General features: G+C 41.0%; 44 protein-coding genes (1 of these 44 running past the window's edge). 24 read left to right on the top strand and 20 right to left on the bottom strand.

The window, feature by feature from the left end; genetic code table 11:
- The 5 genes from CH365_RS18715 to CH365_RS18695 form a co-directional block, all read left to right on the top strand.
- The coding region (locus CH365_RS18715; protein ID WP_100770058.1) for a transglutaminase family protein at positions 1-2,577 on the top strand (2,577 nt) is incomplete at its 5' end.
- Between the two features lie 109 nt (positions 2,578-2,686).
- On the top strand, positions 2,687-3,964 hold the full coding sequence (locus CH365_RS18710; protein WP_100770057.1) for an imelysin family protein: 1,278 nt from the start codon (positions 2,687-2,689) through the stop codon (positions 3,962-3,964).
- Complete coding sequence (locus CH365_RS18705) at positions 3,964-6,384, top strand: TonB-dependent receptor family protein (RefSeq protein WP_100770055.1); 2,421 nt, start codon at positions 3,964-3,966, stop codon at positions 6,382-6,384. The genes CH365_RS18710 and CH365_RS18705 overlap by 1 nt, the downstream gene beginning before the upstream one ends.
- Before the next feature lie 33 nt (positions 6,385-6,417).
- The gene (locus CH365_RS18700; protein ID WP_100770054.1) at positions 6,418-8,934 is read left to right on the top strand and encodes a circularly permuted type 2 ATP-grasp protein; all 2,517 of its coding nucleotides are present in this window, start codon (positions 6,418-6,420) and stop codon (positions 8,932-8,934) included.
- Complete coding sequence (locus tag CH365_RS18695; RefSeq protein WP_100770053.1) at positions 8,927-9,832, top strand: transglutaminase family protein; 906 nt, start codon at positions 8,927-8,929, stop codon at positions 9,830-9,832. The genes CH365_RS18700 and CH365_RS18695 overlap by 8 nt, the downstream gene beginning before the upstream one ends.
- A gap of 153 nt (positions 9,833-9,985) precedes the next feature.
- Here the strand turns inward: CH365_RS18695 and CH365_RS18690 are convergent, their stop codons facing one another.
- The gene (locus CH365_RS18690; RefSeq protein WP_100770070.1) at positions 9,986-11,074 is read right to left on the bottom strand and encodes an acyl-CoA desaturase; all 1,089 of its coding nucleotides are present in this window, start codon (positions 11,072-11,074) and stop codon (positions 9,986-9,988) included.
- Positions 11,075-11,250: 176 nt separating this feature from the next.
- Between CH365_RS18690 and pyrE the strand changes: the two genes are divergently transcribed.
- Entirely contained in the window at positions 11,251-11,808 is a 558-nt protein-coding gene (gene pyrE / locus CH365_RS18685) for an orotate phosphoribosyltransferase (protein ID WP_100770052.1), read from the top strand.
- Positions 11,808-12,518 carry a hypothetical protein gene (locus CH365_RS18680; RefSeq protein WP_100770051.1) on the top strand — a complete coding sequence of 237 codons (711 nt, stop codon included), beginning with the start codon at positions 11,808-11,810 and terminating at the stop codon, positions 12,516-12,518. Before pyrE ends, CH365_RS18680 begins: the two co-directional genes overlap by 1 nt.
- Here CH365_RS18680 and CH365_RS18675 read toward each other — a convergent pair.
- The 6 genes from CH365_RS18675 to CH365_RS18650 all read right to left on the bottom strand — a co-directional run bounded on the left by CH365_RS18675 (position 12,515) and on the right by CH365_RS18650 (position 20,022).
- On the bottom strand, positions 12,515-13,465 hold the full coding sequence (locus CH365_RS18675; protein WP_100770050.1) for a hypothetical protein: 951 nt from the start codon (positions 13,463-13,465) through the stop codon (positions 12,515-12,517). The two genes, CH365_RS18680 and CH365_RS18675, sit on opposite strands and share 4 nt — an antisense overlap.
- A 49-nt stretch (positions 13,466-13,514) precedes the next feature.
- On the bottom strand, positions 13,515-16,022 hold the full coding sequence (locus CH365_RS18670; RefSeq protein ID WP_100770049.1) for an FtsX-like permease family protein: 2,508 nt from the start codon (positions 16,020-16,022) through the stop codon (positions 13,515-13,517).
- Entirely contained in the window at positions 16,019-16,726 is a 708-nt protein-coding gene (locus CH365_RS18665; protein WP_100770048.1) for an ABC transporter ATP-binding protein, read from the bottom strand. Before CH365_RS18665 ends, CH365_RS18670 begins: the two co-directional genes overlap by 4 nt.
- 323 nt (positions 16,727-17,049) lie before the next feature.
- Complete coding sequence (locus tag CH365_RS18660) at positions 17,050-18,171, bottom strand: SpoIID/LytB domain-containing protein (RefSeq protein WP_100770047.1); 1,122 nt, start codon at positions 18,169-18,171, stop codon at positions 17,050-17,052.
- A 60-nt stretch (positions 18,172-18,231) separates the two neighbouring features.
- Complete coding sequence (locus tag CH365_RS18655) at positions 18,232-19,575, bottom strand: class I SAM-dependent RNA methyltransferase (protein WP_100770046.1); 1,344 nt, start codon at positions 19,573-19,575, stop codon at positions 18,232-18,234.
- A gap of 3 nt (positions 19,576-19,578) precedes the next feature.
- Positions 19,579-20,022, bottom strand: coding sequence for a hypothetical protein (locus tag CH365_RS18650; protein WP_008589780.1), 444 nt, complete (start codon positions 20,020-20,022; stop codon positions 19,579-19,581).
- On the opposite strand from CH365_RS18650, the gene CH365_RS18645 reads away from it, so the two are divergent.
- Positions 20,021-20,560, top strand: coding sequence for a hypothetical protein (locus CH365_RS18645; RefSeq protein ID WP_100770045.1), 540 nt, complete (start codon positions 20,021-20,023; stop codon positions 20,558-20,560). The two genes, CH365_RS18650 and CH365_RS18645, sit on opposite strands and share 2 nt — an antisense overlap.
- Here CH365_RS18645 and CH365_RS18640 read toward each other — a convergent pair.
- The 4 genes from CH365_RS18640 to CH365_RS18625 form a co-directional block, all read right to left on the bottom strand.
- Entirely contained in the window at positions 20,557-21,432 is an 876-nt protein-coding gene (locus CH365_RS18640; RefSeq protein ID WP_100770044.1) for an alpha/beta hydrolase, read from the bottom strand. The genes CH365_RS18645 and CH365_RS18640 overlap by 4 nt on opposite strands.
- Positions 21,398-23,434 carry an Lnb N-terminal periplasmic domain-containing protein gene (locus CH365_RS18635; RefSeq protein WP_100770043.1) on the bottom strand — a complete coding sequence of 679 codons (2,037 nt, stop codon included), beginning with the start codon at positions 23,432-23,434 and terminating at the stop codon, positions 21,398-21,400. Before CH365_RS18635 ends, CH365_RS18640 begins: the two co-directional genes overlap by 35 nt.
- Positions 23,435-23,511: 77 nt before the next feature.
- Positions 23,512-23,991 (bottom strand): DUF3015 family protein, encoded by a 480-nt coding sequence (locus CH365_RS18630; protein ID WP_100770042.1) that lies wholly within the window; start codon positions 23,989-23,991, stop codon positions 23,512-23,514.
- Between the two features lie 11 nt (positions 23,992-24,002).
- A complete protein-coding gene (locus tag CH365_RS18625; RefSeq protein ID WP_100770041.1) occupies positions 24,003-24,500 on the bottom strand; it encodes a DUF3015 family protein in 498 nt (165 codons plus the stop codon).
- Between the two features lie 546 nt (positions 24,501-25,046).
- On the opposite strand from CH365_RS18625, the gene CH365_RS18620 reads away from it, so the two are divergent.
- A complete protein-coding gene (locus CH365_RS18620) occupies positions 25,047-25,475 on the top strand; it encodes a YbjQ family protein (protein ID WP_100770040.1) in 429 nt (142 codons plus the stop codon).
- Between the two features lie 340 nt (positions 25,476-25,815).
- Complete coding sequence (locus CH365_RS18615) at positions 25,816-26,643, top strand: hypothetical protein (RefSeq protein ID WP_125226336.1); 828 nt, start codon at positions 25,816-25,818, stop codon at positions 26,641-26,643.
- Positions 26,644-26,669: 26 nt separating this feature from the next.
- Here CH365_RS18615 and CH365_RS18610 read toward each other — a convergent pair whose 3' ends face one another.
- Positions 26,670-27,851: a hypothetical protein gene (locus CH365_RS18610; RefSeq protein ID WP_100770069.1), complete on the bottom strand. Its 1,182-nt coding sequence runs from the start codon at positions 27,849-27,851 to the stop codon at positions 26,670-26,672.
- A 75-nt stretch (positions 27,852-27,926) separates the two neighbouring features.
- Here CH365_RS18610 and CH365_RS18605 point away from each other — a divergent pair, with 75 nt between their 5' ends.
- Positions 27,927-30,041: a sodium-translocating pyrophosphatase gene (locus CH365_RS18605; RefSeq protein ID WP_100770038.1), complete on the top strand. Its 2,115-nt coding sequence runs from the start codon at positions 27,927-27,929 to the stop codon at positions 30,039-30,041.
- A gap of 263 nt (positions 30,042-30,304) precedes the next feature.
- Here the strand turns inward: CH365_RS18605 and CH365_RS18600 are convergent, their stop codons facing one another.
- The gene (locus CH365_RS18600) at positions 30,305-30,790 is read right to left on the bottom strand and encodes a GNAT family N-acetyltransferase (protein ID WP_165782634.1); all 486 of its coding nucleotides are present in this window, start codon (positions 30,788-30,790) and stop codon (positions 30,305-30,307) included.
- 127 nt (positions 30,791-30,917) lie between these two features.
- Between CH365_RS18600 and CH365_RS18595 the strand changes: the two genes are divergently transcribed.
- Positions 30,918-31,736 carry a hypothetical protein gene (locus CH365_RS18595; protein WP_100770036.1) on the top strand — a complete coding sequence of 273 codons (819 nt, stop codon included), beginning with the start codon at positions 30,918-30,920 and terminating at the stop codon, positions 31,734-31,736.
- On the opposite strand, the gene CH365_RS18590 is transcribed toward CH365_RS18595, so the two are convergent.
- Positions 31,737-33,134 carry a glycine--tRNA ligase gene (locus CH365_RS18590; protein ID WP_100770068.1) on the bottom strand — a complete coding sequence of 466 codons (1,398 nt, stop codon included), beginning with the start codon at positions 33,132-33,134 and terminating at the stop codon, positions 31,737-31,739.
- Positions 33,135-33,248: 114 nt separating this feature from the next.
- Here CH365_RS18590 and CH365_RS18585 point away from each other — a divergent pair, with 114 nt between their 5' ends.
- Genes CH365_RS18585 through CH365_RS18570 form a run of 4 tightly spaced genes read left to right on the top strand, consistent with a single transcriptional unit; the run spans position 33,249 to position 37,643 of the window.
- Positions 33,249-34,928 carry a TonB C-terminal domain-containing protein gene (locus CH365_RS18585; protein WP_100770035.1) on the top strand — a complete coding sequence of 560 codons (1,680 nt, stop codon included), beginning with the start codon at positions 33,249-33,251 and terminating at the stop codon, positions 34,926-34,928.
- On the top strand, positions 34,925-35,698 hold the full coding sequence (locus CH365_RS18580) for a PrsW family glutamic-type intramembrane protease (protein ID WP_100770034.1): 774 nt from the start codon (positions 34,925-34,927) through the stop codon (positions 35,696-35,698). Before CH365_RS18585 ends, CH365_RS18580 begins: the two co-directional genes overlap by 4 nt.
- Entirely contained in the window at positions 35,695-36,603 is a 909-nt protein-coding gene (locus CH365_RS18575; RefSeq protein ID WP_100770033.1) for a 50S ribosomal protein L11 methyltransferase, read from the top strand. Before CH365_RS18580 ends, CH365_RS18575 begins: the two co-directional genes overlap by 4 nt.
- A gap of 38 nt (positions 36,604-36,641) precedes the next feature.
- The gene (locus CH365_RS18570) at positions 36,642-37,643 is read left to right on the top strand and encodes an adenosine kinase (protein ID WP_100770067.1); all 1,002 of its coding nucleotides are present in this window, start codon (positions 36,642-36,644) and stop codon (positions 37,641-37,643) included.
- A gap of 148 nt (positions 37,644-37,791) precedes the next feature.
- On the opposite strand, the gene CH365_RS18565 is transcribed toward CH365_RS18570, so the two are convergent.
- Genes CH365_RS18565 through CH365_RS18550 form a run of 4 tightly spaced genes read right to left on the bottom strand, consistent with a single transcriptional unit; the run spans position 37,792 to position 41,633 of the window.
- On the bottom strand, positions 37,792-39,057 hold the full coding sequence (locus tag CH365_RS18565; protein ID WP_100770032.1) for an LIC11270 family surface protein: 1,266 nt from the start codon (positions 39,055-39,057) through the stop codon (positions 37,792-37,794).
- Positions 39,054-39,872 (bottom strand): hypothetical protein, encoded by an 819-nt coding sequence (locus CH365_RS18560; RefSeq protein WP_100770031.1) that lies wholly within the window; start codon positions 39,870-39,872, stop codon positions 39,054-39,056. The genes CH365_RS18565 and CH365_RS18560 overlap by 4 nt, the downstream gene beginning before the upstream one ends.
- Positions 39,869-40,696 (bottom strand): tRNA pseudouridine(38-40) synthase TruA, encoded by an 828-nt coding sequence (truA, locus tag CH365_RS18555; protein WP_100770030.1) that lies wholly within the window; start codon positions 40,694-40,696, stop codon positions 39,869-39,871. The genes CH365_RS18560 and truA overlap by 4 nt, the downstream gene beginning before the upstream one ends.
- Before the next feature lie 55 nt (positions 40,697-40,751).
- Complete coding sequence (locus CH365_RS18550) at positions 40,752-41,633, bottom strand: DUF2225 domain-containing protein (RefSeq protein WP_100770066.1); 882 nt, start codon at positions 41,631-41,633, stop codon at positions 40,752-40,754.
- Between the two features lie 134 nt (positions 41,634-41,767).
- Here CH365_RS18550 and CH365_RS18545 point away from each other — a divergent pair, with 134 nt between their 5' ends.
- The 8 genes from CH365_RS18545 to lsa25 (CH365_RS18510) all read left to right on the top strand — a co-directional run bounded on the left by CH365_RS18545 (position 41,768) and on the right by lsa25 (CH365_RS18510) (position 50,913).
- Positions 41,768-42,877: an LIC11274 family protein gene (locus CH365_RS18545; RefSeq protein ID WP_100770029.1), complete on the top strand. Its 1,110-nt coding sequence runs from the start codon at positions 41,768-41,770 to the stop codon at positions 42,875-42,877.
- A gap of 202 nt (positions 42,878-43,079) precedes the next feature.
- The gene (locus CH365_RS18540; RefSeq protein ID WP_100770028.1) at positions 43,080-43,877 is read left to right on the top strand and encodes a lysophospholipid acyltransferase family protein; all 798 of its coding nucleotides are present in this window, start codon (positions 43,080-43,082) and stop codon (positions 43,875-43,877) included.
- Positions 43,874-45,349: an acetyl-CoA carboxylase biotin carboxylase subunit gene (locus CH365_RS18535; protein WP_100770027.1), complete on the top strand. Its 1,476-nt coding sequence runs from the start codon at positions 43,874-43,876 to the stop codon at positions 45,347-45,349. Before CH365_RS18540 ends, CH365_RS18535 begins: the two co-directional genes overlap by 4 nt.
- Positions 45,346-45,828: an acyl-CoA carboxylase biotin carboxyl carrier protein subunit gene (locus tag CH365_RS18530; protein ID WP_100770065.1), complete on the top strand. Its 483-nt coding sequence runs from the start codon at positions 45,346-45,348 to the stop codon at positions 45,826-45,828. The genes CH365_RS18535 and CH365_RS18530 overlap by 4 nt, the downstream gene beginning before the upstream one ends.
- A gap of 221 nt (positions 45,829-46,049) precedes the next feature.
- Positions 46,050-47,573: an Omp85 family outer membrane protein gene (omp85, locus tag CH365_RS18525; protein ID WP_100770026.1), complete on the top strand. Its 1,524-nt coding sequence runs from the start codon at positions 46,050-46,052 to the stop codon at positions 47,571-47,573.
- Between the two features lie 10 nt (positions 47,574-47,583).
- Positions 47,584-48,270, top strand: coding sequence for a surface adhesin Lsa25 (gene lsa25 / locus CH365_RS18520; RefSeq protein WP_100770025.1), 687 nt, complete (start codon positions 47,584-47,586; stop codon positions 48,268-48,270).
- Positions 48,271-48,701: 431 nt separating this feature from the next.
- Positions 48,702-50,216, top strand: a complete 1,515-nt coding sequence (gene omp85 / locus CH365_RS18515; RefSeq protein ID WP_100770024.1) for an Omp85 family outer membrane protein — start codon at positions 48,702-48,704, stop codon at positions 50,214-50,216.
- Positions 50,217-50,226: 10 nt separating this feature from the next.
- Complete coding sequence (gene lsa25 / locus CH365_RS18510; RefSeq protein ID WP_100770023.1) at positions 50,227-50,913, top strand: surface adhesin Lsa25; 687 nt, start codon at positions 50,227-50,229, stop codon at positions 50,911-50,913.
- On the opposite strand, the gene nadB is transcribed toward lsa25 (CH365_RS18510), so the two are convergent.
- On the bottom strand, positions 50,914-52,530 hold the full coding sequence (nadB, locus tag CH365_RS18505) for an L-aspartate oxidase (RefSeq protein ID WP_100770022.1): 1,617 nt from the start codon (positions 52,528-52,530) through the stop codon (positions 50,914-50,916).
- A gap of 39 nt (positions 52,531-52,569) precedes the next feature.
- Positions 52,570-53,734 carry the 3' portion of a S41 family peptidase gene (locus tag CH365_RS18500; RefSeq protein ID WP_100770021.1) on the bottom strand. The gene runs 656 nt beyond the window's last position, so only the last 1,165 of its 1,821 coding nucleotides appear in the window; its start codon lies beyond the right edge, outside the window; its stop codon occupies positions 52,570-52,572.

The raw sequence follows: 53,734 nt of genomic DNA, 5'->3' as shown, positions 1-53,734 counted from the left end.
GTGTTCCTACCGGGGGCCGGTTGGGTGGGTTTAGATCCAACATCCGGTTTATTTGCAGGAGAAGGTCATATTCCATTGGCAGCGGTTCCTGAGCCTGGAAGTGCCTCTCCTGTATTCGGATATTCTGATCCTGCAGAGTCCAAATTCGGATTTAGGATGGAGGTCAAACGTTTCCAGGAATCTCCTCGAGTTACGAAACCTTATACGGATCCGACTTGGGAGAGGGTATTAAAGATTGGCAAAGATCTAGATACTAGATGCAAAAAAAATGATATTCGTGTTTCTATCGGTGGAGAGCCCACTTTTATCTCGGATACTTCCAGGCAAGATCCTCAATGGAATACTCTTGCGATCGGAAAAGAAAAGTTAGAGTTAGGAGAAACACTTCTTACCAGACTTCGTAATAAATTTTCGCCGGGTTCTTTGGTCCAAGTGACTCAGGGGAAATGGTATCCGGGAGAACCTTTACCTCGTTGGTCCTTGAATGTCTTTTGGAGAAAGGACGAGGAGCCTTTGTGGAAAAACGAGGGGTTGTTTTCTTCTTCCTCTGAAAAAGACGAAAAGGATCTGGACAAAGACTTAAAATCGTCCGAAAGTTTCGGAGAATTAGTTTGTAAAACCTTGGGAATTTCTCCCAAACATATGGTTCCTCTTTACGAGGACGGCTTTTATTATTTATGGAAAGAAGGTCAACTTCCCGAATGGAAAGACCCTAAGAGTGAGGATTTTAATTCGGAGGATTTTTCTTTCGAAACTTTAGAAAGGAAGAAGGTTCTTTCCTTGGTGGACAGGGACTTCAAACTCAAAAAAGCGATCGCTATTCCATTACAATTTAATTATACAAAATCTGAATGGGAAAGTTCCGAATGGAAATACAAAAGAGAAAGATTATACCTAATCCCTGGAGATAGTCCTGCCGGTTTTAGGTTACCTTTTTCTTCTATCTCAGAAAATTTCAGGCCGAATGCCGTGCTTACGGACCTTTCCAAGAGTAAAAAATTACGCACCCGAAAAGATATAGATTCGATTTTAACAAAAAGATCTTCCAAGGAACCTAAATTTTTTTCAGAGAGTAAGGATCTTCCCATCCGTACTACTTTGGTCATCGAGCCAAGGCTTGGATCCATTCATGTATTCTTACCACCAATCGAAGGATTGGAGCCTTGGTTGGATTTGATCTCTTCGTTGGAATTTGCTTCCGAAAAGGCCGGAATACAAATCGTTTTAGAAGGTTATGAACCTCCTTCTGATTCGAGGCTGGGTCTATTTCGGATAACGCCTGATCCAGGTGTATTAGAAGTGAATTTACATCCTTCTTCTAATTTCAAAGAGCTGGAAGAAAAAACACGTATCTTATACGAAGAAGCAAAGGATCTAGGCCTTAGCGCAGAAAAATTCCTGATCGATGGAAGGCATACCGGAACCGGGGGCGGGAATCATATCACAGTAGGTGCAATGTCCCCGGAAGACAGTCCATTCTTACGAAGACCGGACCTTCTTCGGAGTTTGGTAAGTTACTGGCAGCATCATCCTTCTCTTTCTTATCTATTTTCCGGTTTGTTTATCGGTCCTACTTCTCAGGCTCCTAGATTGGACGAGGGTAGGGATGAAATATTATATGAGTATGAATTAGCTTCTTCTCAATTAGATAAAATTAAAGAACCAAATCCTTGGCTTGTGGATCGTCTTTTTAGGAACCTGCTCGTGGATTTAACAGGGAATACACATAGAGCGGAAATTTCGATCGATAAATTGTATCCGCCTTCGGGTTCTCGTTTGGGTCTTGTGGAACTAAGAGGATTTGAAATGCCTCCTCATTATAAAATGAGTGTGGTCCAGCAACTCTTGGTCTTATCTTTACTTTGTAAATTTTGGGAAAAACCTTATGTGAAGCCTCCTATCCATTGGGGAACGGAACTGCATGATCGTTTTCTTCTCCCTCATTTTGTTTGGAACGATTTTAAAGATGTTCTTAGAGATCTAAAAGATCATGGGTTTGCATTTGGGGAAGAGGAGTTCCTTCCGTTTTTCGAATTTCGTTTTCCTGTGTATGGTAAAACCCAAAGAGAAGAAGTATTTTTAGAACTAAGAATGGCTTTAGAACCTTGGAATGTTTTAGGAGAAGAATCATCTTCCTTCGGAACCTCAAGATCAGTAGACTCTGCATTAGAAAGATTGCAAGTAAAGGTAGAAGGTTGGAGCGATCGTTATCTTCTTAGTTGTAATGGATACCAAGTTCCTCTTCGAAGCACCGGCAGAAAAGGAGAAGCAGTTTCCGGAATTCGTTTTAAGGCATGGAATCCTGTATTTACTTTGCATCCGAATCTTCCCGTCCATACTCCTTTGGTTTTTGATGTTTGGGATACCTGGTCTTCTCGTCCTTTAGGCGGTTGTCGTTATTATGTTTCTCATCCTGGTGGAAGAGCTTACGATACGTTCCCGGTAAATTCATATGAAGCTGAGTCTCGTAGGATCTCCAGATTTTTGGCGGACGGTCATTCTGCCTTGGATGGTTCCGAACCTAAACGATTGAAACAAACGAATGGTTATACAATGGACCTTCGTTGGATTGAATGACAGTATTTATCAAGCTTAGTTCGTGAGATCAAATCTCAAAAACAGTTGCAGCCAGCCTTAGAAAAATAATTCTGATTCTCAAGATAAAGAGCCCAGTTTCGAGGGAACTATGCGACAAAATAATTCTGTCAGAAGCGGACGATTCGGCAGGTTTTTCCGGATTAAAAAACTGATCCTTACCGCTTGGGTCATTCTAAGTATTTCCTTACTTTCTATTCTTATTTCTTGTTCTCACAAAAACTCCGCAACCGGTGCGGCAAACGCGAATGGATATCTCTATCAGATGTTTAATTCATTCGATCCTAGATCTGTTTTGCAGAATTTAGGGAATAATGTTCTTCCTCCACTTTTCGTGAATTTAGAAACGAGTAGAGTGAATCTTGTAAACGCAACGAATGATCTTTGTGCTTCTGATTCTTTAGCTTCCGCGCAGGCCGCATGGATTGCTCATAAATCCGATCTGAAAAAAGTAGAACCTTTTCGTTTCGGATCTACTCTTGCATACTTTACCCGGATGGATCCTTTTCTAATCAATTATTTAATAGAGTCTTCGCCTAATACAGATGAGTTGGATGACTTGGATACATTTACTGTCGGGGATCTTTCCGATGCGCAACAGGCTATCGGTCAGATGAAAAATAAGGCCAAAGGTATTAGCGCGATAGAATATCTTCTTTTTAGTAGAGCGGGGGTGAATCGAGGAACTGCGCCAAGCTGTTCTGATTTTCCGTCTGCTCCGGACGGAAGAGCGGCTCTCCTAAGAGCTTTGGTTTTAGAATATAGCGGGCATGTTTTTAATGTAACTAGTGCTTGGGATACGAGTGGCACAAATCCTTTGGGCACTCAGCTTGCAACTGCAGGAAATGGAACTTCTGCCACTTTTTCGAGTTCAGGTATCGCGTTAGACGCTGTTTTATCGGGAGCAATCCAACTTTTAACTATTATGAAGGATGGAAAGTTGGAAATTCCTGCCGGGCTTTCCGGAGGTGGAAACGGTTCTTCTCCTAAATCGGATCGTGCGGAGTCCAGATATTCCGGACAATCTTTCCAGAATTTGATCGATAATTTAAGTACTTTTAAAGCGATTTATACCGGGAATGGAACGGGAGCGGGACTTAAGGATTATGTAAAATTTTATAGCCCAGAACTAGCTGAGGAAATTGACGCAGAGATTGCGGAATTGGAGGAACATTTAGGAGATATCACTCCTTCTCTTTCGCCTTCCGATCCTTCTACTGCTTGGGGAAGTTCGAATGCTGCGAATTTTACCGCGATCAAGTCGAGTATTGCGGACTTAAGCGAATTATTAACAATTTTGAATACTGAGTTAGCCGCTCTTACAGGCTCGAGTCCGGTTTCCGGTGGACCAGGAGGGGACGGAGATTGATGTTACAAAAACGATTCCGTTCTTCTTTAATTTTATGTATTTTCATTTTTTCTAATTCTTTTCTTTTCTCCCAGCCTAACGAAAATGCCGGGACGAATGGAACTTCTTCTGCTTCCGAGCAAGAAGATCCTTCTAAGAAGGAAATTTCCAAACAAGAGGAAACTCTTGCAGAAAAGAAAAGAAGATTTTTAGAAAGCGGCCAAATCAATGTGATCGGAGCCAAGGATGATGATATTAAAAAGATCCCCGGTTCTGCAAATGTGATCGGTAAAAAGATCTTAAAAGAAACAAATCCAATCGATTCTATGGAAGCCTTGCGCAGGGTTCCAGGTGCCACAATCCGTTACCAAGATGCAGTAGGTCTTACTCCAAATATCGCATTCAGGGGTGTGAGTAATGAAGAATCCAGAAAAACTTTGATCTTAGAAGACGGAGTTTTTACTTCTTTGAGTCCTTACGGACAACCTGAGAGTTATTTTGTTCCTCATATAGATAGGATGGAAAGAGTAGAGGTTGTGAAAGGTTCCGGTTCCATTCTTTTTGGACCGACAACTCTAGGTGGTATTGTTAACTACGTAACTCGCAAGCCTCCAGAAAAACCTACGTTTAGTGCAAAGGTGATCGGAGGAACAAACGGCTACGCTTCGAGTCTTTTACAATATGGTGGAACTAACCAAACTACAAATACAGGTTACGATATTTCTTATATGCGTAACCAAGGAAACGGTTTTAGGGATTACCAAGGTTTTAGGGTAAACGACCTGAATCTAAAATTGATCCAAAAATTAGGTGAAAAGGATTCGGTTTTTCTAAAATACCAATCCTACCAACAAGAGGCCCAATCCACTTATTTGGGACTGACCCAAGGATTGTATTGGAGAAATCCAAGGATCAATCCTGCTAGATACGACCAAAAATCTATCGATAGACAGGCAGCGGTTATAGGTCATGATCATACTTTTAATGAAAATTGGAAAATGATTACAAGAGCCTATTGGACCAATGTTGGCTTCTTATTCCGCCAGGAATCTTATTCTTATAATAATATGACCGAATTCGGTTTTCCTGCAAGACCTCCTGAAAATGCATTTGGCGTATATGCTCCGGATATTATAGGAAACCAGCCTGGGGATGTAATTTACATGTTAAATTCCACTCCAAACAGGCATTCTTTCTTTAAGACCGGAGGTTTGGAAACTAAGGTAGAAGGTAAATTTAATACATTCGGCCTGGATCATGAGATCGCTTTTGGAGCAAGAATGCATTATGAATCCGTAAATGCGGCGAATAACGTATTTCCGTATCCGACTCTTACAAAAGGTCTTACCACCCAACAACAGAATCGGAATGCAAGAGCTTATGCTTTGTATGTACAAGATTCCATCAAGCTTACCGATAAGTTCAAAGTAATCCCCGGAGTTCGTTACGAACATATTTTCCAAGGTGTGTATACTCATAGAAGACTTGCAACTTCGGATGATGTGACCAAGGGATACGCGAATACGGTTGGCCAATCCATCTTAGTAAATGATGCAAACGAGACTTATACGAAGGTAGTTCTACCAGGAATCGGTCTTACGTTTGATATTACGGAGAAGTTTATCTGGTTTGCCGGAGCTCACACCGCATTTTCTCCTCCTACATTCTCCACTGTTCAAAACCCTGCATTAGGTTTAGGTTATAAACTTAGTGCGGAAAGATCTAATAATTACGAGACTGGATTTAGGGGAAATATTACTCGCTACTTCTACACTCAGGTCAGTACATACGCATTATATTTTTCGAATCAAATCGTGAACACGAACGAAGCAGGCTCCGGATTAGGAGCGGTTCCGATTAATGCGGGAAGATCGGTGAACAGAGGTGTGGAAAGTAATTTTGTTTTCGATTTCGGGAAATTCGCCGAGTCCAAATGGGAAATTCCTCTGGAATTTACTTACTCATATACTAAAGCAATCTCTACCACTTACGTTCCTGTGGGCACGATACAAAATGCGGACGGCACCGTGAGTATCACGAACCAACCATTGTATGCGATCAACTCGGCAGGAAATCTGATCAAAGTAAATACAAACGGAAATTACCTGCCTTACGTTCCTATGAATGTTTTTATAGGTGCGATCGGTGTGAAAAGCCCATCCGGATTTTATGCCAGAGTTGAATATCAGTATTTTGACAAACAATATTCCGATCTGCAGAATACAAAAAACCAAAGTACAGATGGAAGCCAAGGTATTGTTCCCGCATATGGAATTTGGAATGCTGACTTTGGATACGAAGCTCCGGGAGGAAGATGGTCCATTTTCGTGAACGGAAAAAATTTAGAAGATAGAGTATATATTTCCGGAAGACTTCCTGTGGGGATCCAACAAGGGCCGTATAGACAAATCAATATCGGAGCTACTTTAAAGCTGGATTAAAATTGGACGGAAAGTGAAAATGTCTCTCGGAAGATGAATCAGAGAACTTCCCAGGCCACAAATTTACTCTCTGGATACAAACCCGCCTCGGGAGTCTATGATGAGTTATGCCTTCCCGACGGAAAATCCAGGGATAAATACGAATTTTTACTTCGCTCTCTGAATCATCTTGGCGGAGCGGAATTAAGAAGACGCAAAGAAGATAGCCTCCGTATCCTAAAGGAAAGCGGAGTAACGTATAATGTTTATGGAGACGAAAGGGAGAGGGTCTGGGGACTGGATCTTTTTCCTCTTCTCATGGACAGCAAAGAATGGGACGGGATAGAAAGAGGTCTCGCCCAAAGATCCGAACTACTTAACGAAATTCTAAAGGACGTTTACGGTCCTAAAAGATCTTTATACGAAAAAAAAATCCCCCACGAAGTCCTATTTCAATCCGGAGGATTTTTAAGAGCCTGCGCTCCGGTTTACGATTTTACAAATTTCCGTTTAGCATTCTTGGCCACGGATATTAGCAGGGACGGCCAAGGGAATTTTTATGTGATCGGAGATAGAGTCCAGGCTCCCTCCGGTTCGGGGTACGCTTTAGAAAATCGTATCGTTCTCTCCCGTATTTTCCCTTCTCTCTATCGCGACTCTCAAGTGCATAGAGTTGCCTTATATTTCAGGGCATTAAGAAAAACTTTAAATTCATTTTCTTCTAATAGAGATAGAGAACCTCTCACAATTCTTCTTACGCCTGGCCCCGGAAACGAGACCTATTTCGAACATGCATATCTTGCAGGTTACTTGGGATATATTTTGGCCCAAGCAGAGGATCTAACTGTTCGGGACAATAAGGTATTTCTGAAAACGATAGAAGGTTTACAACAAGTGGATGTGATCTTTCGCCGGGTGGACGATTGGTACATGGATCCCCTTGAGTTAAAGGGAGACTCTTTGTTAGGAGTTCCAGGCATCTTGGGTGCGGTAAGGGCAGGGAATGTCACCGTAGCAAATCCTATCGGTTCCGGATTTTTGGAGAATCGAGCAATCCATGCATATCTTCCTAGTTTATGTAAGTTTTATCTGGGCGAGGATCTGATCCTTCCGAATGTTCCTACTCTTTGGATGGGAGACGAAAATTCCCGCAAAGAAGTATTTTCCAATCCTCATAAATATGCGATCAAACCTGCAATTCGTTCTCCTTTGGATCCGTCCGTATTCCTTTCTACTTTGCAAGATAAGGAAATGTTTGAGTTAAGAACCAAAGTAGAAATAAGGCCGGAACGTTATGTGGCACAAGAGATACTAACCGGTTCTACCTGTCCTATTTTTTCGGGAGACTCGGAAGAACTTCTGATCGGTAAATCGGTGCTAAGAACTTTCACCTGCCTTTCCGAGAACGGATATACTTCTATGCCAGGAGGACTCGTGCGAGTTTCTCCTAAAGCGGACGAACTCATTATCACCAACCAAAGAGGAGCTATTTCCAAAGATCTTTGGATTTTGGCTTCGGAAGAGAAGAAGGAATTCAGTCTTCTTCCCGGACAGATCGGAAGAATACCGCTCAAAAGAAAAGGTTCCGGAATTCCAAGTAGGGTCGCGGACAATATGTTCTGGATGGGACGTTATGCGGAACGGGCAGAGAATATGTCCAGGCTTCTCAGAGAAACAGTCCACAAAATTTTGGAAGCGGAAGAGTCTTACGAGAAGGATCAATTCTCCATGTTACTCGGGATCTTGGACCAACTTTCAGGATACAGTCTTGGATTTTTCGAAACAAACGGATTGGATTCTTTGGATACCATCCGAGAGAAAATATTCCAATTGGCGACTTCTCCTTATTCTTCCGGAAGTATCCGCCATGATCTGAACTTTTTTGTGGGAACTACTAAGGCAGTTCGAGATAGGATCTCCGACGATACACGTTATCTGATTTCCAGGTTGGAGTCTGAAACCCCAGGAAATTCTAGTTACGACGAAGTGTTAGAATATTTACAAAAGCTTGTGAACCTGTTTGCTTCTCTCTCCGGGCTTGCAAATGAAAGTATGAGTCGTGAGACCGGATACTTCTTCCTGGATATGGGGAAAAGATTGGAGAGATCCCAGTTTTTGACGAAGCTGATACTCGCCACGATGGAAAGAGCTTCCATATATAATAAAAGTATGTTCGAGAGTCTTTTGAATGTGAACGATATCCGGATCACTTATAGAAGACGTTATAAATATAGAATAGAAGCGGAATCAGTCGTGGATATTCTTATCTTCGACGAAAGTAATCCTCGTTCACTTGCATTCCAGTTGGAAAGATTAAGAGAGAATACATTATTCTCCTTCACAGGAAAAGACGAAGAAATTTCGGAAGAGATCCAAAGACTCACTGATGTTTTAGTTCGATTCAGCGAAGAAGATGCAAAACGTATTTTTGAATACGCGGATCCTGCCGGAGGACTTCGTAGATGGTTAGAAGATATCCTGGCACAATTAAAATCCGTCTCGGATGCAGTTGCTACCAAATACTTCCGTTATGTGGAAAACCAAGTCAGATTGGGAGGACCGTATGGCTGAGTATTCCGTTAGGCACTTAACCCATTATACTTATGAGAAGGAAGTTTCTCATTGTTTAAATTTGGCCCATCTATGTCCTACCTCCAACGAGAGGCAGATCTGTAGAGAGTTCCGAATAGAAATATTTCCCAAACCTAAATATACCGAATTCAGAACGGACTATTTCGGGAATACGGTATATTCTTTCGCAGTAGAGACACCTCATAATATTCTTTCCGTAACTGCAGAGGCAAAAGTTTTTACTTCGGAACCGGAGAAAAAAAAAGACCGTATCGCGATTTCTGCTTCTGAAATATTACAAAAATTGAAAACAGTTACCGAAAAAGAAGATCTGGAAGCCCTGGAATTCGTGGGAGATTCTTCTTTTGTGAACCGTTCCGTTTCTTATAAGAATTTTTTAGAAAAATATCTGCCTATGGATCTTCCTTATCAGGAAGCCGTCTTGGAATATGTGAAAAGATTTCGAGAAGATTTTAAGTTCAAGGCAGGAAGCACGAATATTTACACACCATTGGACGAGGTCTTAGAAAAGAAAGAAGGAGTTTGTCAGGATTTCACACATCTTTCCGTGGCTGCTTTTCGTTCTATGGGTTTACCTTGCAAATATGTATCCGGTTATATCGAAACATATCCGCCTCCAGGAAAACCTAAGTTAAGAGGAAGTGATGCCACTCACGCTTGGATATCCGTATATTCTCCCGGACAAGGTTGGTTTGATTTTGATCCTACAAATGGGAAAGCGATCACAGACGAGTATATTCATACTTCCGTAGGTCGAGATTTTTCTGATGTTTCTCCCCTGAAAGGGATCTTATTCGGAGGTGGAAAACATAAATTGAAAGTAGAAGTGGATGTTTCCCAGTTAGGTGATCCTAACGCGATCGGAAATCATATCTAAAATTTACTGTGATTTAAGATTTGCGATGTAGGAGTTCCTACATGCAGTGTTTCCATTAGATTTGTTTTGTTGGACTTCCCACAAGGCCGGATAACTGTGGAATGAAAAAGGCCCTCCCGAAGGAGGGCAATGGATCAGGTACTGGGAATAATATCAGACCGGCGCCAGGTCTCCGGAAACAAATCTTTTCCAAGTGTTCAACGCCACTTTGAAATCGGATTTAGCTTCTTTTACGGCCTTTTTGCCTACTTCTTCTTTTACAGCTTTCAAAGTAATCAGTTTGGCTTGGGTTTCCTGAACGGAATTACGCAGAGCCTCTAATCTTTCTTCGAATCCTTGGCTTAAGGTTTCAGACTTAGATTCCAATTTTTCGCGTAAAGCCTTCTCGTCCATGATCATCTTTTTACGGAGGATCTGTTCTTCAGAGATAGTCTTTCTATCGCTTGCCAAACCGAAAAAGGCGAATGTATTGATCAGCCATTTGGTTGGATCGTAATCGAACCAACGAATCCCGTTTCTGTAATCAGCTTGGAACTCGTGGTGGAAGTTATGATATCCTTCTCCAAAAGTGAATAATGCGATGAGCCAATTATCCTTAGCAGTATGTTTATCTGAGAAAGGTTGATCTCCCTTATAATGAGCCAAGGAATTAATGAAGAATGTCATGTGGTGATTGACCGCAATTCTAAAAGAACCTGCGAGTAATAATCCGCCTAAAGCATCTCCCCAAAGAGCGCAAAGAAGAGTTGGGAAGATAAATCCCATGAAGATAGCGATCTTGTAATAATGATCGTCCTGGAATTTTACCCATTTGTCTTCGTAAAGATCGTTCACGTTAACAGGAGTTCTGTGGTCCCTATTCTCGAATAACCATAGAATATGAGCATACCAGAATCCTTTAGTGATTGCATAAGGATCTTCTTCTTTATCCACGAATCTATGGTGGATCCTATGATCGGAACTCCATTCGATTACGGATTGTTGGAACGCAGCCGCTCCGAAAAGAATATAAAAAAGTTTTACCGGCAAAGAAGCTTTGTAAGCTCTATGCGAAAACAGACGGTGGTATCCCCCGGTGATCGCAAGCCCGGTTGCTGCGGTCATAAATAGATACACAAGCCATGTGTTTAAAGGAATGCCTCTGGTAAATAATAAGGCACCCGTCCCAATGACCCCGATGATCGGAGTCGCAAATAAGAAGATTGTGGTCTTCAACGCGTATTTCTTTTTCGTTTGTTCCATGTCGGTTTTTCCCGTCTTGGTTTTTCTGATAAGAGCGGAATCGGGGTCCCAGGTTGCGAAAAAATTCGAAAATTTAGAATTTTTCCCTAGGGCCACAATCAGGCTCAAAAATCTGTTTTTTCCTGAGGAGTTCCTACTATCATGGAATTCCGGGCATTGCCCGAGGGAGATCCGCTTTGAGGGAAGAATTGTTTCAACTCATTCAAACCCACGCCTATCGTTTCCGAGAGGAACCGTTCACCCTGGCCAGTGGTAGAAAATCCAGGCATTATTTTAATTGTAAGGAAATCACTCTTCATCCTCAAAGATTGGAATTACTTTGTAAGTATATTGTGGAAAAACATCTCCCGGAATCCGGTTTGGATGAGGAAGAGGCTTTCGGAGGCCTCACCATGGGATCTGATCCAATCTGTTTCGGGATCTCTTTAGAATATCGCAAACAGTCCAAGAACGTGTTTCCCTTAATCGTTAGGAAACAAGCAAAGGATCATGGCACCAAAAATTTGGTAGAAGGTGGAGTAAACGCAGTCAAATCCTGTGTGGTTGTGGATGACGTGATCACTACTGGAGGTTCTACCTTGCAGGCGATCAAAAGTTTGAGAGATGCGGGATTGGAAGTAAAGGCTTGTATCTGCATTCTGGACAGGGAAGAAGGCGGCAGGAAAGCGATAGAAGAAGAAGGGATCAAGGTGTTCCCTTTGTTTAAAAAATCAGAATTCGGAAGTTTAGAATAATGTCCGTATTTCAATACGATTCTCCCGTTTTTAAAAAAAAGCTACTGATCCGCACAGGACTTGTGCTTTCCGTTTTCGTAATATTTCTCGGAGTCAGTTTTGTTCAGGTAGAATTGGACAAAAGATCCGCATTTCTTTCCATGTATCTTCTTCTGAGTGGGGTGCTTATACTGCTTCTTTTGAAAAATTACAGAAGACAGTTGAAAGTATTGGAAGGTGCCAAGGTAGAATTGGACTCTTCTTCCTTAAAACAATGGAACGCGAAAGGCCAATGTATGGAGTTCGAATTCCGAGATCTAGAAGGTATTGAAAAGGATAGATTTAGAGGTTATGAAAGAATTCTACTCATTTCTAAACAAGGAACATATATCCCGATCCTAAATCTGGAAAATATGGACCAGTTTTTAAGCGAACTAGAAAAGAAGTCCGGCAAAAAAGCGAAAATTTTCGAGGAAGATACAAAGGTCTTAAGCTGGAAAACTCTTATCGCATTCGTACCTTCTATCGGAGCTGCAATCGCTTTCGGGAGCGGATACTGGAAAGAAAAACAGGACGCTTTATTTATCGTATTCGTAGCGAACGCACTTTTGTTTCTGATCTATTTTCCTAAAGATAGAATGGACACTGGATATTCCGCAAGAAGGCGTTATATTTTTATTTTAGTGGTATTATTGATCGTTTTAGTCGCTCGATATTTCGAGTGGGTTTAATTTTGGATGGATCCTGAATTGGTAATACCTTTCAGGATATTCATTTTTTTCTGAGCAAGCCTTCTTAACTCGGTCATTTCATCTGTAAAATTTTGTAGGATAGGGTCCAGATGCATATGATTCTCCATTGTCTGGATACTATCTCTTACATATTTTAGATCGTCAAAGCTCACTAACTTTCCACCCAGGATCAACTTACGCACCGTATCGAATTCGTACTTTCTCAAATGGATACGAACTAAAAACTCTACGGAAAATTTAGAAGTCAATCTGGACCAAGGACTTTTGGGATTAAAAGCAACCTCGTTAGAAGCGACTGCGTCAGCCGCTCTTTTAAAACCTAAAGGAGAACCTCCACCACCACCCAATGAAGTGATCTCGTAATCTGGAATGTCTCTCGCAACGGTAACAGGTGCACCATTTCTTTCCAATAACTCAGATAATAAATTCCTACGCCTATTATCATCGTACTCGTTCGGAGCAGCGGTGAGAACTCTTTGGTATTCTTCCAACATCACCGCTATATTGATGAACCTTCCCAAAGGAGTATTATTATGTTCTTTGATCTTTGGAAATAATTCTCTCGTGATCTGGAAGGGAGATTTTCTTTTATAATAAGTGGCCTCGTAGGCCTTTTCCAATTTTTTCTCCGCAAACCCTTTCAAGTCTGTAACGATCTTGAGATCTGCGTAGATATAAGCGTCGACCCCCTGGTCTTGGTCCCTGGAATTTTTGGATTGTTCCGGAAGAACGATCTTAATGATGAAAAGATACCTAGCTTCCCGGAGCATTTCCAGGGTCTGGCGGATCTCATGCGCGTCCCTGGAAAAGAATGCGATCATATCTTTCAAAAAAGAATCGGAAGAAGGGATCCGATTGTCTTCTTGCTGGTTGATCTTTTTGATCTCTTCCGCAAGTTCCAGAGCGATTTCCAGCTGAGTAGCCATCGAAGGAATAACATACTTCGAGGCTAGCTGGGAATCAAGATAGTTTTCCTCATTCCGGACTGAGCTGGAAGCTCATTTTTTTCAATAAACGCAGAGGATAAACTGCGGAAATCCAACCTAGAATCGGTGCAAAAATTAGGATTAGGATAGGGGTTTCGGGCAAAAAGGAGAAGGTAAGGGTCCAGCCGAATGCGTTCTTATTCACCACATAAAGAATGATGGGGGACATGATGAGAGAAGAAATGATCCCGAAGAATGCCCCGAATCCTGTCAGATAAACCGATTCAGTTTTGAGGATAATCCCGAGTTGGTCCTGAGAGGCTCCTAAATATTTTAGAAGCCCCAGAATCCTACGTTTATCATACAATGTATGTACAAGAGAAGAAAGTAGAGAAATTACGGAGATCAGAATAGCTGTTGCTTTTAGAGAATCCAAAACCCTGAAAACTTTATTGATCTCGTATAGATAAATTTCCCTGAGTTGTGCGGAATCGAGTAAGATCAGATCTTTATATTTTGGATCCGAGTTTAGAAAGTCTAAAATTTTCTTTTTGGAATATTCTATCCCGGATGCGTCCGAATATTCTTCTTTTAAAAAAAGTTTAATAGAGTTTATGGTTTTAAATTCGAAGTTTTTTTCGTAGGAACGAATATCCATCATCACCGTTCCCTTTTCCGAAAAGAAATGTTCTTTGATCCCTTTGATATGAAAATTCTTTTTGCCGAAAGGAGTTTGGGAAATCAGAACATCTCCCACTTTCAGCTTTTTTAAATGAGCCATATTCGAGGAAATTAAAACATCCGTTTCTTCTTTTACTTCATTTTCAATTCTTTCCTGTTTATTTTGATACACGGAAAAATCATAAGCATGTATGATAAAATTTCCTTTATCAGTTTCGAAAGAAGTATTCACTAAAAAACCGTCGAGGTAAGAACTTACGCCTAAGTCCCTGATCTTGTCAGGAAGATCTTTGGGAACTCCACCGTGAATTCCTGAATGAAAGAAACGATCATTGATGATCGTAAAATCGGAAGGATATTCCGAATCCACCCAATCGTTCAGGGATTTTTTGTAACTGTCTGTAAGAATGGTCAGACATAAAACCAAAGAAACTGCAAGCATGACCGTAGCCGCAGTCAAAGTATTCCTTCCTGGATTTTCTTTTAATTCTTCCAGGCCTATTCTGAAAAAAGGAAAACTTTTGTCGCTTCTATCCAGAATTTTAGAAACACCTGAACTGAATAGGGAAAGTAAATAAGGAAAAGCGAATGTGATCCCGATTGTCACACCTCCCACACCCAATAAACCCGGCAGAGGGAGTTTCCAAGGAGAAGGAAGATTAGAAATCCCTAAAGAAGATAAAAATATGATCCCACCATATATCGCAAGTCTGGAGTTAGGGATCTGTCTTTTTTCTTTTTGGGAATCTCTGAGTATTGAAAGGGGAGGGACCTTTCCCGCTCGGATTGCAGGATACACGGAAGAAATGACTGAACCCAAAATTCCAAGTCCTGCTGCAAGACTTAAGTCGAAAAGAGAAATGGAACTATAAGTTGATAATAGGTTTTTATCTACAAGCCCGGACTCAGGACGGAAAAAATCCAAACCGGAGAAGAATATACCGAATACGATCCCTAAAATCGTGCCTATACTTCCTAAAAGAACGGACTGACTTAAAAAAAGAAAAATAGAAGATCTTACATCTAATCCTAAGGTTCTTAATATCCCAAGTTCTCTTTCTCTACTCAAATACAAACCTGTCATAGTATTGGAAACCATGAAAAATGCGATTAGAAGTGAGATAAAAGATATGATCAGCAGATTTAACTGGAAAGAACGAAGTGCATTTGCCGATTTTTCTTGGATTTCTTCCGAGGTTTCTATTTTGACATTAGAACCTAAGATCTTATGTAGATTTTCTTTTGTTTGGGAAAGGTTATGATCGGAAGACCTTAAAAGAAGATAGTCCGCCCCGTTTATATCGGAAAATTTTTCTTGGATCAAAGAAATATCTTCGATGATCAAAAATCCGCCTTCCATATCTACAGGGATATAATCTTTAAATTCCCAGGTTTTTCCATTCAGCAAAAGAGTGAATGGAGCTCCTTTGAATTTTTCCGCTAAGGATTTGGATACATACGTTTTTTCTAATGGACCTGAAGTTTCGGAACCGGTGTCTTCTCTTAAAGGAATTCCCAGATATTCTTTTGTAAGATCCATTCCCATGTAGAGAACTCTTACGTTGTCTGAAGAAATTCCCTCCTGCTGTATTCTAGGCCTGACTGCGAAAATATTCTTTAAATCCGGATGCGAATGTATTTCGGAAAGAATCTGCCAATCTAGGCTTTGGCCAGGTCTACTCGGAGAAATTTTCAGATTAAAATCTCCCTTTAGGTAGCCCATGGAAAAATCGACGAGCGATCTTTCTGCTTTGTTTGCATTACTTGTAGTAGATAAAAACAAACCAACGCCCAAGGAAATTCCTAAGAGTGCGAAAATAAATCTGGGAAGATGGGTCTTAAAATATTCGTATAAGAATAAGAAGTATAAATTCATACGAGGCCCAAGGCAGGATTTTGTTCAGGCAATATCAATCCATCCTTCATCTTCAGCCGAACTTTTCCTTTTTCTCCGATCTCTCTATCATGGGTTACAATAAATAAGGAAAATTTTTCCTTCTCTTGTAACTCTAATAGAAGTTCCAAAATTTTATGAGCGTGGTATGTATCTAAATTTCCTGTAGGTTCATCCGCCAAAACGATACTAGGACGTTTTGCAAGTGCCCTTGCGATCGCAACTCTCTGTTGTTCTCCCCCGGAAAGTTCATCCGGTTTATGTATGAATCTATGAGTAAGATCAACCTTCTCCAAAGCTTCCTTTGCAATTTCTCTCGCCTTTGATTTTCCCAAACCTGAAATATAAAGAGGTAGAGCTACGTTTTCCAAAGCACTTAAGTAAGGAAGAAGGTGAAAGAACTGGAAAATGATCCCGGTTTCATTACGACGATATTCAGTAAGTTCCTGTTCCGTAAAATTGCTTAGGTTTTTTCCGCCTATCCAAACTTCTCCGGAGTCGGCTTGGTCAATCCCGGAGAGAATATTCAAAAACGTGGATTTACCTGAACCGGATGGGCCCATCAAAGTTAAAAAAGTATCTGCAACGTCTAAGTTGATCCCTTTCAGGACAGGAACGTTTTGTTTTCCGTTTTTATAGGACTTGGTTAAATTTCGGATTAGGATCTTATTTGTCGGATTCGACATGGTCCTATTTTGTATTCTCTATAAGAGGACGCAAGGAAAAGAAGGGTGTAAGAGGCACGGAGGTAAAAGAGGCACAGGGAAATTTTCACACAGAGGCACTAAGTCACAGAGAGAGGAGTGCGGATTTATGAAAGAATATAATAGTTATATAGATTTAAAATAAGTTTGGGGAATAAGTCACAGAGAAAAAAGAGACACAGGGAATATTCACACAGAGGCACAGAGTCACGGAGGAGTAAGAACTCCTACACGCCACAATTAAACCCTCTGCGCCTTTGTGTCTCCGCGTGGAAATAACTCTGAGTCTCTTTCAACTCTGTGACTTACCTAGTAATCCTCGCGAATTCAATTCCTTGGTAATAATGACGGATGATTTCTGCGTAGGTAAAATTTTGCTTTGCCATACCGAAACTTCCCCATTGGCTTAGGCCAACACCATGACCGGCACCCATACCCTTGATCAAAAATCCTTCACTTTCTCTTTTGATTCCGAAACGAAGAGATTTCACGGAAGTTCCAAGCAAGCCGCGAAATTCTTTTCCTTTAATTTTAGAAGTGCCTTGTTTACCGATCACTTCTAAAAGATCCACTCTACCGGAAGGAGTTCTGGAAAGAACTTGGACGGATTGGATGGAACCCAAACCTAAGGAAGAAAGTGTCTGATCCATTTTATCTTGGTTTAAAATTTCTTTCCAAACGAAATTATCACCTGCCTCATCAAATCTAGAAGCTACAGATTCCAAGTAAGGAAGTCTTTTGCCTCCCCAAACTTGGTCAGGAGTTTCGGTTCTTCCTCCACTGTTGGAATGAAAAAACATATGAATCGGATCATCTTCGTAAACAGCAAGAACACCTTCTGTATCACGAACTGCCTGGGTGGTTCTTGGATTTTCTTTTGCCATTCCTGAGTATGCTTGTGAATTCACAGTGGATTCCACATCATAAGCGGTATCTTTTTTATTCAGGATCTCTCTAATTGCATACGTTCTAGAACAGATTGCTTGTGCTTTCAAAGCCTCAGTCGGCCAGCCTGCAGGAACTTCGGAAGGAACTACGGAATACAAGTATTCTTCCAAAGGAACCCGGTTGATAAGTAGAACGTTACCATTTTTATCAGGTTGGAGTAAAATTTCTCCTCTGAACTTTCTTCCCTTATATTCCAGACCTGGATTGTCCGCTACGAAACGGATTGGCGCCTTCAATTTTTTAGCGTCTAAAGAAACCGCATCATAAGCACGTTTGATCAGAAGATCGTTCACATCATATACGAAAATTACGCCGTCCGCTTTGATCATTAGATCGGATTCGGCCTTTCCTAAAAAGACTCGGATCTTTTCGGAAGTTTTGAGAGCATTCGGAGAATTCCAAGGACGGATAATGACGGTATTACAGCCCCAAACCGCCAAAATTAAAATTGATAGAGTGATGATAGAAAGTCGTTTCATGGGCACCTGTCGGTTTCGTATACCTTTGGTACTTACTATCGAAAAAAAATCGGATTCCCTTCAGCGATTTTTAGGGAAGAAGATGGATACTGCTTCCAAATGGGGCGTTTGAGGGAATGGATCGCAAAGTAGGAATTCCTCCATTTGGTAGGATTCTTCTAAAATGCGAGCGTCTCTCAAAAGATTTTCCGGGTTACAGGATATATAGATCAGCTGAGAAACAGGATTCGAATTTAAGAAGGCGCATAATTCGGGAGAAAGGCCGCTTCTTGGCGGATCAGCGATCACTACGGAATCCTTCCAAGGAAGATTTGCGGAGGACATTTTCTCCAGACCTTTTTTATGAAATAGGTCGAATGCCAGAAATTCTATCGTTTTGTCCGGGAATACTTCCTGTAGGAACTCCTCGCCTGCTGATACGGAAGATTGCACGATATCGATTCCAAGAATCCTAGAAAATTTTTCTCCGAATAGAATGGAAAAAAATCCACTCCCACAAAAAAGATCTGCAAGATTCTCCGCCGGTTTGATCTTAGATTTAATAAATTCTAAAATTTTAATGAACTCTTTAGGGTTCGGCTGGAAGAATCCGTCAAAAGGGATTTTGAACTTTTTACCCCAGATCTCTTCTATCAGATAAATATTTCCTCTGACTGCGATCGCTTCTCCCGAGGCGGAAATTTCCCCTTTTTTCCTGTTAAAACAGAATACTATGTTTTTAGCGCTTAAGATCTCTTTTGCTTTTTCTGCTACACGCTGCATCAGATCTTCATTTTTGAAGTCTTCTGTGAATGTAAGAATACTCATGGAGTCATCTGTAAAAACGGATTTGCGAAGTGTGAAATATTTTAGATAACCTGTTTCTTTTTTGCGGTCATATTCTAATTCGGGAAAAGATTCTAACAGTTTTTGGAATAAAGGTATTTCGGAATTTGCCCAGTCTGTTTGGATAGAACAGTTCTCTATTTTTACAATCCTTCTAAAATTTCCAGACATCCTTAAACCCACAACTCGTCCCGGAAAAACCGCAAAGTCCATACGATTTCTGTAAGAGTAAGAAAATTCTGCTGGGGAAACTCCCTTGTTGATCGGATTAAAATTTTCTAATCCTTTTAGGATCGGCTCGGATGTTAATTTGAATTGTTCCAGATAGGGTAGGTGTTGGCCGGAGCATCCACCACATTCTCCAAAACTTGGGCATCGGGGGGAAGAAACCCTAGGTTCCAAATGGGTAGGATTCCATTTATAGAAAACTTTTCTTTTTCCGAATTTGTATACATCGTATACGTCTCCAGGAAGAGAATAAGGGATTTCTATTTTTCTTTTTCCTAATATACCTTCTCCTCTTAGATTGGGAAGAAGGTTCTCAATTTCTAAAACTCCGAAAGGTTCCTGATCAAACATGGATTAAGGACGAATGTCTATATTCTCCAAACCTTGGTTGGTAAATATCTCTTCATATTTGCTGATATAAGGAGCTTCTTTTTCGATTCGTTCTTCTATCGCCATAGAAGCTACGCCTGTTTCTCCGTATTCCTGCAGGAAATCTCTTCTGGCCATTCTGTGGATCAGTTCATCCCAGAATAATTCATTATCGTAATCCGAGATGATATCGAATATATCCGTTTGATCTTCGAATTTGCGAGTAGGGAAGTATACGTCGTCAGCGGCATCATAGTCCACGAATTCCTGCTTCCCAAAATCTTTTGCAAAGGAAAGTATGTATTGCTCGAGTTCGGCATAGGAATTTAATTCCTCGTCACCTTCGTTAAAAGCATTGATCATCCAACTGGAGATCGCGATGGATTTTAGTAAGGTTTCGTACTGCTCGGGTGTGAACTCAATTTTCATGCAAAATCCTCGAATTAAGGTCAATTTTAACTGGAGAGCCCAAGGAGCTACCAGATTTTTTCAGGGCATTACCCGCTTTAGAACCTTCTTATTTTGTATTGGGCTGGTTTCAGGGTTTGGATTTTGTACAAGCCCTCAGAGATTTGATCAACTGAAGAAAGTAAAAGAGGATAAGGCTTTAGTTTATGTGCTTAGACCACAAAGAGAAGCACAGTCCTTATTCGCATTCGGTATCGAATTGTATAAATATCCGGGATCTTTCAAAGAAGGAAATCGTAGTTTATTCCAAAACTTCAAATTAGATTCCGGGGAATATAGGATCTTGGAGTTGAGCCCAGGGTTTTATGCGCTTAAATGTAGAGATTTCGAGAAAGTATTTTTTGCGAAAGAAGGTAAGATTTCATTCTTATCCGTTGAACTTTATAATACAGGGAACTTCTCCTTGCCTGATCTATTTATCCAAGAATCTAAACAGGAAGATGCACTTAGATCTTTATTAGAAGAGAAAAGAATGTATTGGAAGTCTTCCGAAAACTAAGGATTCCAATGAGAAATCAGCTCTTCTAGATAGTTCTGAAAATTTTTTGCCCCTTTTGATCTTCCCATCTCCGTCCAATCTAAGTGTCCTGCACCTTTGATCTCCCAGAAAATTTTAGGATCTTTCGCTTTCTGGAAAAGTTCCATCCCATTCGGATAGGAAACGATCTGGTCTTGCGTTCCATGTACTATTAATAGTTTTACAGGAGAAATTTGGCTCACTACTTCACCGGGACTTAAATGATCCGAGAAGAAAATTCCGACCAATTGACCTATAGGAAAGAAAAACACTCTTTCGGCGACGGTTTTAGCGACATGAGAATAATAGGCAAAAGTGCCGTCACCGACGACTAGTAATAACCCTTCTTTATTTTGCATTTCTCCTACGGATCTTATCGCAAGTGCTCCTCCCATACTCTGTCCGTAGACAATCCAAGGAATTCCCAGTTCTTTTGCCCGATTTTGTTGAAATTTCAAAACTTCTTTAGAATCTTCTAATATAGGTTCCTTCTCCGCTTCTCCTTCCGAATCTCCGTAACCTCTATAATCCCAGACCACCAATTCGTAACCTTTTTCTACAAGCCACACAAGACTGATATAGTGGCTGGACATATTGTCCCCGTTTCCATGGAACTGAAGAATGCTCGCCTTGGCCTTTATCTTAGAGGGTTTGAAAATCCAAACTTTGATATTCGTTCCATCTTTCATTCGTAGCGAAAGTTTCTCGGGTTGAAATCCCATTTTTTCGGGAGGGATATACATTTCCCTTGTAGGATGGAATAACATAGATGAACAATTGCCTAATAAAAATAGAATAAGAATGGAATAGTAGATATATCTAAAATTGGTATACATAAGAGAAGCTGGCTTCATTATAATTCCTTTGGGCTTTTGCCTCTAATCTTAATTCGTGATTGGCCTGAATCGCATAACGAAATCCTAATTGTGCCTTATAATCGTCGGGTATCCCGTATACTGAAAAAGTATAATAATGCAAAGACAGCACTGCTTTAAAGGAATCGAAATTTGCGATCCAATATGCAGCAATTTGAGGAGCCACGACAGCATTCGTATCGTATTTTCCATTATATCTTACTTTTGCACCTGCCTGAGCTGAGAATAAAAAACGTTTTGGTCCTTCCGAAAATTGGTCTTGAAAACTGTAACCAAAAGTAGCTTCTAAATTTGCGTTTGTGACTCTTTCATATTTTTCGGATTTGGAAACATCATCCAATCTATAAAGTGTATAAGATAGATCTTCAGGCCTGAGGGCCGCCTGCCATTCTAAAAGTTTTCTATCTTCTTTGTTTCTATTTTTCTCATAAACGGAAGAATCTGCTCCAGAATCCACAAAATAAGAAATAGAACGACCTAATGAATTATAGGGAGTTAATGAGAGAAGTCGGACAATATGTAGTTCTTCTAGATGTAATTTTTTAGAATTTTCGTAGTATCTTGCCTTAAAAGAAAAATAATCCACCGAAGAATTCGGAATATAACCTTGGTCCGTATTCAAAAGATCATGAACTGCTGCCCTGTAACCGAAACCTAAAAAATTTCCCAAACTGGATATTCCCATTTCATGGTATAATGCTGAACTTCCATGACCCACATGAGGGCTTTGAGTGATCGTAGGATATCCTGAATCCTGATAATCGGTCGGAAGTTTACTCCTGAATAAAAGTAATTGTTTATAAGTCTGGTCCCATTCTTTGGGAGAATCTCCTTCTGCTTTTTTGTAACGAAAAGAGTCCAGGATTGTATCCGAAAGAAAAGAGGTTCTGATTTTGGGATCAGGCTCTTTGTTGGTCAAAGGGGATATATCTCCATTCTTCATTACACTTTCGTAAAGATCTTTTTCTTCCTCGTTCATTGTTCTGAGTTTTTGAATGATTTTACTATGTAGGGAAGGTCTGTATTTGATCTCTTTTACGAGACCTGCCTGTTCCATATATTTTTTAACCGTATCTCCCGGGATCACAAAAGGAGCCTTATCACGTAAATGAAGACTGGGCCTCGCTACTTCCATCAAAGAGAATAGATGATAAGAGCAGTTCTCATCTAAAAAATAATAATCGAAGGTGGCTGCTCCCAATTCCCAGAGATGCCTAGTCATTCTTTTGACTTCTTCCTCTTTAAGATCCAGTTCATATTCCCAAAGATCTCTACTTTCGATATCGTTATATTCTGCAATCTTAACATAATAAGGATATAAGGAGAATGTCCCGGGATATCCTCCAAATAAGCCTAAAATAGAATATACGATTGCATTCGTAGATTCAGGATCCGCGTTGGCCGCGTAATTTACCGAATATTCTAATATTTCTTTTCTATTAGGATCTCCGGAATCTAATTTTAAAAGAGTGTGGCCGAAGATAGAAGCGGGTGCATTCATATAATAAGAAGCGAATATGATCTTTGCACCTTTTGGGTTCAAAGTTGCGAACCACTTTTCGAATCTTGAACAATCCACCTTTGCAAAATCTCCATCCGGAATGGAAAGTTTTTCTTGGATCCATCTTTTCCTTTCCGGAAATTTGCACACCGGATGCATCCAATTTTCTTCTCCCAGAGGAGGGGAAGTTTCCGTCATAAAGGCTTCGATCGCGGAAAACAATTCCTCTTCCGGGTTTTTTCTCCCATCTCTGGAAAGAAAAAAAGAAGAAGAGTCCGCCTCGCTCACCCAGTTTCCGAAGGTAGTTTTAGTATAATGTAATAGAAGTATCCAATATCTATCTTCCCAAAGTTTTTTGGTCTCCGCCAATTTTTGGTATTCCGAGATCTTTTCCGTGCTTGTTGCATAAGCCGGGCTAAAGGCTCCGAAGATAGAGAATAGAAAGAATATTATAAAAAGAGAATGGTATTTGGCTGGCACTTATAATTTTAGATTGGACGAATATTCCCTTCTCCTTTTGAGAGAAGGGAATAAACCTTATTTAAAAGGTGTATCGATCAGATTTTGCAACTTCCGACTAAAGCGGAGTTGTTTGCTACTTCGAATCTCATTTTTTCCAAGAAGGAGTCAGGAGAGTTTTGGTCGAAAAGTGCGGAAAATTTCTCTTTTCCTATTTTTCCGAAAGTTCCCATATCGGAACAACCCATCAAGGAAGCGAAAGCTTCCATTTTCTCTCCGGAACCTTTAGCAAATTCTTGCTCCAAAGATTGGAAGTTCATGTGAACAAAGATCTGTTGTTCCGCTTGCTTTTGAGTAAAGCCGCTGGTCTCACATCCCAAAGTTCCTGTTGAAATTCCGAACGTTTGGTTTCCAAGAGTTCCGTTTACGGTAGCTGCAATCACTTGATGAACTTTTTTGTTCTCAGTGATTACGATAGAACCTAAACCGCATCCAGCAGCACCGTGTTTAGCGGAAGCCACATAGAGTGGAGAAGCTACTAGAGCGAAAAATAGAGATACTGCTAATATTCTTTTCATGAGTTATCTCCTTAAATTTTGCAGCTCTTAGAGAGTGCCGCGTCTTTTCTGATTCCGTCTTTTACCGCGCTAAGTAAAGAAGAAGGAGTGGTTTCTTGAGTATACAGTACATCAAAATTGGATTTAGTGTATTCTCCCAATTGAGCGGTTCCGTTTGTGGAACAGCCTAGAAGTCCTGAAAGTGCTTCTAATTTTTCCCCTTTTCCTTGTGCCATTTCAGCTTCCAAAGAATTGAAATTGAGGGAAACAAATACTTCCTGAACTTTTTCTTTATGGACCAATCCATCAGTAGCGCATCCCAAAGTTCCGGTAGTAATTCCGAAAGTTTGGTTGCCCGATAGAAGGCCGTTTGTGGTAGCCGCTAAAAGTTGTTGGCCACCTTTATTTTCCTTAAAAATTAAAGATCCGAGCCCGCAACCAGCTACACCGTAGTCTGCGGCAGTGACTGAAATTCCCGAGGACAAGCAGAGTAATCCGACCAATCCTATCGATAGAAGTTCTTTTTTCATAAACGAACCTCTCCTTCCTTTTTAGTTGGGGAATATAAGAGTTCCTCAAATGGGATATGTCAACTAGAATACCTTTTAGTCTTGTTTTCTAAAAAAGTTTTTTCCAGGACTTTCTTCTATGTTTGAATACTTCGTAATAATTATTTTTTGATGACGCGATAATTCAGCAGGGTTATGGCATTTTCGACTACGTAGAAAATATTTCTCATAATATTTTAAAATCTTACTCGTTAAAATACTGAGTGCAGTTTTAAACTTATATTAAATTTTTTGAATGTGATTAGAAATTGTAATATTCTATGATATTACGTTTGGGTTTCGGGTTTTTTATTTGCTAAATTATGTGAAAAATCTTAACGAAAAAATGTGTATCTCATATAGGATAATAAATCCTGGATTATTTTCTATCCGGTTAAGAATCGATTTCAGACATCTTTTTTATAGAAAAATCAATTTTTTACGCTGAATTTCTTTGCATAATATCGGTTGACGTATTCTGAGTACATGCCCAATTAGTTCCTACTAAAATTTTGAGGAAATTTCTTCATGAAAAAATCACTAGTATTAGTGTTGGCTTTAGTTGCTGCATTCTCTATGAATTGTGTATACAACTATTCTGTTAAACACCCTACTTCTATTTTGGTGACTACTGGGAACAATGTTGGTCCTTATACGAGCCAAGGAACTTTCGTAATTCAAGAAACTAATCTTGGATCTGCAACTTTCGGTTTCTCTGCCTATGGAGCAAGTCCGGAAGGAATTGGCGCTCGTTTTCCTGAAACAGAAGAACTAGCTAAAGAATTGAATGAGAAGTTAGTTGCGAAAGCAAGAGAATTAGGTTCTAACGCGGTAATTAACGTGCGTTACGGATATGTAAAATCTCCAGTTCTAATTCCGTTCCTTGGACCTCTAGCAATCGTTAGCTTTGCAGTAACTGGCGAAGCGGTTACTCTAGGCGCAGCTCCTAAGAAGTAATTTTCTTTATTTCCAAACAGGAGATTCTCTTCTGTTTGGAAATGTCCTGATTTTTCCAAACAATAACGTAAATATGTGCAAACCTCTTCTCGCTAGGTATATAATACTATTTTTAATTACTTCCTCACTTTCTTTTTGTGCTAGTGAAGCTTTTATAGAATACAAGCCTATCCTCTCCAGCTCACCTTGTAATAAAACATGGAAAACTTTAGAAAATTTATGCGATGAAGATTTAGAGGATTTAACATCTAGCTTCGATTTTTGGAAGGGCATAGAGCCGGAAAAAATAAGTTCCGAACATTTTAAAGAATTACTTAGGAAAGGGAATTCGATTGATTCCTTGAGCGTGGCTTATTTTCAAGCCTGGGCAAATTTACCTCGTTCATCTGCAATTTTGGAATTTCTGAAAAATAGAAAAAAAATTGATCAGCAAACGATTTTAGAAAGAAAGAAATACTTCGTAGCAATTATTCCGGGAATGTTCTATAAGGATAATCCGATTACCGGTGCGGACGGAGCTCCTGTTCGTTATATTTTAGATTCACAGGGTGTTCCAAATGGAAACATTCCCATCGATCAAGTCGGTTCTTTAGAGGAAAATTCCGAACAAATCTGTAACTTTATTAAAAATTATAATCGGCAAGAATATTTGATCCTGTACTCGACAAGCAAAGGTGGAAGTGATTTTAAATATGCCGTTTCTAAATGTGGAAAGGAAAATTATTTTTCGAAAGTAAAAGCTTGGCTGAACGTGGCAGGTCTCTTGAGGGGAACACCATTGATGACTCACCGAACCGATTCATTTATTAAACGGTTTTTTTTGAGGGTGGGGATTCCTCTCTATGGTTATAGATTTGATTCCTTATACGAACTGAGGAAGTCGGAGGATTCTCCATTAGCTACGGAAGTAAGGACGCCTTCTTCCATGTATGTTTTAAATGTTCTGGGAATACCAATGACTAGGCATATTACTTTTCGCGGATTTCCAAACTACTCGGAATTGGCTATGTATGGGCCGAATGACGGTCTTACTTTACTTCCTGATGCAATTCAAGCAGGAGGGGATGTATTTCCCCTTTGGGCAAATGATCATTATTTTCTGAAATTTAGAGATCCTAGTATGTTCTTGGGAGTTTTAGATTGGGTTATTCAGAATATTAAGAAATAATAAAGAAAGAAATATTGATTCTCTTTTTATTCCGTTTCCGCCAGAGAATAGCCGGTTTCCAAATAGAATTGAAAAGTTTTGTCCAAACTATAAGGTCCTGCGTATCTGGAGAGGTCCTTCTCCAGTTCCCCAGCTTTTAAATTTTTATACATGTCTTTCCATTCTTTGGAAATGATAAGTGCCGATTCTTCCGGTTCCGTTTCTGCGACGGATCTGAGCGCAAATACCAATACTTCCCAACTATAAGAAGAATGTTTAAGTAGTACGTTCCATTCTTCTATGTTTGGACTTTTTTTTGTGCGTATAATTTCTTCTAAAAGTTCTGTTCCTAAGACCCCGGAATCCGATCCGATTTGTATATAATATCTTCTTAAAGGAAGAAGATAGTCCTTATCCGGAAAAAGATTCTTTCTGAGAGAAAGTAGAAGGGCTCGTCTTGCTAATGCTGCGGATTCTATAAACCTTCTCTGGTCTAGATATTCCATACTAATGATATGATGAAAGATCGGCTCGTCTCTGAAAATATTTGCCCTTTCCAGAAGTCCTTCTTCATATAAATTGGAATCCTTAGATTTATAGGATAAGATACAGAGTCTATGTAGGTTTTTATTCCTTGGAAAATAAGGTAGGAACCTTTTACATCTTGCGATAGAGTCGTCTATTTTTCCCACTTTTTGGAAACCAGAGATCTCATCTAATAGAGCCTGTTCATCTGCTTGGTATGGATTGGAAGATTCTAATTCTTTTAAGGTAGCTTTATAATATTCAATATCTCCGATCCTGGAAGACCAAAGTAATGCCTTGTATCTGAGATTTCTATTTTCCTGATCTCTGGACAATAGTACCCGAGCAGTGTTAAGAGCCTTATCCGGAAATCTAAGGGAATCATAAAGATCCGTCATTTCTTCCAGTAACTTGGTCTGATCAGGATTTAATCTGAGGCTTGTCTCATAACTTTTGAGTGCCTCTAATTCTTCTCCCTTTCCTTTTTGGGATTTTCCTAAAATCCAATAATAACGGAAGTCTCTGGGCTCTCCTGTTTCGTCAGCGATCTGTAATTTTTCTAACGCTTGTTGGTATCTGCCTCTTGCCGCTTCTTCGGCAGCCTGCTGGATCAGCTCTTCCCAAGAAAAGGTTGAACTCAAGCCCAGGACCGATTTTATAGTGCAAATAACTAGAAAGAACCAAATGGAAAGTGTACGTCTCATATTAGCTTTGGCAAACACAGGTCCCATCTTTTTAAACCATCGGAAATTTTAAAAAAAAACAAGAGGTTTCCCTGAATGAATTCGGTTACCATTATTCTGGCTTTTGCCTTCCTGGCTATTTTGACCGCCGTAATATACGCATTAAAGGTCACCAGGATCCAAATCGGAACTGAGGGCGGAAAGGATAACGAATCTAAGAAATTGATCGAAATTTCTTCCGCAATCTCCGAAGGCGCTATGGCCTTTCTCGTGAGAGAATACAAGACCATTTCTCTCTTCATCGCCTTTATGGCAGTTCTGATCTTCTTCCTTTTGGATAATCCGGAAACCCCGGATTTTAACGACGGGTTGTTTACAGCGATCGCTTTCGTTGCAGGGGCCTTGATTTCCTGTCTTTCCGGTTTTATCGGGATGAAGATCGCAACTGCAGGAAACGTTCGTACTGCTCAGGCTGCTAAAACTTCCATGACCAAGGCTTTCAGAGTCGCTTTTGATTCTGGTGCGGTAATGGGATTCGGTCTGGTGGGACTTGCAGTTCTCGGGATGATCGGACTTTTCCTTCTTTATACTCATTTATTCCAAAACGTAGGAACTCTTTACCTAATGGAAGCTCTGGCTGGTTTCGGTCTGGGTGGTTCTGCTGTTGCTCTTTTTGGAAGAGTGGGCGGGGGAATTTACACCAAGGCTGCCGATGTTGGCGCTGACTTAGTTGGTAAGGTAGAAAAGGGAATCCCTGAGGATGACCCTAGGAACCCAGCGACTATCGCAGATAACGTTGGAGATAACGTCGGTGACGTTGCCGGGATGGGTGCTGACCTATTCGGTTCCTGTGCAGAAGCTACTTGTGCCGCTCTTGTGATCGGTGCGACTGCAACTGCTCTTTCCGGAAATACTGATGCCCTTTTATATCCACTTTTGATCTCCGCTTTCGGGATCCCTGCTTCTCTACTAACTTCCTTCATCGCTTCTGTGAAAGAAGGGGGAAATGTGGAGAGGGTCCTAAAAATCCAACTTTGGGTTTCTACTTTGATCGTAGGTGCGGTCATGTATTTTGTAACTGATAAATACATGGTGGATTCTTTCGAGATCGCAGGAAAAACAATCGGTAAATGGAATGTTTACATTTCTTTGATCGTAGGTCTGTTCTCGGGAATGTTCATTGGTTTGATCACTGAGTATTATACCTCTCATTCTTATAAGCCTGTAAGAGAAGTTGTAGACGCTTCCAAAACCGGAGCTGCCACAAACATTATCTACGGACTAGCTTTAGGTTATCAAAGTTCCGTGGTTCCGGTCATTCTACTCGTGATCACTATCGTTACCGCGAATATTTTGGCGGGAATGTATGGGATTGCGATCGCTGCCCTTGGAATGATATCCACTATCGCGATCGGATTAACTATCGACGCTTACGGTCCAGTTTCGGATAACGCAGGCGGGATTGCGGAAATGGCGGAACTCGGAAAAGAAGTTCGTAATCGTACAGATACCTTAGATGCTGCCGGTAATACTACTGCTGCTATCGGAAAAGGTTTTGCGATCGGTTCTGCTGCTTTGACTTCCTTGGCATTGTTTGCTGCATTTATCACCAGAACTAAAACTACCGGTTTGGATATTCTGAACGCAGAAGTTTTCGGCGGATTACTTTTCGGAGCGATGCTTCCATTCGTCTTTACCGCAATGACCATGAAATCAGTAGGTAAAGCAGCTGTGGATATGGTGGAAGAAGTTAGAAAACAATTCCGCGAAATCCCTGGTATCATGGAAGGAAAAGCTAAGCCTGATTACAAAAGATGTGTGGATATTTCCACCACAGCGGCTTTAAGAGAAATGATCCTTCCTGGACTTTTGGTTCTTTTAACTCCGATCTTAGTAGGTTACTTATTCGGAATTAAATCTTTAGCAGGTGTTTTGGCTGGAGCATTGGTAGCAGGTGTGGTTCTTGCAATCTCTTCTGCGAACTCCGGTGGCGGTTGGGACAACGCTAAAAAATATATCGAAAAAGCTGCCGGTGGAAAAGGTTCAGACCAACACAAAGCTGCAGTTGTGGGAGATACCGTAGGAGATCCTTTAAAAGATACTTCCGGTCCTTCGATCAATATTTTGATCAAATTGATGGCGATTACAAGCTTAGTGTTTGCGGAATTCTTCGTGCAACACGGCGGGTTATTGCTTCGCTTGTTCCAATAAGAATTTTCTAAAATTCTAATATAGAAAAGGGATCCGAAAGGGTCCCTTTTTTTATTTATTAGGTTTGGTTCGCGCAGAGGGTTTACTGGCGATGTTGGAATTCCTACATGGATTTGTAGGGCAGGATTTTATTGACAGAAGTCAGATTGTGTGATATAGAGAATGCTCTCTCCCACGAGCCACTCCCCCCAAATCCCAATGCAGGGTGGGGGATATTTTACTTCTATGTGGGAATTCCAACTTTGTTAATAAATGCTTTCTGTCTATTCTACGGACTTCCTGAATCTCACATAAAACGGATCGAATCCCATCTTCTTCCAGAATTCTACTGCCAATTTGTTTTCTGAGATCGCTCTTAACTCTATCGCCAAGATTCCTTTTTCTTTTGCATAACGGAACGTTTCTTGGACGAGGGGTTTCATATAACCGGACTTTCTTTTACCTTGTTTAGTAACTGCCAGATCTATGAATAAGTTTTTCTCTTCAATGAGATATGGTTTTTCTTCCACTCTTGCGATTAGAAGAGAGACTAGTTCTTCTTCTATGAATCCGCCGATAAATAAAACTTTGTCCGTGGCTCTGAGTTTTAAGTAGATATCCACCATTTTGGCGGCGGCCCTAGGGCGAATCTGAAATATTCCATCTAAGGGAAGTTTGTTCACCATTCTAAAAAATTGATTTACCAATTCAATAGCCGGCTCCCTATTTTGGGGGAGGATTGGTCTTATCTCCAAAAGTTTCTCAGACATTAAAATAAAACTTTGCAAATGACCGGAGTTTGTGGAGTATTTTTTATGGGGAGAAGCTAAGTTTCTCTTCTTTTTGCAAATAAATAAAAAAAGAAACGATTCCGGTTGTTATTAATACGAAGGTAAAATGATCTTTCGAGCACTTATAATTCTATCCTTCTTCTCCTTTATCAATTGTGAAACTGGTAAATCGGAACTACCGCCAGCAATTTTGGGATATATCGCGTTAGATTATCTCATTCTAACAGACCCGGATCGTTCTTCCGTTTATTTTTCTACTGTAAGATCTTTGGATTTGGAAGTTGCTTATGAAACAGATGCGGAGCCGTTTACTGGAAATTTTACTATCGCTGGATCCAATATTTGGAATGTGACCGATAGTAATATGCAGGATGTTTTCGCGGATAGAGGTTATTCCGTTGCAGTCACGGTGCCTAGTGATCTATCCGAGATGAATGAGATCCCGAACCAAAACAGATCCACATGGAGTGTGAACCAACTTTTGGATCTGGTATCTAAATACAGGAAAAGATCTTCCGATTACCAATCTACTAGTTTCTTTATCGTTTATGTAAGAGGGGAGTTGGCGGATGCCCCTGGTGTAATTGCAGTTACAATTTCCGGAGTTTTGGGGATCGGACCTCCAGTGATTTTTGTATTCAAGGATATGATTGAACAGTTTGATTCTATTGTTTCTCCCGATCGAGTGGAAAAAGCGGAACAGATGACCGTGACTCATGAACTTGGACATGCACTTGGGCTTGTGAACGCAGGAATTCCATTATATTCTTCTCATCAAGACAAGGAACATGGAAATCATTGTTCTAATGAAACCTGCGGAATGTTTTGGGCCTTAAGCGACAGCAAAGTCGAATCTTTCAGCCCATCTAGTCCTTTGATTTTTGGACAGGAATGTAGGGATGATATCCGAAACTACAATCCTTGATTAAAGAACCTTATCTGCAAAGTAAGACTTCAAAGAATCAATAGAGATCCTTTCCTGGGACATACTGTCTCTTTCTCTTACTGTAACAGAATTATCTTTTAAAGAATCATAATCTACCGTGATACAATATGGAGTTCCGATCTCGTCCTGTCTGCGGTATCTTTTTCCGATAGCGCCGCCTTCATCGTATTCTAAATTCCCTAAAGAAGATAGGTTTGCATAGATCGATTTTGCAAGTTCAGGAAGACCGTCTTTTTTCATGAGAGGGAAAATCCCAATTTTTACAGGAGCTACTTGAGGAGCGAAACGAAGAACTGTTCTTGTCTCTCCATCTGGAAGTTTTTCTTCCGCGTAAGCGTCTGAAACAACTGCTAAGAATAAACGATTTAAGCCGAGTGCAGGCTCTACAACATAAGGCACAAACTTTTTGTTCGCAGCCTGGTCTTGGTATTTCAGATCTTCTCCGGAGAATTTTTCATGTTGGGAAAGATCATAATCCGTTCTAGAAGCGATTCCCCAAAGTTCTCCCCACCCAAATCCGTATTTGTATTCGATGTCGGAAGTGGCTTCACTGTAAAAGGAAAGTTCTTCTTTCTCATGTTCTCTGATCTTCAAGTTTTCTTTTTTTAAGCCTACATGATCAGTTAAAAATTTGAGACAATAGTTTACCCAATGAGAGAACCATTCTTTTTGGGTTCCAGGTTCACAGAAAAACTCCATCTCCATTTGTTCGAATTCTCTGGTGCGGAAAACGAACTGTCTTGCCATAATCTCATTACGAAATGATTTACCGATTTGAGCGATACCGAATGGGATCTTATTTCTGGTGGTGGAGATAACGTTCTTAAAATTGATAAAAATACCTTGGGCGGTTTCCGGACGAAGATAAATATCCTGTGAATCTTCTGCAGAAGCGCCATGAGAAGTTTTGAACATTAGGTTGAAGTCTCTGGCTTCGGTGAATGTCCCTCTATTGCCGCAATTCGGACAGGCAAAATTCCCCGCCTTAATGACCTCGTTCATTTTTTCAAGGGTCAATCCTGTGGCGGCACCTTCTCCTTTTTGGTCTTCCAAAAATTTGTCCGCTCTGATCCTGGTCTTACAATTTTTACAATCGATAAGTGGATCATTAAAATTCGAAACGTGTCCAGATGCTTCCCATACTTTTGGGTTGAGAAGGATAGAAGAATCCAATCCGACAACGTCTTCTCTTAAGTGGACAAAATGTTTCCACCAGAGTCTTTTTAAGTTATGGAGAAGTTCGGCTCCGTAAGGGCCATAATCGAAGGTATTGGAAAGTCCTCCGTAAATTTCGGATCCGGGATAAACAAATCCTCTTCTTTTACAAACGGATACGATATCCTTGAGAGAGGAATCTAGGGTTTCTTTTTTCTCCATAGGTCCAAGGATTCTCGAATAGGATTCGTGATAAAGTATTAAATTCGTAGGAATTCCTTCAATTCTTGTTTGCTTCCGGAACAAGCTAGGGTCCAATGGACAAGGATATTCGGAATGCAGAAGGAAATTTCACAGAAAGAAAAACTCGTTTTTTGGGGGATCAATTTTCTATCTTGGACTTCTCCCATTTCCATGATAGGTTTCGGGATTTTTTTTCCTCTGGGAGTGATCTTCCTATTTCCCAAAGAAGACAGGGTCCTTCGGCCTGCATTTCATTCTGTTTTTCTGCAAGTGGTCCTCGGACTGTTTTTATTTTCGTTAGAACTTCTATTCTTAATTTTTCCGAAAGCGGAAGAGATATTTTCAGCATTCGTTCTACTCAGTTCGGAAGATCCGAGCGCGTTCGGTTTCACGGTTCTGACTCTGATGTTTTTCTTAGGTCTGGCAGTATTTTTTCTACAGGCAAAATATATAAGAGAAAGATTAAAACCGGAAGATCCGAAACCTCTTATTTTAAATCCTGTCTTGGTTTTTCTGACAGTATTCTGCTTAATATTATTTACTCATTATCTAACATATTCGGATATCTTCCGAGCAAAGATGGCCACGTTTGCAGTCTTCTCCGAAAGTGTTTGGATTTTCTTTTTTACAGCGATCGGACTCGCGGAACTTTTATCCGGCAAGAGGCCATTCTTCTTATTTCGTAGACCTTGGGCTTGGTTTGTAAGGCAGACTAAAGATTCCTATGCAAAGGAAGAAGGGGATCTACCTGCTTCTGCGAGAAAACGTAAGAACGCGAAGGTAAGAGATATGATCTTAGCAGGTTGGGGCCATATCTACACAAAACGTTTATGGAAAGGATTTCCGATCCTATTTGTGTATCTTCTCGGACTATTATTATTCGCTACATTCCTTTTTTCTTGGTGGGAACCGGCATTGGGAATCCGATTCTTGGCAAGTTTAGGATTAAAGCCGGGGATCTCTGACAAAAAGTTTTTTGAAGTGGCTTCTTCTTTCTGGATCTGGTCAGCGATCTTAACCGTATTAATTTTGATTAATGTATTTTCCGGATGGTTGCTTCGAAGAACTTTCGATTCCAAAACTCCTCTCTTAGGTCTTAGTCCTGGTTTCGAAAACAATCTTGGCTTGAGTGTTTTGGTCCATTTAATAGTGATCTGCCTTATTCTACTCATGCCTACAACCATTGCTTTCCAAAAAGAGAGCAAATCGCGACCTACCGATCATTATACACCTGAGAATCATGCTGAATTTTATTTTATAGATCCGAATCTTCCTGACGAAGTGAAAGGACTAAACGGTGGAGTCATTACCGGAACAGATACACCTAATAGCACACAAGGTGAAAAAATCCCTGAGGAAAAACCGTCTGATGAAGGAAGAGTAAAGGGAGAAGTTAAGAAGATCAAGGGTAAAAAACTCCCTCCTACTTATTCCAATTATATCTCTGCTAAGATGAGAACCTTCGAATCCTTTATGGATTATTGGAGAAGTGCTCCTCGAAATTATTCCTGCGTTGTAGCTTATACAATCACTCCGGATGGAGAAGTAGTGGATGTGGAACTTGTACAAAGTTCTTCTTATCCGGACCAAGACCAAAGAACTCTCGAGTTAATCGAGAATTTATCTCCGATGATGCCTCCTCCTGGAACCAAAGGATATATTAGAGTCACGGAACTGTTTTGGAACGGGCCCTTGGATGCTAAAGCAATGCCAACTCCTTTACAACAGGATTTGGTGAACATGTTCGACGGTCGTTATATGGAGGAATTATGAGTTTAGAAGTAATTCTTCTTGCGATTGGAAGTATTTTTCCTTGGGGATTTTATCTCATCTATACCCAACCCGACACAGGTAGAGAAAAACGTTTCTTTTTTATAATATTTTTCGCGCTACTTTTAGGTTGGGTCTCCACGGAGTTGGTGCTTCGCGCGAGTGCTTGGCTCTGGCCGGAAACCGAAATCAAGGCAAAAGTAGTAAAATCAATTCTTTCTCAAACTGCATTTCTCGCATTCGTTAAGGCAGGAATGATGGAAGAATTCTGTAAATCAGTTCTGATTGTTTCATTATCTCTTGCCTTAGCTTACGATTGGAAAAAGAAAGAGTTCCTTCCAGAAACATTTTTAGTCGGCGGATTTATCGCATTAGGTTTTGCAGGAATAGAAAATTATCATTATATTCTTATCGCTAAAGAAGACGATCGGATTCATACTTTTATTCTGAGAACATTAAAATCTTCGAATGCACATTTACTCATCAATCTTTGTTTTGCACTTTGTCTGATCAAAAGTAATAAAAGACAATTCCCGGACAAATATTGGTATATTCTTTCTGGATTCTTGCTTGCTGTAATTCAACACGGTCTATTCGACTTTTTTGTGATCCCTGTGGGAAGATTCGGGCATTGGGCGGCTACGGCACTCTTCGTAGGAATTTGGGTCTGGATCGTAAAAGACAGAAGAGTATTTATGAAAGTGGAAGAAATACGAAAAGAAAAACCACCCCGGGAAGAAATTCCCCAATCGGTTCCAGAGATAATCCGTTGAAATACAAAGAAATTAGAGTTTCCATTCCGAAAGATTTTGCGGAGGAATTTTCCGCGTATTTGGACGAGTGGCAGGTAGCGGGATATTACGAGATCTTATTCGATAGAGAAGAACCTAGAAAACCCGATCAAGAGATTATCTCGGACAATACTCCGATTAGAGTATATCTGGCAGAAGAAGATGTCCAGTCCGAGGCGAAAATTTGGGTCTATCTACAAACGGTGGCTCCAGAAAATTCTTTTGCAGAATCCAGATGGATAGAAACAAAAGAATACGAAGAAGCTTATAAAGAATTTTATAAACCGTTTTCTGTGGGAGTTTTCTGGGTGGTGCCTACCTGGGAAAAAGAAGATTGGGAAAAAAATAAAAAATCAGAACAAGAGGGTTCTGTTCCTGTATATATCAATCCTGGACTTGCTTTCGGAACAGGACATCATGAAACCACTCGTTTGGTTTTATCCAGGCTTGGCTCCATAGATCTAAAAGGGAAGAAGGTTGCAGATATTGGTGCCGGTTCCGGAATTTTATCCGTAGCGGCAGCAAAACTAGATGTATCTAAAATTATTGCGGTGGATATAGATCCGAATGCCGTACGTTCTTCTGCATTCAATCGAGACGAGAACGGTATTTCTGACCAAGTTTTAGTCGTGGAAGAAGGTGGATTCGATCATCCTAAAATCCTTTCCGAAACATTCGATCTATGTGTGGCGAATATCACATTCGCCGTCTTAAAGGCGAATATGGAAAAGATTGCAAGTCTTCATACGGATCATTTTCTTTTTAGCGGTGTGATCACCGAAAGAAAAGAAGAATTTATAGAACTTCTATCCTCCCAAGTAGGAGGTAAATCGGTATACGAGACTTCCTGGAACGGATGGGAACTGATAGAATGGACCCGCAAGTAAATATAACGTTTTTTTTAATATTTAATATCGGAGAAAAAATGAAACATTACGACGTATTCGGAATAGGGAATGCACTTGTGGATATTCTGATCCCTACCGAAGATTCTTTTTTGCAAAAAATGGGCTGGAATAAAGGGATCATGACCCTGGTTGATGCAGAAGTGCAGGGCGGGGTCCTTACCGCTTTGGACGGACATAAAAAAGAATTAAGATCAGGTGGAAGTGCCGCAAATACCATGATCGCACTCGCTAATTCAGGGGGCACCGGTTCTTATACCGGAAAAGTAAGTGAGGACACTTACGGAGAATTTTACAAACAGGACATGGAGAAGGCCGGAATCTTATTCGAAGTCCCTCCTTCCAAGGAAGGGCATACCGGAACCTGTGTGATCCTCACTACGCCGGACGCGGAGAGAACCATGCTCACTCACTTAGGAATTTCTTCCACATTGACAAAACAGGATCTGGATTTGGAAAAACTGAAGGCATCTTCTTATAGTTATGTAGAAGGATATCTTTGGGACGGACCTTCTACAAAAGAGGCTTGTCTTCTTGCTATGGAAGAATCCAAAAAAGCGGGTGTAAAGGTTGCATTTACTTTCAGCGATCCATTCTGCGTGAACCGTTCCAGAGAAGATTTTTTAAAACTTACAAAAGAATATTGTGATTTAGTTTTTTGTAATGCAGAAGAAGCGAAGGCTCTGGCTGCGACTGAATCCAAGGAAGACGCTTTAAAATTTATATCATCCATTTGTAAGAATGTGATGATGACAGATGGTTCTAATGGAGCATTTGTTTCCGTAAATGGAACAATCAGTCATATAGGTGGATTCCCGGCTCAGAAACTATTGGATACTACAGGGGCGGGGGATTGTTTTGCAGCAGGCGTTTTATACGGACTCACTCACGGATTTTCATCGGAGAATGCGGCTAGATGGGGAAATTACGTTGCCTCTAGGATCGTACAAGAGATCGGGCCTAGGCTTTCTGTCAGGCTCATGGGAAGACAGGACGAGATACTAGGGAAGACGCGGAGCTAAGAAAGAGGCGCAGAGTTTTTGGCACACAGAGTCACGGAGACACGAAGGGGTTGATACGGAAGCTTAGAAATTTTTGATCCTAATTCTCTGAGGCTTTGTGTCTCTGTGTGAACCAACCGCGTGGCTCTATAAACTCTGCGACTTTTGCTTAAGGACAAGAATAAGATAAAGACACTGTGCCCATATTTCCGTTCTCCGGAACGGAAAATGTAAGCGGAGTTCCTACGACCGTATCCGGAAAACCATCCACATACGAAGTGTCCGAAAGGCAGTATAATTTATGAGTTCCTGGGTTGATATATTTGATCTTTACAGTCCCGTTTCTCGCAGGAGCTGAAGCTAACGGAAGTTTTGTAAGTATATTCGTTTCACCTTCTCGGAATACTGCAAAGTAATGGGTTAGGTTCCCGGAACCTCCCGTGATTGCCAAGGAGGAGGCAGTGCTTGGATAGATGGTTCTGGATCTGGATAAGATTCCTCCACCCATATCTGTTTGACCCGCATGTTTTGTTTTCCAATCGCTGATGGAGATCAAAGTTGCAGCCGTGCTTCCGTCAGCAGCTTTGATAGAGTGGACCATTAAGTTTTCCTTAAGGTTCATTCTTACTTCGAAGATATAAGGCTCGTATCCAGGTTTAAAATCCATATCCGCCTCTCCGGCTTGTGCGGAATAAAGAAGCGGGAAAATTAAAGGATAACCCGATTTATCAGTGGCTCCTGCCGGATAAGCTAGTCTAGGAACAATATTAAATCCATAAACACCGTAGTTATCAAAGAATGTTACCTTTGTCAGGTCGACGCCGGGAGAATTTCCCCAACCGGTGACTAAGGAACGAATATAAGTTCCTGTATAATAATATTGGCTGGCTTGTCCAGAAGCAGTTCCTGCTGTCGGATCGTTGGAAGGATATTCTGCACCTTCTCCGTTTAGAAACTGGACCATTTTAAATTCGCCGTTTAAGGATCGACAGGTGTTTGCATTTAGGGTATACGGTTGGGTACAATATACTTCTCTGTTCGGCGCCACATTGTCCCAGAATGCTTTTGCTGCGGCAACAGTTCTGATCTGGGAAAGATTGTTTAGACCATCTTGGTACTTGGATGAAATACGTATCTCACCTATATCGATATAAATAGGGAGGTTTGCCATTTTTGGTAGATCATTTAGGTTGAAGTCTGGATCTCCAGACGGATCCTCGTAAACATTCCCTGTCCCGTTATTATATTCAGAAAATTCCAGAGGATTGTCGGTTGCATAAGTCCCTTTCATCAGAAGTAACATTCTGGTATTAAAAAGAGTACTAACTACAGGATTGTCTGTGGCGTTTCCTTCCCAATGTCCCACCTTACAATCGGAAACGAATGTAAGTAAAAAGGAAGAAAGACATAGAAGACGATTCGCTTTGGAAATCATAAGAATACGCTCACCATTAAACCGAAATGGAAAAATTCGGTATCCACTTTATTATAAAAATATGGGTTATTTAACCTGGAATCTACAGTAGGACCTACATAAGGATATTTAGTTTCCGCGGGCGAATTTAAATCTGATTCATAAATTTTATTATAATCCAGTCGAATCCCGATCCGGATTTTCTTTCCTGCCACGAAACTTGCCTCAAATCCTGCATACAAAGTATCGTCCCAGCGGGAGGTGTTTGCAGGTCTTGCAACTACATATGTTTCTCCGAATCCTGCCTTGACCATAAATGTGATCGGAAGTTCGAAAGGAAGTTTATAACAAAGAGCACTATATACTGGGATCGTGGTAAGAGCTCTTTCTGATCTGGATAAGTAGTTGGAATAAGAAGCTCCTACTTCCACATAAAAGATCCAAGGCCAAGGAACTCTGTAGAAGAATCCACCGCCCAGGGTCGTATCCAAATATTTCTGAGCTTCAGAACCTGGGAATGGATTAGAAGCTCCTACCCAGGCGCCAATTTCCGGTTTTCGATTATCATAGAATGTAGGAAGTTCTTCTTCTAATTCTTCGTCTTCGGTGCTTTCTTTTTTATCGGAGCGAGAAAGTCCGGAAGAAGGTAGGTTTCCTCCTGCTTGTGCGAGGATCAATTCTCCATTCTTAAAACTGTTCCCGGTCTTATTAAAATCCATAGGAGAGACAGGATTTCCTCCTAGGTATTTTACCGATTTATTATCCAATTGGTTTGGATAAGAGAATATCTGTGCCCATGGAAAAAGTAGAAATGCGATCGGAAGGAGTTTTTTCATCTTGGAACCCCTCCGAATTCTTTCCTGTCTTGGTACATACGATCTATCTCTGGGAAAGAATCGTAGTACGCTTTTAGAAAATACAATCCGTAAGGGGGGAGAGTGATCCCTGCTATGGTTCTATCTTTGGAAGAAAGTATTTTCAATATATTCGTCTCTTTGCGCTTCTCTATCGCTATTTCAAAAAGTGTTCCGGTCAGGATCCTGACCATATTATGGAGGAAACCGTTTGCCTTGATCCGTAAACGAAGAAGTCCGGGCTCTTCTTCACTTTCTAAAAGGCTAGCATCATAAATGACCCGAGTAGTTGTCCTACGGTTCCGCATCGAAGTGGCTTTTGCCAGACTCCGAAAGTCATGCTCTCCCTTTAGTAGTTCCAGTTCTTCTCTTAAGCGGGAAACGTCAATCCGATGTTGGTACCAAAATGCTCTGTTTTTCCAAACAGGTCTCGGGAATCTTGCGTTCACTAAAAGGTATTCGTATTCCCTAGCAGAACAAGAAAACTGAGAATTAAAATTTAAAGGAACTTCTGTCATCTCATGGATGGCCAGACCCCGGTCGGTGAGAGCATTCATTCCGAGTAGGAACTTCGACAAATTTGGAATCGGGGAATCCGTCTTAAAATTTACGATCATTCCTCTGGCATGGACTCCAGTATCCGTTCTTCCTGCTCCCCAGATTCGAGTTTGTTTTTTTAGAAGTATTTCCAGTGCCTTCTCTATTTCTTCCTGAACTGTGGGAGATTGTTTCTGGCTTTGGTATCCGAAAAAACATCCACCGTCGAATTCAATTAACAAGGCATAGTTTCTAGGATCTTCAGTCATAGCTAGGAGCGGAAGTAGAATGGGACAAATAGTTGGAAGAAAAGAGAAACGTCTCTTATTTTTCTCCGCCCATTTCCTCTATGATCTTATTGTATTCGTCATAGAGTTCTTTGGCCATATCGATAATGACGGAAGGTTTGGACTTGGACGCCTTACCGGAACCGTATAATCTGGAAAGAGTTCTTTTGGCACGGATCAAAAGGTTCAGTTTAGAAGCCGCATCGGAGGCGAGCTCTTCCTTGAACTTCATAGTAAGATAAGCGGAAAGATAAATTACTCCGTCAAATCCCCAGTTTTTGTCTGTATCCGGTCCGAGTAGGTAGGAAGCTGCATCCACAGGTTCGGAACCCGACTGCATGATTTCCATTGTGTCGGTGTACCAACCAGCCGATTTTTGATAGAGAAGGTCCCGAATCTTGTCGTAACCCAAGCCTGGAAACTCTGTGTTTACATCATCAAAGTACCAGGCACCTCTAACTGCGCAGACCGCTTTTTTAGGTGTAGGAGCTACTGTCACTTTTCTGGATTGGTAACATTCTATCGCTAAAAGATAAGACGCAGCACCCAGGATTAGATTTCTTTCCTGGTAAAAATCCGTAGGTCCCATGATGGACTCTATGTTTTTACGCCTCACCTCAGCGGATTCTCTTAGTTTTGCGAGTTCGTCTGCATCCAGGTTGGACCAGTCCTTAGGAAATGCAGTATAAAGACAACGTGGGCAAACGTTTAGAACGTAATCGTTCGGGGAAACCCTGCCGAATTTTTTGTTTTTTTCGTATAAGCGACGTAATTCCTGGGTGAGTTTGCCTGCAATCAGCCTTCCTCCCCCTTGGAACATACTTTCCCGTTGGTGGACCTCGCTACAAATAGGGCAGACCGTATCTTCCTTATTCCGAAACGAGATTTTTTTACCTTGGGCTAATGCAGTTGCTGTCATACGAAGAATTTCCGGAAAAATCGAGCCGGAAGCGTCAATTCTCACCGTATTCTAACCGATAGACTAAGAAGAAAAGCACGATTTTCGGGTTGAACCCGATCTCCGCAGGGAGAAGCTAAGGAAAAGGTCCGCCAATGAAAAAACTTCTCGTTTTCATGATCGCGATATTAGTCGCCCCAGTTCTATTACACGGCGAAGCCGTTTCTATGAAATCGTATAAGAAGCGGATAGAGCTCTTAACTTATTTAAGAGAAATAGAGCCTGTCGTAAAAAATTATCCTGGAGAGGTGAAATCCTCCGGAACTGGTCAAACCCAGGCAGATGGGGAAAGACTCGCGAAGTATAAAGAACTAAAAAGATTGTACCAAGAAGGTCTTCTGTATTTCTTCGAAGGGAATTATGTAAATTCTTATCGTAGATTTTTGGAATCCCAACTTGGAATGGAACTTCTTCTGGAAGAACTTTCACAAGCGTATGTGGAAAGAACGGAAGAGATCCTGAAAACAGCGATCGAAAAGAAAAATCCGAACAATCCTACAGATAGGGCTCTCGTAGATATTTCCGTGGAATACGGAAAAACAAGCTATATCCGTGCGGACATCAAGGAGAACAGAGAAGCTCCTTATACACGCAGGATGTACAACCCGAGAGAATTCCATTACGTGGTAAATAAATACACCATCGAAAAAAATATGGAGTTAGGATATCAATTCTTGGGAGAAGCCAAGGAAGCTAGGAATAACGCACTTAAGATAGAAAAACATCTGGAGAAACACCAAAAACTCCAGCCTGAGCATAGAAAACATCGTATCGAAATGTATTTAGGATCGATTAATCTTTGCAGGGACGCAAGAGCCAATGCGATGAATATTTTCAAACTCAAGTATCCTTACGATAACTACTATCTACAAAGATCCGATGCTAAGTCTGAAGAGACTCGCAACGAGATCGGAGAGATTACTCCGGGAGAAGTTGTTTCCGTAGAAGGAGTCACTTACGATTTCTCTACCAACCCTCTCGTTCGTGCAGATAATAGAATGAGCCCTGTATTCGATAAAAGAATTCCGGATGATTATCGTAGAGACGCTGTGGATATTTTAGGTAGAGTTTATGACGACGAAATCGACAATAAACTATATCTTCGTTGGGATGCTGAAACACGTAAAAAACTTCTGGGCGATAAAATTCCTCCAGGAGCTCAAAAGAGAAAACAAGCTGCAGCTGCAACCCAGCCGAATAAATAAGATCTTTCCATTCATCTGAAAAAATAAAAGGGGCCGGTTTCCAAAAGGGGACAGGCCCTTTTTATTTCCACAAAAAGGTTTTTTCTTAAGGCGAACATCGTAAGTTATGGTTTGAACGTAATTGTTTCATTCGCGTTTCTACATTTGAATACTTCTAAGAATTTGCTTTCCTTGTTCAGAGAGGTACTAAAGCATTGTTCGCATGAATCCACTTAAGTTTATGGAAAGCCGTTTGGGCAGGTTTTCCCCGAAGTATCGTAAACTGGTATTACGCACCTATGTCGTAACCTTAAGATTGGTACTTACTGTAGCGTTTCCCTCCATGGTCGCCGGGATTTTTTATGCGCTCATTGGTAAGAGAGAAAAACAATATGCAGCTTTTCTAAGAGGTTCTAAAACCTGGGGAACTGCTGTGATCAAGATGACCAAAACGAATTTGGTCCTAAAGAATGAAATACAGATCCCGGAAAAGGGTCATATGATCTTCTTAAATCACGTAAACGAAATCGATTTTCCTTATGATTGCCTAGTAGTAAACAAACCGTATCTGGCAAACCAGGTGATAAAAAAAACATTAATCGCTTATTGGTGGATGAAGGCGATGGGTTCTCAAGTTTTCGAAACTTCCAAGGCAGCTACGATTGCAGTTTCCGTTCGCAATTTATTAAAAGGACTTTCTACTACTTCTTATATCGTCTATCCGGAAGGTCATAATTCATATTCTGAAATTATCCAACCAATGCAAAAAGGGATGGTTAAACTCGCTTATGAAAATAAAATCCCAGTGGTGGTTGTATTAAAATCCGGAATCACTACTTACCAAACGGAACCAATGTTTGCTAAAGTTGGCTATAAATTTATAGGAAGATACGAGCCCTGGACTCACTCTAGTTGGGAGAGTTTTAGGGATTTCTTATACGAAACCATGAGCAAGGAAAAGATCGCATTGGATTCCGAGATCGGAACGGTGCGGGAACCTGTCTCTTCTAAATCAAAGTGATCAAAAGACTACTTATCGCAAACAGGGGAGAAATTTCTCTCCGTATCCAAAAAACCTGCAAAAGATTGGGCATTGAGACCGTAGCCGTATATTCGGATGCGGACAAGGATGCTCCGTTTGTAAAAGCGGCCGACTTTTCCTTTTATCTGGGAGAATCGGAACCTTCTAAATCTTATTTAGTAATTTCTAATATACTGAAAGCCATTAAGGAAACCGGAGCGGACGCAGTGCACCCCGGTTATGGGTTCTTATCCGAGAAGGCAGAATTCGCAAGAGAACTTTCCAAAGCAGGAATTTCTTTCTTGGGACCTAAGCCCGAATCTGTGGACCTAATGGGAGATAAGATCAGATCCCGCGCGGCTATGGAGAAGGCGGGAGTTCCAGTTGTTCCAGGATATGAGGGAGAGTCTCAAGAACATTCCGTATTGTTAAAAGAAGCGGAGAGAATCGGATTTCCGATCATGATCAAGGCAAGTGCTGGCGGCGGCGGAAAAGGAATGAAACGTGTCTTTTCTAAAGAAGAATTTTTGCCTGCCTTAGAATCCGCCCAGAGAGAGGCGGGAAACGCTTTCGGCGATTCCAGAGTATTTTTAGAGAAGTATATTATAAATCCTAGACATATAGAAGTCCAGGTATTCGGCGATTCGTCTGGAAAAGTCATTCATCTATTCGAAAGAGAATGTTCCATTCAAAGAAGACACCAGAAAGTAGTGGAAGAATCTCCGGCACCAAACCTGCCTTCTGAGCTGAAACAAAAAATATGTGAAGTAGCCGTTAAGGCAGCTTCTTCCATAGGTTACCTGGGTGCAGGAACAGTTGAATTCATCTTGGGAGAAGACGGTGTATTCTACTTTTTGGAAATGAATACAAGGCTGCAGGTAGAACATCCGGTCACCGAATCCGTAACAGGTTTCGATCTGGTCGAATGGCAGATTCGAATTGCAGAAGGTATTTCTATCGAAAAACTCACAGGAGGAAAATCTCCTTCTCAGAGCGGACATGCAATCGAAGTCAGATTGTATGCGGAAGATCCGGAGAATGAATTCCTACCTTCTATAGGAAAGATAGAACTCGCCAAATTCCCGGAGGTCCAGAATCTGAGAGTGGATTCTGGAGTAGTCACCGGCTCCGAAGTTTCCCTCTATTACGATCCGATGCTCGCCAAAATGATTGGGATCGGAAAAACAAGAGAAGAAGCACGTAAAAATCTGATCGCAGGCTTAGAAGAAACAATCGTATTCGGGCCGATCACAAATCTGAATTATTTGAAAGCGATTCTGGAACATTCGGAATTCGTAAAGGGAAACACAGACACTCACTTTTTAGAAAAACATAAAGTTGTTTGGGAAGAATCCGGAGAAGAAAAAGAAGCGCTCATGAGGACTGCATCTTTCCTTGCGAACCGGACCGTAAAAACTTCCTCCGTGTGGGAGGCCGTCGGGCCGAACGGAGTTTGGGGAGAAATATCTTGAACCGTTTGTTCCGACTTCAATGGAAAGATAAGGAATACGTATTGGATCTGGGAGATTCTTCCTCCAGACTTTTCGGTCCTGAAAAAAAATGGGAATCACTACTTACACATTACTCGTGGACTGGGGAAGAAGATGGTTCTTATTCTTTGCCTGATGGAAGTGTTGCATTACTTAGAAGTGGAAAACTTTTTATCCATACAAAAGGAAAAACATTTCAATTTGCGATTAAGGGAAGAGAAGTTTCAGATGCACAAGCCGCCTCTCTCGAGATCAAAAGTCCTATGCCTGGGAAGATTATTAAAGTAGAAGTGAAGCCGGGAGATCCCGTTAAAAAAGGACAAACACTCGCAGTAGTAGAAGCAATGAAGATGGAACATGCGTTGAAAGCAGGAGCGGATGCGAATGTCCAAGAAGTACTCGCAAGGCCTGGTGATATCGTTTCCCAAGACCAACTACTTATCAAATTAGGCCAATCATAACTCAACTCGAGTTCTAAACTGAAATGTTTTCCGATACTGAAACATTTCAGTATTGTTAAAAATTAAATTCTTATTTCGAACAAACGATATAATAATTTTAGAATACGGTTCAGGGCGAAGCTCGTGACCCTGGATCAAAAGAAAAGGTTCCCGGAATAAATTTGACATCGGTTCAGACACTATTATACATTGCGAATTCCATAAAAAAATCCAGGTACTGCATGAAGCATTTCCTTATTCGCATTGGCATAATTGCTATATTGGCCTTTGTTTCGACTCAAAATATCTCCGCTGATCCAGGGCTTTTGGAAGGTTGTGAAAAACCTCCTGAAAGAACGGATCTACCATTCCATATCAGTTCTAAACGACAGCTTTGTAAAAAAGATCTGGAAAAGAAGAAAGAAGGTTGGTTTCCAACAGGGCTTCCTCTTTTGAATTCAGATCCGAACACAGGAATTGGTTATGGAGTTCGTGTATTCGCATTTAATAATGGAAAAAAAGATGATCCATTTTTCGAATATACTCCTTATAAATTCAGGATTTACGCTCAGTACTTCAATACCACAAAACAACGTCAGTATCAGGATATTGCCTTCGACGCTCCTTATGTATTCGGAACACAATGGCGTTTGAGGGGAGAAGGTGTTTACGATGCCAACCCGAATACGTTATTCTTCGGTTTAGGAGAATCTTCTCTCCAAACCTTAAGTTATACGGATCGTAACCAAGACGGAGGCCAAGTTTTTACTAACGCAACTTTTGCGGACCAACAAAGAAACCTGGCTTATACAAGACCTGGTGGTCCTGGAGATCCTGTCGATATCAACGGTTCCGTATATAATGGATTCCCTGCACAGAATGGATTTAGAGTAACCAACTCTCAATACAACCGATATAATTTAATTTCTCCTACTGCAATGTTGAGTGGAGAAAGATCCTACGTGGGAGGAACTGTTCGACTCGTCGCTGGACTTCGTATGTCCCAGAATATAGTAAAAGCATTTGATGGAACAATTGCAAATGCAAGCGATCCTATCTTGGATGGTTTTCCTACTAGTTCAGGCGGAAGAGCGATCAGTGGTACTACTAAAATTACCGAGGACTATAACTCAGGAAAAATTTTAGGATATCATGGTGGTATCGTTAACACACTTCGATTAGGTGTTGTATATGATACCAGAGATTTAGAGCCAGATCCAAACCAAGGTGTATTCTTAGAAGCGACCTACGAAAGATCTGCTAAAACTTTCGGATCTAATTTCGATTATTCCAAATATTTCACACAGGCAAAATTCTTCTGGAGCCCGTTCCCAAGAGTTTTCGACAAATTGGTTCTTGCAGGACGAGGCGGTTTCTCTGTTACGGAAGGTGACGCACCTTTCTTCGAATATAGAAACATGTGGGGAACAGAGGGTGTGATCTCCGGTCTCGGTGGACGTACTACATTAAGAGGTTATAAACAAGACCGCTTTGTTGGACGCGCAATGGGTTGGGGTAATATCGAGCTTCGTTGGAAGTTCGCGCAATTCACGGTACTCGGACAACATTTTGCTTTGAACTTAGTTCCTTTCATGGACTTCGGACGAGTGTGGGACGACGAGCATAAGGCCGGCCTTAAGGATTATAAATTTTCCCGAGGTATCGGTTTCCGTATTGCTTGGAACCAAACTACGATTATCATATTGGACTACGCGGTTTCCAGAGAAGATAAACAATTATTCGTAAACTTCAACCACGCGTTCTAAGGAAAAAGAGATGAGAAAAGTATTTTATATAATAAGATCCTTATTTACCTTATTCGCGTTTTGTATGCTCGCGATGGGTTGTGAAGAGAAACTGGACCATAGCCCGTATGGCTTCAGAGAAGAAGATGATAGTGACCTGATAGCCGGAGCGATCTTCTTTCAAAGTTTTACGAATAATGGAGATGGAACAACATCGGATAGTACAAGCGGTTTAATGTGGAAGACTTGTAGCCAAGGCCAAGTCTTCAATGGAGATGCAAGTAGCTATAATTGTAGAGGAGCAAATGGCACGTTAGGAAATCCGAGTTCCTTTGGAGCTACAGATTTGCAATATTGTAGTGTAGATCTGAATTCTTGTAATACGATAGGGCTTCCTCAGACCTTAACGACCGTATCTCCGATTGGTATTTCCGGGAGTTCGGAAGCGTATGATTCCTGTGCGAATGACAACACAGGAGGTCATTCAGATTGGAGAGTAGCTAACTTTTTGGAGTTAAAATATTTAAGTTCTAATAGTCGCAACTTCATGCTTTTGAAATTTCCCGATACCTTAGAGTCCTTCTACTGGAGTTCTACGGCTAATGAACAAGATATAGCTGGTAAAACGGCTAGAGCAGTATCTTTCTCTAAAGATAGATTTGGAGAAGACGAGTCTTATAGCAAGACCAGCAGATATTTTGTTCGCTGTGTGAGGTAAGGCACAGAGTTCCTAAAGAGGCACTGAGAGTTTTCGCACAGAGGCACAAAGTCACAGAGGGTTGATTTTGTATTAGTTTTCAAGAAACTTCGTGTCTCTTTGGCTCTGTGTGAGCAATCCCTGTGTCTTCCTCTAATCTCAGCGCTTCTGAGTGAGAACCTCGTTCTCTTTGGACTAAATGGGGAAATATTAAAGATTTATAAAGTGGACCCGATCCCTAAACGAGGGTTCACTTATATGCCACTTATATCTGGGTCGAAATCGTGTTTTACTAATGTATGATTTGCTAATTTTTTTATAAGCCCTGTGATGAAAGGGAACTTTTGCGTGTTGAACGGGGTCCCCTAAACTCTGATCCGAAATTTTCAATTGACATAAGCTATCGTCACTTCGATAACTAACGAACTTAAAATCTTAGATCCGGAGTGTACATGAGGATTAAAGAAATTAAATCGTTGGTGCTAACGATTTGTTTTGTCGCAAGTTTCAATATAGACGCCCAAGATTTTATTCCTGAACCGGGATGCGAGAAGCCAGCTGCTCGCAAAAATTTACCGTTTCATATGGATTCTTCTAAGCAGCTTTGTGCCAAAGACCTGGCTGTCAAAAGGGAAGGTTGGTATCCTACCGGACTTCCACTTATAAACTCAGATCCACTTGAGGGTGTCGGTTTCGGTGTTCGCGCATATGCCTATAATAATGGTCTGAAATCGGATCCATTATTTGATTATACTCCTTATAGAGTTAGGTTTTTTGCTCAGTATTTTAATACGAGTAAGAATGCACAATATCATCAGCTCAGTTTGGATATGCCATTTATTGCGAATACACAATGGCGTTTGCGTGCGGATGCTTTCCTAACGATTACTCCTACCACTCTTTACTTTGGAATCGGTGAGAGTTCTTTAAAAGGCCTAAGTTACTATGATCGTAACCAACCGGGCGGGGACTATTACACGAACGCAACCTTTGCGGATCAAACCAAAAATAATAGCTATTATAGGCCTGGAGGGCCGCAGGATCCTGTTGCCTTCGGAGGAAATACCTATTACGGAGTTCCAAGCCAACCTGGATTCGTTGTTACCAATAAGATGTATAACGGTTATATTATAGAAACTCCTATGGTTAACCTAAGTACTGAGAGATCTTTCTTTGGTGGAACGGTTCGTGTAGTCGCTGGATTAAAAGCCTCCGAGAATATTATCAGGACATTTGATGGCCGGAAAGCTCCGGGTTATGACCCGGTTTTAGGCATGGATTACGGTGCGAATGTGCCTAACGCTAAAACGCGTTTAACCGAGGACGCGGAAGCGGGTAAAATTTTAGGATATCATGGTGGGTATGTAAATGCACTTCGTGTGGCACTTGTATATGATACACGTGACTTCGAACCGGATCCGAATAGCGGGGTTTTCATAGAAGGAACCTTTGAAAAGAACAGCAAAGCATTCGGTTCCGATTTCAATTTCCAAAAATACTTTGCCCAAGGAAAATTTTTCTGGAGCCCATTTCCGAAAGTATTCGAAAAACTCGTGATTGCTTCCCGTTTTGGTGCGGGGCTTTCCGAGGGGGATGTTCCATTCTTCGAATATAGAAACATGTGGGGAACGGAAGGTTTGATTGGAGGACTCGGAGGTATTCGAACAATTCGCGGTTACAAACAAGATCGTTTCGTAGGAAGAATGATGGGTTGGGGTAACCTCGAGGTAAGATGGAAATTCGGATCCTTAAAGGTAGGAGATGAATACTTCGCATTTAACTTAGTTCCTTTCATGGACTTTGGACGAGTGTGGGACGACGAGCATAAGGCTGGTCTGAAGGATTATAAATACTCGCATGGTATCGGACTCAGGATCGCTTGGAACCAGGCTACGATCATCATGATCGACTGGGCAAAGTCGAAAGAAGACGAACAATTATTCGTAAACTTCAGCCACGCGTTCTAAGGAAAAAGAGATGAGAAAAGTATTTTATATAATAAGATCCTTATTTACCTTATTCGCGTTTTGTATGCTCGCGATGGGTTGTGAAGAGAAACTGGACCATAGTCCGTATGGCCTCAGAGAAGAAGATGATAGTGACCTGATAGCCGGAGCGATCTTCTTTCAAAGTTTTACGAATAATGGAGATGGAACAACATCGGATAGTACAAGCGGTTTAATGTGGAAGACTTGTAGCCAAGGCCAAGTCTTCAATGGAGATGCAAGTAGCTATAATTGTAGAGGAGCAAATGGCACGTTAGGAAATCCGAGTTCCTTTGGAGCTACAGATTTGCAATATTGTAGTGTAGATCTGAATTCTTGTAATACGATAGGGCTTCCTCAGACCTTAACGACCGTATCTCCGATTGGTATTTCCGGGAGTTCAGAAGCGTATGATTCCTGTGCGAATGACAACACAGGAGGTCATTCAGATTGGAGAGTAGCTAACTTTTTGGAGTTAAAATATTTAAGCTCTAATAGTCGCAACTTCATGCTTTTGAAATTTCCCGATACCTTAGAGTCCTTCTACTGGAGTTCTACAGCTAATGAACAAGATATAGCTGGTAAAACGGCTAGAGCGGTATCTTTCTCTAAAGATAGATTTGGAGAAGACGATTCTTATAGCAAGACCAGCAGATATTTTGTTCGCTGCGTAAGATAATTAAAGAGGAGCTTGAAGATCCCCATGGACCAGATCATTGATCAGAATTGTATCATGTCTGGATGGGGATCTGTTTTCCGGATAATCCGTAGAATAGTGTAGTCCTCTACTCTCGTGTCTGGCAAGCGCAGAACGTATAATCAACTCGGCTACCAGAACCAAATTACGAAGTTCTAATAAAGGATTTGTGACTATTGTCCTGTTGTAATAGTCTCTGACTTCTGCATAGATCAAATCCATTCTTCTTTTTGCTCTTTCTAAACGTAGATTAGAGCGAACAATTCCCACATAGTTGGACATTGTGTTTTTGATCTCTGAAAGATCATGGGAAATCAATACCCATTCTTCCGTATTAACAAGACCCTCTTTGTCCCAAATAGGGATCTGTTCATGTTCCGGTAAGAAGTCGGGCGGATTTTTGCGGATCTCTTCTGCAATACGATTGGAGAATACGAGGCATTCTAATAAACTATTAGATGCCAGACGGTTTCCACCGTGAACTCCAGTGCAGGAAGCTTCTCCCGCTGCGAATAGATTTTCTATTCTAGTTTTTCCCCAAAGGTCAGTTGCTATCCCTCCGCACATGAAGTGGGCTGCTGGTACAACAGGTATTGGATCCGTAGTGATATCGATTCCTAACTCTAAACATTTTGCATAAATAGAAGGAAAAGATTCTTTGATCTCTGCTGCCGGTCTATGCGAGATATCCAACCAAACATGAGGATCTCCCGACTTCTTCATTTCTGCGTCTATGGCTCTTGCGACTATATCTCTTGTGGCAAGATCTGCCATAGGATGGTATTTTTTCATGAACGGTTCTCCGTCCATGCTTAGTAATACTGCACCTTTTCCTCGAACAGCCTCGGAGATCAGAAATGAATCTCCTTTTTCATGATAAAGAGAAGTAGGGTGGAACTGGTAAAATTCCATATTCCTGATCTCTGCTCCAGCTCGATAAGCGCAGGCAACTCCGTCACCCGTAGCAATTTTAGGATTTGTGGTATGAGAATATACCTGTCCGGATCCGCCGCTTGCTATGATGGTCTTTTTGGCTAGGATTGGGATTACTTCTCCCGTATGATTAGAAAGAACATATGCTCCGAAACAAATCAGACCTTTCTTTTTGAGGTGGTGGGGAGTGATCAGATCTACGACCGTATGGTATTCTAATATTCTAATATTCGGATTTTGTTTTACGATTTGTAAAAGTGTTTTTTCGATTTCATGACCGGTTCTGTCATGGGCGTGGACGATACGATTTGTTCCATGTCCGCCTTCTCTATGCAGATCGAATTCCCCATCCTTATTCAGGTTGAATGGAACCCCATATTCTAAAAGTTCTTTAACAAGAGGGGGACCTTCTTCTACCAAAACCCGGACTGCTTCCGGATCACAGAGTCCAGCTCCGGATTCCAAGGTATCATTTACATGGTCTTCGAATTTATCTCCCTGAGAGAAAACGGACGCGATCCCGCCTTGGGCGTAATTGGTGCTAGATTCGTAATCCGACTTCTTGGTCACGATCACGGTCTCACCTATATTAGAAAGTTTTAAAGCCTGGAAAAGACCGGTGATACCGCTCCCAATGACTAGAAAATCGGTTTTAATTCTTGGCATTTGTACAGATTCGGCGGCATAATACCGCCGAGATTTAGATTATTTACGTTTTGTGCCTGTGCTTAGGAGTGCTTCTACGTAATCTATGGAACGAATCAATTGGAAGTCGGGTTTGATCGGATCGTTCTTATGTTCATGGATGAACTTCTCCGCTTGCCCGTTCGTTTTTACCCAACCTTCCAGTTTTTTCACGTCGAAATGACTTTTTTCCTCAGCGGAAGAAGGTAACTCCGGAAGGTGATTCCACATATTCTCTTCACGATAATGAAATGGGAAACTGCCGTCTTCTTCGGAAGAAACTTCCACATCGGGTTTGACTCCAACTACTTGGATCGTATTTCCGGAAGGTGCGTAATATCTGGATTGAGTAAGTTTGATATAATAGGCACCGTTGCCTCTTAACTCTTGCAGTTTTTGAACGGTTGCTTTTCCGAAAGATCTTTCTCCCAGAATTAAACCACGGCCATGGTGTTTTAATGCAGAAGCCACAATCTCTGAAGCAGAAGCAGATTTTGCATTGATTAGAACTGCAACAGGTAGATCGGTCAGATCTTTTTTGCCCGCATTAGAATCTTCCGGACTTCTATTCGGACTTTTTACGGAAACAATGAGTCCGTTAGTCACAAACATATCTGCAAGATCGATTGCAAGATCCAAATAACCTCCAGGGTTATTTCTCAGATCCAAAACCAATGCCTTTAGTTTTGTTCCTTTCCCTGTGGATTGTTTTTCTAATTCTTTAAAATGTTGTACAAATTCTTTATCAACAGAAGGATCCGATTTTACGAAACCGGTCAGCTTGATGTATCCGATATAAGGATGATTGTCTATCAACTTGCTTGTGATATTTCGGATCTCGATCGTATCGCGAATTACTTCGATCGTTAGAGTTCCTGCCACTCCTTTTCTGCGGATGGTCAGAACCACTTTGGATCCTTTTTTTCCTTTGATCCTTTCTACTACTTTATCGAGTAACATTCCTTTGGTGGACTTACTATCGACTGCTAGGATCACATCACCGGCGCGAACTCCTGCGGTGACTGCAGGTCTTCCTTCTAAAGGATTTTCTACGATAACTTCTTTGTTACCGCCTCCACTTAAAATTGCACCAATTCCTTCGAAACTTCCGTCTTCGATCTTTGCCATGGATTCTTCCCAGGCAGCTTTTAAAAATACTTGGCTATGAGGATCTAAAGAAGAAAGA

Source organism: Leptospira neocaledonica (assembly GCF_002812205.1).
GTDB classification, from domain to species: Bacteria; Spirochaetota; Leptospiria; order Leptospirales; family Leptospiraceae; genus Leptospira_B; species Leptospira_B neocaledonica.
Note: the sequence above shows the minus strand (reverse complement) of the source record. Positions and strands in the feature narration are given on the sequence as shown.

Excerpts from the sequence above, each read along its gene's own strand:
- CH365_RS18630 (WP_100770042.1), bottom strand. The coding sequence starts at position 23,991 with ATGAAAAGAATATTAGCAGTATCTCTATTTTTCGCTCTAGTAGCTTCT.
- lsa25 (WP_100770025.1), top strand. The coding sequence starts at position 47,584 with ATGAGAAAAGTATTTTATATAATAAGATCCTTATTTACCTTATTCGCG.
- CH365_RS18705 (WP_100770055.1), top strand. The coding sequence starts at position 3,964 with ATGTTACAAAAACGATTCCGTTCTTCTTTAATTTTATGTATTTTCATT.
- CH365_RS18690 (WP_100770070.1), bottom strand. The coding sequence starts at position 11,074 with ATGGAACAAACGAAAAAGAAATACGCGTTGAAGACCACAATCTTCTTA.
- CH365_RS18600 (WP_165782634.1), bottom strand. The coding sequence starts at position 30,790 with ATGTCTGAGAAACTTTTGGAGATAAGACCAATCCTCCCCCAAAATAGG.
- CH365_RS18560 (WP_100770031.1), bottom strand. The coding sequence starts at position 39,872 with ATGAAAAAACTCCTTCCGATCGCATTTCTACTTTTTCCATGGGCACAG.
- CH365_RS18710 (WP_100770057.1), top strand. The coding sequence starts at position 2,687 with ATGCGACAAAATAATTCTGTCAGAAGCGGACGATTCGGCAGGTTTTTC.
- CH365_RS18625 (WP_100770041.1), bottom strand. The coding sequence starts at position 24,500 with ATGAAAAAAGAACTTCTATCGATAGGATTGGTCGGATTACTCTGCTTG.
- CH365_RS18610 (WP_100770069.1), bottom strand. The coding sequence starts at position 27,851 with ATGAGACGTACACTTTCCATTTGGTTCTTTCTAGTTATTTGCACTATA.
- nadB (WP_100770022.1), bottom strand. The coding sequence starts at position 52,530 with ATGCCAAGAATTAAAACCGATTTTCTAGTCATTGGGAGCGGTATCACC.
- omp85 (WP_100770024.1), top strand. The coding sequence starts at position 48,702 with ATGAGGATTAAAGAAATTAAATCGTTGGTGCTAACGATTTGTTTTGTC.
- CH365_RS18540 (WP_100770028.1), top strand. The coding sequence starts at position 43,080 with ATGAATCCACTTAAGTTTATGGAAAGCCGTTTGGGCAGGTTTTCCCCG.
- CH365_RS18595 (WP_100770036.1), top strand. The coding sequence starts at position 30,918 with ATGATCTTTCGAGCACTTATAATTCTATCCTTCTTCTCCTTTATCAAT.
- lsa25 (WP_100770023.1), top strand. The coding sequence starts at position 50,227 with ATGAGAAAAGTATTTTATATAATAAGATCCTTATTTACCTTATTCGCG.
- CH365_RS18655 (WP_100770046.1), bottom strand. The coding sequence starts at position 19,575 with ATGTTTGATCAGGAACCTTTCGGAGTTTTAGAAATTGAGAACCTTCTT.
- CH365_RS18580 (WP_100770034.1), top strand. The coding sequence starts at position 34,925 with ATGAGTTTAGAAGTAATTCTTCTTGCGATTGGAAGTATTTTTCCTTGG.
- CH365_RS18680 (WP_100770051.1), top strand. The coding sequence starts at position 11,808 with ATGTCCGTATTTCAATACGATTCTCCCGTTTTTAAAAAAAAGCTACTG.
- CH365_RS18670 (WP_100770049.1), bottom strand. The coding sequence starts at position 16,022 with ATGAATTTATACTTCTTATTCTTATACGAATATTTTAAGACCCATCTT.
- truA (WP_100770030.1), bottom strand. The coding sequence starts at position 40,696 with ATGACTGAAGATCCTAGAAACTATGCCTTGTTAATTGAATTCGACGGT.
- CH365_RS18545 (WP_100770029.1), top strand. The coding sequence starts at position 41,768 with ATGAAAAAACTTCTCGTTTTCATGATCGCGATATTAGTCGCCCCAGTT.
- CH365_RS18605 (WP_100770038.1), top strand. The coding sequence starts at position 27,927 with ATGAATTCGGTTACCATTATTCTGGCTTTTGCCTTCCTGGCTATTTTG.
- CH365_RS18700 (WP_100770054.1), top strand. The coding sequence starts at position 6,418 with ATGAATCAGAGAACTTCCCAGGCCACAAATTTACTCTCTGGATACAAA.
- CH365_RS18620 (WP_100770040.1), top strand. The coding sequence starts at position 25,047 with ATGAAAAAATCACTAGTATTAGTGTTGGCTTTAGTTGCTGCATTCTCT.
- CH365_RS18585 (WP_100770035.1), top strand. The coding sequence starts at position 33,249 with ATGCAGAAGGAAATTTCACAGAAAGAAAAACTCGTTTTTTGGGGGATC.
- CH365_RS18695 (WP_100770053.1), top strand. The coding sequence starts at position 8,927 with ATGGCTGAGTATTCCGTTAGGCACTTAACCCATTATACTTATGAGAAG.
- CH365_RS18640 (WP_100770044.1), bottom strand. The coding sequence starts at position 21,432 with ATGAAGCCAGCTTCTCTTATGTATACCAATTTTAGATATATCTACTAT.
- CH365_RS18590 (WP_100770068.1), bottom strand. The coding sequence starts at position 33,134 with ATGGAGAAAAAAGAAACCCTAGATTCCTCTCTCAAGGATATCGTATCC.
- CH365_RS18565 (WP_100770032.1), bottom strand. The coding sequence starts at position 39,057 with ATGATTTCCAAAGCGAATCGTCTTCTATGTCTTTCTTCCTTTTTACTT.
- CH365_RS18650 (WP_008589780.1), bottom strand. The coding sequence starts at position 20,022 with ATGAAAATTGAGTTCACACCCGAGCAGTACGAAACCTTACTAAAATCC.
- CH365_RS18660 (WP_100770047.1), bottom strand. The coding sequence starts at position 18,171 with ATGAAACGACTTTCTATCATCACTCTATCAATTTTAATTTTGGCGGTT.
- CH365_RS18675 (WP_100770050.1), bottom strand. The coding sequence starts at position 13,465 with ATGGCTACTCAGCTGGAAATCGCTCTGGAACTTGCGGAAGAGATCAAA.
- omp85 (WP_100770026.1), top strand. The coding sequence starts at position 46,050 with ATGAAGCATTTCCTTATTCGCATTGGCATAATTGCTATATTGGCCTTT.
- CH365_RS18645 (WP_100770045.1), top strand. The coding sequence starts at position 20,021 with ATGCAAAATCCTCGAATTAAGGTCAATTTTAACTGGAGAGCCCAAGGA.
- CH365_RS18665 (WP_100770048.1), bottom strand. The coding sequence starts at position 16,726 with ATGTCGAATCCGACAAATAAGATCCTAATCCGAAATTTAACCAAGTCC.
- CH365_RS18570 (WP_100770067.1), top strand. The coding sequence starts at position 36,642 with ATGAAACATTACGACGTATTCGGAATAGGGAATGCACTTGTGGATATT.
- CH365_RS18550 (WP_100770066.1), bottom strand. The coding sequence starts at position 41,633 with ATGACAGCAACTGCATTAGCCCAAGGTAAAAAAATCTCGTTTCGGAAT.